Genomic DNA, 56,180 nt, shown 5'->3' with positions numbered 1-56,180 from the left:
CGCCGCCCATGGAGAAGCCCACCAGCGTCACGTCGCGCAGATCCAGGGTGGTGATCAGGTCATTGATGTCGGACGCAAAGGTGTCGTAGTCGTAACCGTTCCACGGCTGATCCGAGCGGCCGAACCCGCGACGGTCAAAGGCGATGGCACGGAAGCCGCGCTCGGCCAGGTAGTTCAGCTGGCTGTCCCACATGTCGCCGTCCAGCGGCCAGCCGTGGCTGAAGAGAACCGGTTTACCCGCGCCACAGTCTTTGTAGTAAATCTGCGTGCCGTCTTTTGCCTTAAACGTTGCCATAGTGTGTTCCTGTACAGGTGATGGTTATGGTTATACCGGCGCGACCAGGTAGCGAATAGCCGGTGAGGTTGTGCCCTGATGAAAAGCCAGAACGCGGCTCTGCAGCAGGAGGTCATTCATGGTGTGGCGCTCCTGCTGGCGCAGATGCTCAATCCACGAGCCCATCAGGAAGGTCTCGATAAACAGACCGGGGCGCTCGATATCTTCATATACCGCCCAGCTCATCGCCCCGGCGCGGCGGCGCACCCGGCGCAGCTCGTGGACCGCCTCCAGGAAGGCTTTGGCGTGTTGCGGGTCGATGAGGTACTCGTGCGAGACCAGCACCGGGCCGCGTTCGTTTGGCAGGTCAATCTCCACGCCGTCCAGCGGCTGACCGCTCAGGTCGAGGTTCAGGTCCGGATCTTTCTCCAGCTTCCAGCGGAACACCGTCGCGCTCGCCAGCACCATCCCCAGCGTGGCGACAACCAGCGAGGTTGGGGTACCGAACCGGGAGGCGATCTGCCCCCAGAGGGCGCTGCCTGCGGTCATCGAGCCGAAGAACACCGTCAGATACACCGCCAGCGCGCGGGCCTTCACCCAGCGGGCGGCGCTGCGCTGCGCGCCGAGATTGAGGGTGGAGAGCACCGCAATCCACGCGAAGCCAGTGAAAAACTCAAACAGGTTAAGCAGCCAGACGTGGCGCACAAACGCCAGCGCCAGCATGGTGAGGGCAAAGGTCAGGCTGGCGGCCACCATCAGGCGGTCGGCATTCAGCCGCTGGCGCAGGCGCGGCAGCAGAATCGCACCGGCAATCGCCCCCAGGCCAATGCACGCCAGCATTACGCCGTAGCCCGCCGGGCCTAAGCCCAGCTCGCGGCGCGCCACCAGCGGCAGTAACGCCCAGCCCGCGCTGCCGAAAACGAAGAAGGCCACGGTGCGCACCAGCACGTTGCGCAGCACCGGCGCGGCGTGCACGTAGCGAATGCCGGATCGCACCGCCGAGAAGAAATGCTCCGGCGGCAGATGCTGCACGGTCGGGGCCTGACGCCAGCGCCACAGTACCCACGCCACGCCGACCACGGACAGCGCGTTCAGGGCAAACACCATCCACGGCCCGGCGAGCGACAGCAGAAAACCACCCAGCGCGGGGCCAATCGCCCGGCTGATGTTTACCCCGAGCGAGTTCAGCGCCACGGCGGCACCCAGCTCGGGCTTGCTCACCAGGTCCGGCACCACGGCCTGAAACGGCGGCGAGCTCATCGCCGCGCCGACGCTCAGCAGAAACGTCGCCACCAGCAGAACGGCGGGGGTGACGTGTCCGGTGAAGGAGAGCACCGTCAGCCCGGCGGCGGCGATAAACACCCACAGCTGGGAGAAGAGCAGGTATTTACGTCGGTCGACGATATCCGCCATTACCCCGGACGGCAGGGCGAAGAGGAACATCGGCAGGCTGCTGGCCGCCTGCACCAGCGCGATGTCCAGCGGATCGGCGCTCAGGGTCAGCATGCTCCAGTTGATGCCGACGTCGCTCATCCATGAGCCGACGTTAGAGACCACCGTGGCGATCCACAGCATCCTGAACACCGGCTGGCTTAGCGGCTGCCAGGGCGAAACCGTTGATGTGTGCGTCGTCTCGACGTGTGCGTCGCGAACGTCGTTAACCTGGGTCATGCGAACCTCTCCGCTGCCTTACGCTGCAATCGCCACTGGCCCGGGCCGGTGAGGGCAAGGGTGGTAAAGATAATCAGCAACAGCCAGCCAAACTGCCCTTCGGCAATCGACCAGTTCGGGTGCACCGCCAGCATCGCCACCAGCAGCACGGCGATAATCGGCAGGCACGCCAGGCGGGTATACACGCCCGCAATGATAAACAGCGGGCAAATTACCTCGGCGACGATGGCCGGGATCAGGCTGGCATAGGGCCCGAAGCCGAACGGATCTTCAATGCGCGTCAGCTCTTCACTGAAGTGCAGCACCTTTGGCAGGCCGTGCACGTACAGCAGCAGCAGGCTGCCGGTCAGGCGCAGGAAGAACAGCCCCAGATCAACCCGGGGCGGAGCAAGCGTGTTTTTCATCAGAATGCAAAGCAGCTGCAGCCCAGCGCCCCCCAGAAAGCGTTATCGTCGGACACCGGCATTTCTGACGTGCGGGCAAAATCATGCTGGTGGCTGTGAACCCCGCACGGGCCGCTGCAGTGGTGAACGGCGCTCATGCCCACGCGTGCGGCCTGCGGCGGCGCGCTGCGGTAGTGGCCCGGTACTTTCACGACCGGGGACCAGTCGGGCAGAACCGGAATGGCGGGCGGCGCGAGCGGGCCAAAGGTGCCTGCCGCGTAGACGATATCGCCGTTGACCACCGTCAGGACGGACTCGATGCCCTTGATCTCCTCTTCCGGCACGCGGAAGTAGTCTTTGCTGAGTACGGCCAGGTCGGCGAGCTGGCCGACCTTGATCTGCCCCTTCTGATTCTGCTCGCTGGAGAACCACGCGCTGCCCTGGGTCCAGAGCATCAGGGCGGTATCGCGATCCAGACGGGCGCTGTGGTCGTACATCTGCATCCCGCCGACGGTACGGCCGGAGACCAGCCAGTAGAGCGCGGTCCACGGGTTGTAGCTCGCCACGCGGGTGGCGTCGGTGCCTAAGCCCACCGGTACGCCGGTCTCCAGCATTTTCGCCACCGGCGGTGTATGGCGGGTGGCTTCGATACCGTAACGTTCGGCAAAGTACTCGCCCTGGAAGGCCATACGGTGCTGGACGGCAATGCCGCCCCCGAGCGCTTTGATGCGGTCGATGTTGGCCTGGGTGACGGTTTCCGCGTGGTCAAAGAACCAGTGCAGGCCGTTGAACGGAATGTCGCGGTTCACCTTCTCGAAGACGTCCAGCATGCGGTTGATGGATTCGTTATAGGTGGCGTGCAGGCGGAACGGCCAGCGGTGTTCCACCAGATGGCGCACCACGCGCTCCAGCTCGTCCTCCATGCCCGGCGCGAGATCCGGGCGGGGTTCGAGGAAATCTTCAAAATCGGCGGCGGAGAAGACCAGCATCTCGCCCGCGCCGTTATGGCGGAAGAAGTCGCTGCCCTGGCCCGGCGTGAGCATGTCGGTCCATTTCTCAAAGTCCTCCAGCTCGTGGCCCGGACGCTGGGTAAACAGGTTGTAGGCGATGCGGATGGTCATCTGCTTTTTCTCGTGCAGCTCGGCAATCACCTCGTAATCTTCCGGGTAGTTCTGGAAGCCGCCGCCCGCGTCGATGGCGCTGGTCAGCCCCAGACGGTTCAGCTCGCGCATGAACTGACGGGTGGAGTTAACCTGCTGCTCCAGCGGCAGCTTCGGTCCTTTGGCCAGCGTGGCGTAGAGGATCATGGCGTTCGGGCGCGCAATCAGCATCCCGGTTGGGTTGCCGTTGGCGTCACGCTGGATCTCGCCGCCCGGCGGGTTCGGCGTGTCTTTGGTGTAGCCGACCACCTTCAGCGCGGCGCGGTTGAGCAGGGCGCGGTCGTAGAGGTGCAGGATGAAAACCGGGGTGTCCGGGGCGGCGGCGTTGATCTCGTCCAGCGTCGGCATGCGGCGTTCGGCAAACTGGAACTCGGTCCAGCCGCCCACCACGCGTACCCACTGCGGCGACGGCGTGCGCAGAGCCTGCTCTTTCAGCATCCGCAGGGCATCGGCCAGCGACGGCACGCCTTCCCAGCGCAGCTCGAGGTTGTAGTTCAGCCCGCCGCGAATGAGGTGCAGGTGCGAATCGTTCAGCCCGGGGATGGCGGTGTGGCCTTTCAAATCGACCACTTTCGTACCGTCGCAGTGATGTTGCATCACCTCAGCGACGGTACCCACTTCCAGAAATTTTCCATCGCGCACGGCAACGGCTTCCGCGATGGGGTTCTCGCGATCGACGGTATGAAACTGGCCATTAACCAGAATGAGATCGGCTTTACCGAGGGTAACCATAACTGCTCCTGACTGAGAGGGGAATGGTCAGGATTATGGGAACCGGTTTCGGCAAAGATCCAGTTATACAATAGGATAGGTATACCAAAGTATAACTATACCTAAGGTTAACTATACGAAGAGATAATTACGCCCAGGTGCGATAAACCGCAGGATGAGCGTGACTTTATCGCCGTGCGCTCACGGCGATTTCACCCTTAACCACTGGAAAATGCTATGACCTCTTCAAAGCTCGAAGTGTTAACCCCTGCGAACTGCCAGATTATCTTTATCGATCACCAGCCTCAGATGGCGTTTGGCGTGCAGTCTATTGACCGCCAGGTGCTGAAAAATAACACCGTGGCGCTGGCGAAAGCGGCGAAAGTCTTCAATATCCCGACCATCATCACCACCGTAGAGACCGAAAGCTTCTCCGGTAACACCTATCCGGAACTGCTGGACGTGTTCCCGGGCCAGGACATTCTGGAGCGTACCTCCATGAACTCCTGGGACGACCAGAAAGTGCGTGACGCGCTGAAGGCCAACGGCAAGAAGAAAGTCGTGGTAGCAGGTCTGTGGACCGAAGTGTGCAACAACAGCTTTGCCCTGTGCGCGATGCTGGAAGGCGATTATGAAATTTACATGGTGGCGGATGCCTCCGGCGGCACGTCAAAAGAAGCCCACGACTTCGCGATGCAGCGCATGATCCAGGCGGGCGTGATCCCGGTGACCTGGCAGCAGGTCATGCTGGAGTGGCAGCGCGACTGGGCGCGTAAAGAGACCTACACCGCGGTAATGGATATCGTGCGCGAGCACTCCGGCGCGTACGGCATGGGCGTCGATTACGCCTACACCATGGTGCACAAAGCGCCGTCTCGCCAGAAGAGCGAGCACCGCACCTTAGCGCCGGTCCCGGCTCGCTAAGCCCTGTCGGCGGGCTGGCCCCTCATCCGGCTCGCCGCTGCTTTTTTCTCTGGAGTTCACAATGAGTACTGGGCTGATATCCCTTGCGGCAGGCGTGTTGATTGGCCTGATGTATGCCGTGCTGAAGGTGCGCTCCCCCGCGCCGCCCGCTCTGGCGCTGATTGGCCTGCTGGGGATGCTGGCGGGTGAACAGGCGACGCGGCATCTGTTATCCCGCGACAGTGCGCCTGCACAGGTCACCGTTCCGGCAGCACCGCAGACAGGAGCATCGTCATGAAAGCATGGATCATTTCGCTGGTGTGCGGCGTGGTAGCTGGGGTAATTTACGCTCTGCTCGACGTCCATTCGCCGGCACCGCCGGTTGTCGCCCTGCTTGGCCTGTTTGGCATGCTGGTGGGGGAACAGCTCATCCCGGTGGGACGGCGCTTAATGAGTCGCGAACCGCTGACCCTCGCCTGGTTTCGTCACGAATGCGTACCGAAAATCAGCGGCACGGCGCCCCCGGCGCCCGCGAAGGACACGCGCGACGTTTAATGATTTGTGAGAGGAAAGACCGCATGACGCTGCCGTGGCGCATTGCCATCATTGATGACGAACGTTCCGTCCGCAGCGGGTTGAGTAATCTCCTGGAGTCGGAAGGGTATTCGACCGATACGTTTGATTCGGCTGAGGGGTTCCTGAGCCATCCTCTCGCGCTGTCCGGCGCGGCGCTGGTGATCACCGATATCAAGCTGCGAGGCATGAGCGGCCTTGAGTTGTTCGACAAGCTGCGGCTGCTGGCCGTACCACCTCCTCCTGTACTCTTTATCTCCGGTCATGCTGATGAAAATATGCAGCGGTACGCCCTCAGTCTTGGCGCCGCTGCATTTTTGCGTAAGCCGATTAACATCGATATTCTGCTGGATCATATTCAGCGGGAGCTGGCCCGCCGACAATAAGGATCGCGGATGAACGAAAACGAGCAGCCTGCATTCTGGCCCGCCCAGGGAAATCTTCATCAGGGGCGGGTTTTTGTCCTTAAAGAGGATGTGATTTTTACCGTGCTGGCGCAGGAGGGCGGCATCGCCTGGATGAACGCACGTCATCCCCATTCCGGCGGCTCCTTCATCATTGCCACCGCGGTGAGCGACGAAGAGGAAGAGCGGGCCACCCGGCTGCTGAAAAACGAGTTTGCGCTGCGCGACGTGCTCCAGGACAGCTGGGCCATTCGCGCCGTCGCCTCTACCCAGTACCGGGGGCGTTTCGCGCTGGTTTACGCCCCGTTTTCGTTTGAGCTGCTGGCGCGACGCGCGGGCAGGGCGATCTCCGGGATTGCGCGCTTTATCGAGCTGGCGATCCAGATCTGCGCCCCCCTGCGCCAGATGCATCTGCAAAACCTGATCCACGGCGATATCAAACCCGGCAGTATTTTTGTTTATCACGATGCCACCTGCCGTCTGGGCAGCTTTGGTCTCTCCTGCCGTTTTTCCGATGCCTTCTCGCAGACCCGTCTTACCGTTTCAGGCGGTACCCCCGCCTGGATGTCGCCGGAACATACCACCCGCACCCGTCGCCCCGTCGACAGCCGCAGCGATCTCTACAGCCTCGGCATGGTGCTGTATGAACTTCTGACCGGACGCCTGCCGTTTGAACTGGGCGCGGACGATCAGACCAACTGGGCGCACTACCATATTGCCTCGGAGCCGCTGGCCCCGGACGTGATACGCCCGGACGTGCCGGGAATGCTCTCGACCATCCTCCTCAAGCTGCTGGAAAAGCATCCTGATAACCGCTATCAGACGGTGGACGGGCTGATTGCCGACCTGCGACGCTGCCAGTCAACGTTGACCGGTGAGGGCGAGATCGCCCCCTTTACTCCCGGTCAGCAAGATCGCACCCCGGCGATCCATCTGGCGGATTCCCTGTTCGCGACGCATCCGCAGGCGAATGACGTCATTGCCGCGTTTGAGCGGGTCGGGCAGAGCCGGGTGCCAGAGCTGGTGACGATCGGCGGACCGTCAGGGATCGGGAAATCCTCGATCATCGCGACGGCGCTTAAAACGCTGCAACAGCGTACGGTGCTGCTGGCGGTAGGCAAGGTGGACCAGTTTTCGCCGTCACTGCCTTACGGCGTGCTAAGTTCCGCGTTTCGCACCCTGACGTTGCACCTGCTGGGGCTGCCCGCAGACGACGTGGCGAAGTGGAAAATCCGCCTCTCGCGCGCGCTGGAGGGCCACGAGGCGCTCGCTGTCAGTCTTGTGCCTGAACTGGGGCTGCTACTTGAGAGCAAACCGCGCTTCTCGCCGGATACGTTTTCCATTGATGCCCGGGCGCGCTTCAGCCATATGGTGCTGGCGCTGGTCAAAACCTTTGCCTCTCAGGGCTGCCCGCTGGTGCTGGTGCTTGACGATCTTCAGTGGAGCGACGCCGCCAGCCTGCATACGCTCAAATACCTGCTGGTGAACAGCGGGGCAATCCCGCTGCTGGTGGTTGTTGCTCACCGGGATATCTATTCGTTATCCGATGCCACCTTACAAGCGCTGCTGACGAGTCTTCCGGAAGCGGCGCTAAACGCGAGCGAGATTGTCCCTCAGGCGCTGTCCGTGAAAGCGGTAGCGCGCTGGCTGGCGACGCTGTTTCGAACCCGCAGCACGGCGACGTCTGACCTCGCCACGCTGATCCATGAAAAAACCGGGGGCAACCCGCTCTTTGTGCATGAGTTTTTCCGCCGCATTGTCGATGACGGGCTGGTGGTGCATAACAAATATCAGGATAAGTGGCACTACGATCTGCAGGCGATTCGCGCCCGGCATTACACCGAAAACGTCGTCACCCTGGTGCTGGAGCAGCTCGAAGAGTTGCCCGACGAGACGCGTCGCCTGCTGGGGAGTTTTGCCTGCCTCGGCGGCAAGGGCGAGATGGAGATGATATGCCGCGTTGTCGGCATGTCGATGGCGGAAATGCGCTATGCGCTCCATCCGGCGGTCATGGCGCAGCTCATCGTGCTGACGGAAAAAGAGTACGCCTTCACCCACGACAGGGTGCAGGAAGCCGCCTTCGCGCTGCTGGATCCGCATGAGAAAAGCCACCTTCATCTGACCACCGCCAGCCTGCTGGCCGATGCCGCGCGGCAGGCTGCGGGAAACGAACTGCTTTTCCGCGCCGTTCACCATGTTACGGCCGCACTGGACAGCATTCAGCCCGCTCCGCAGCGGCAGATGTTCCGCGAGCTGAGCCTGCTGGCCGCGCGCCGGGCGAAACGCACGGGCGATTATCTTTCGGCACTGAGCTACATCCAGACGGCGAGAGCGCTGGGCAATGCCGGTGTGGTGTCAGACTTTGTGCTGGATATTGAAGAGGCGGGCTGCGAGTTTGCGCTCGGCCATCTGGAGCGGACCCGCGAGCTGTGCGATGCGATCCTGGGCTGCCCCGGCGGGCTGACCGAAAAAGCGCTGGCGGCCAACCTGCTGGTGGAAGTCTATATTCGCCAGTCGGATAGCCGTCTGGCGCTGGAGGCGGCGCTCTGCTGGCTGGGTATTTTTGGTATTCAGATCGGCCGCCATCCGGAAGATGCCGACTGCGATGCTGCCTGGAAAGACTTCTGTAACCGCACGGGCGACGCGCCGCAAAGCCGCTATGCCCAGCTCTCGCGGATGGAAAATCCGGAAACGGAAGCGGTAATGAACCTGCTCTACAGCGCCAGCATTTGCGCCAGCTTCATCTGTCCGCGTCTGCACTTTTTGCTGCTCTGCCGCATGATGCACCTGACCCTCGACCACGGCATCACCGGCGCCTCCACCACGGCGATGGCCTGGTTTGGCGTGTTGATCGGCCACCGCTACGCCGAGTATCGCCTCGGGTTCCAGTACGGCACGCTGGCCCGCGAGCTGGTCAATCGCCACGGCTATGATGCGTATGAAGCGAAAACCCTGCTGCCGCTCGATCAGCTCAGCGTCTGGACCCAGCCGCTGTCGTTCACCATCGAGTGCGCAAAAGCCTGCTTCACCGCGGCGGTGACCCACGGTGATATGACGATGGCCTGCTTCGCGGCCTGCCACCAGGCCATTAACTTCCTCTCTCGGGGCGATCATCTCGACGGGGTGCTGACCAGCATCGATCGCGGCCTGGCCTTTGTGCGGAAAACCCACTTCCAGGACGTTGAGACCATTTTGATGGTTCAGCGTGGCTACGTGGAGTTTTTACGCACGCCGGTGATCGGCACCTGGACCGCCTCGCAGGTGCTGCCGGAGGCGCTGCTGCCTGCTTCGCCAGAGCAGGCTCCGGAACAGACGTCGACCATGCTGTTCTGGTACTGGCTCTATCGCGGTATGGCGCACTTTACCTGCGGCGAATTTGCCGATGCGCAGGCGGATCTTGAGATGGCGGGCTGGTACGCGTGGTCTGCGCCTGGCCATATCCATCTGCTGGATTACCATCTCTACAGCGCCCTGGCGCTTTCCCGCCAGCTAACGCCGGAGACGTTCTCGGCGAATCATCGACGCAGTATTCACGCTCACTACGACAAAATTGCCCTCTGGGCGCGCATTAATCCGGGGACGTTTGCGGATAAAGAAGCGCTGATTTACGCCGAAATCGTGCGTCTGGACGGCATGAACAGCATTGCGCTTGAGCAGTACGAGAAAGCGGTCCGGCTGTCACGCGAGGGCGGCTTTAATCCGATTAACGCCCTGGCGCACGAGCTGGCGGGTCGCTTTGCGCTGTCCTGCGGTTACCCGACCGCGTCAGATGCGCATTTTCGCGGCGCCATTGCTGCCTGGGGCCGTGCCGGGGCACAGGCTAAGGTGCGCCAGCTGGAGCAGGATTTCCCGCATCTGCTGGCCTCCGGACAGGCCAGCGCCTATGACACGGTGGCGTTTGCCCAGAATGAAGTGATCCGCGATCTGCAGAGCGTGATCAAAGCCTCACGCGCCCTGTCGGAAGAGATCAACCTTGAGCGGCTTATCGAAAACCTGATGACGCTGCTGCTCGAACGTGCCGGGGCGCAGCGCGGCCTGCTGCTTCGCGTGAGCGATAACCTGATTCCGGAGATCGAAGCCAGCGCGTGGACCAGCACCGAGGGCGTGCGGGTGCGGATCCTGAAGGACGTACCGGTAGCGACCGACATGCCGCTGTCGGTGCTGGCGGCGGTGATCCGCACCGGACAGGAGATCCGCACCGGTAAACCGGAGGAGTTCCATCCCTTCAGTCAGGATCCCTACCTGGTGACCTCGGGGGCGGCCGTGATGTGCGTTCCGATGTTCAAACAGGCGCGGCTGGTGGGGGTGCTCTATCTGGAAAACCGCCTGATGCCGGAGGTCTTCACCGCCGAGCACTCTCGTGTGGTGAGCCTGCTGGGGGCGCAGGCTGCGGTCTCTCTGGAGACGGCGCGGCTGTACGCCGAACTGCTGGCGGAGAACATCCAGCGCCGACGCGTGGAAAAAGAGCTGCGCGCCAGCCAGAACTCGCTGATGCTGGGTGAGCAGATCAGCCACACCGGTAGCTGGCGCTGGGAGCTGGAGCAGGATCTGATGTTTATGTCCGAAGAGTACGCCCGTATTCTCGGCCTGCCCGAGCAGCAAAAGATGATCTCCATGGCGGAGTTTTTGACCTTCGTCCATGAGGATGATTACGCCCGCATCAGCGCCATCGTCACCCAGAGCGTGCGCGAGGGGCTCTCTATGCGCGCGGAGTTTCGTATTAAGCGTACCGACGGTTCCACGCGCTATATCCTCGGGATTGGCGATCCGGTGGGCGTGGGCAGTGAGGTGAACGAGTATTACGGCATCATTACCGATATCACCAGTCAGCGCGCCGCGGAGGATGCCATGCGGGTGGCGCAGGCGGAACTGGCGCGGGTGTCGCGTGCCACCACGGTCGGTCAGTTAACCTCTTCCATCGCCCACGAGATCAACCAGCCGCTGATGTCGATCGTCTCTAACGCCGGGGCAAGCCTGCGCTGGCTTAACCGTGAACCCGCCCGGCTGGATAAAGTGCGGGAAGGGCTGGAGGAGATCGCCGCGGAAGGTGCCCGGGCGGGGGAGATCATCCGCAGCATTCAGTCCCTGACCCGCAAGCAGGATCCGACCTTCGCGCGTATCGATCTCCACTATCTGATCCACCACATTATTACCCTTTCCCGCAGCGAGCTGGAGCAGCGACACATTAGCGTGGATTATCTGTTAAACGCCGGTGACAGCTTTATCACCGGGGACAGCGTGCAGATCCAGCAGGTGCTGCTGAATCTGGTGATGAACGCCGTTGAGGCCATGGCGGAGGTTAACGATCGCCCCTGCATCATCACCCTCAGCACCGTCAACGCCGACGGGAACGTTATCGTCGAGATCGCCGATACCGGCAGCGGCATTGAGCCCGAGCGGCTGGAGAAGATTTTTGACTCGTTCTATTCCACCAAGGCGCAGGGAATGGGGATGGGGCTGACCATCAGCGCCAGCATCATTGAGCGACACAGAGGAAAACTGAGCGCGCGCCGCCAGGAGCCACACGGCACGGTGTTTGCGTTTGTGTTACCGCTTGCCGGACAGACAGGGGAGTAGTTAATCCGCAGGCTGGCTGTGGGTCAGGCGCTCAACGGCCCTGACCAGCTCCGCCACGGAGCGCACCTGCATTTTTTCCATTACGCGACGGCGATGCACTTTCACCGTGATCTCGCTGACGCCAAGCTCGGCGGCAATTTGCTTGTTCAGCATCCCGCTTATCGCCAGTGTTAACACCTCATGTTCACGTGGCGTAAGGGACATGTGGCGCTGCTTCAGGGCGTAGTGCTCTTTGTTGCGCACGGCGTTGTTTTCCGCCAGCTGGAGCGCAGACTGAATGGCGTCGATCAGCGCGGTGGATTCAACGGGCTTGGTGAGAAATTCGTACGCGCCGCCTTTAATGGCGCGCACCGACATCGGGATAGTGCCGTGGCCGGTGAGAAAAATAATCGGGATGTCGCGCCCGCTGTCCTTGAGGGCGTCCGCTACGTCAAAACCTGAAATGGCGGGCATTTGCATATCGAGGATCACACACGACGGCAGATCCTCAAAACGGTGCTGAAGAAACGCCTCTGCTGATGAAAACCCCATGGCGTCTAAATCCGCCGATTCCAGCAGGCCGAGAACGGACTGCCTGACCGCGTCATCGTCGTCAACCACATACACAATGTGTTCCATTCACTGCCCCGGTGCTGAGTTAACTGTCGAGAAAATATACACGTCCCGTCACGTAAGAGACTGTTTCTACTGGCTTTCATCTTAACACATTAAATATCATTATCATTTAACAATATGATAACCGTATGAAGAGGAAGTATAGCGAACGGTTGTCGACTGGCGTGCCGTTTGCCTGCGCACGTTTCATCATCGTTCTCGCGATCTGTCTCTGAGGACTTTACCCCGTAAAACAGGCTACACTCTGGTTTTGAGCGCGACAAGCTGAGGAAACAACAATGCTCTACACACTGAAAGAAAGCGACAAGGATAAGGCGGAAGGGTCAAACGGCGCGGGCGCTCTGCAGCAAAAACTGCTGGAATCCCGTTCGATTGTGATCTCCGGGGAGATCAACCAGGAGCTGGCGCAGAAGGTGATCACCCAGATGATCCTGCTGCAAAGCGTCAGCAACGATCCGATCAAGCTGTATATCAACAGCCAGGGCGGCCACGTGGAAGCGGGTGACACCATCCACGACTTTATCAAATTCATCCGTCCGGAAGTGCACGTCATCGGTACCGGTTGGGTGGCGAGCGCGGGGATCACCATCTTCCTGGCGGCGAAAAAAGAGCACCGTTATTCCCTGCCTAATACCCGCTTTATGATCCACCAGCCGCTGGGCGGCGTGCGCGGTCAGGCAACGGATATTGAGATCGAAGCGCGCGAGATCATCCGCATGCTGGATCGCGTGAACAAGCTGATTGCTGACGCCACCGGCCAGCCGCTGGAGAAAGTGAAAAAAGACACCGACCGCAACTTCTGGATGTCGCCGGCAGAAGCGCTGGACTACGGGATTGTGGGCAAGCTGATTACCCACTATGACGAACTGAAGCTGGACTAAGTTTTAGCGCCGTATTGCGTCGGGTGACGACAATGCCTTACCCGACCTACGCGAGCTGGTTTGACCCATGACAAGTTCCCCCTCCACCGTCTCCCCTATAATCGCGCCTGTTTCCCCTCTCACTGGTGCTACCCATGGCGTATCAACTGAACCTGAACTGGCCGGAATTTCTCGAAAAATACTGGCAAAAACAACCCGTAGTGCTGAAAAATGCCTTCCCTAATTTTGTCGATCCGATTACCCCGGACGAGCTGGCAGGTCTGGCGATGGAGCCGGAAGTCGACAGCCGTCTGGTGAGCCACGCTAACGGCAAATGGCAGGCCAGTAATGGTCCGTTTGAACACTTTGACGATCTGGGCGAAACGGGCTGGTCGCTGCTGGCGCAGGCGGTGAATCACTGGCATATGCCCGCGGCGGAACTGGTGCGTCCGTTCCGCGTTCTGCCGGACTGGCGACTTGACGATCTGATGATCTCCTTCTCCGTGCCGGGCGGCGGCGTGGGTCCGCATATCGATCAGTACGATGTGTTTATCATTCAGGGGATGGGCAGCCGCCGCTGGCGCGTGGGGGACAAGCTGCCGATGCGTCAGTTCTGCCCGCATCCGGCACTGCTGCATGTCGATCCGTTTGAGCCGATCATCGACGAAGATCTTGCGCCGGGCGATATCCTCTACATTCCACCAGGATTCCCGCACGACGGCTTTACCCACGAAACGGCGCTCAACTACTCCGTCGGCTTCCGCGGGCCGAACGGTCGCGATCTGATCAGCAGCTTCGCCGATTACGCGCTGGAAAACGATCTGGGCGGCGAGCACTATAGCGATCCGGATCTGACCTGTCGTGAACACCCGGGCCGCGTGGAGCAGTACGAGCTCGATCGCATTCGTCAGATGATGATCGAGATGATCAGCAAGCCGGATGATTTCACGAAATGGTTCGGCAGCTTTGTCTCGACGCCGCGCCACGAGCTGGATATTGCCGCCGCCGAGCCACCGTATGTGCCGGAAGAGGTGCTGGATGCGCTTCAGGGCGGCGAAACGCTGTCTCGCCTGAGCGGCCTGCGCGTGCTGAATATTAACGGCAGCTTCTTCATTAACAGCGAACAGCTTGAGACGGTCGATGCGAAGGCCGCGGATGCGCTGTGCCGCTACACCGAACTCGGCCAGGCCGAGCTGGGCGATGCGCTGAAAAACCCGGCGTTTGTTGAAGAGCTCACCGGGCTGATTAACCAGGGGTACTGGTACTTCGACGAGTAGTGCGGCACGGTTTTCTCCCTCTCCCTCTCCCTGTGGGAGAGGGTCGGGGTGAGGGCATCAGGCCGCACTAGCCCTCCTCCATCGCAATCACAATCGCTTCACCCATCTTCTTTAATGCCTCGCGATTTTTGTCCGTCGGCGGCAGCGCCACGTTGATGCGCAGGCAGTTGCGGTACTTCCCTGAAGCGGAAAACAGCGACCCGGCTGCGGCCTGGATCTTCAGCCGACACAGCTGCTTGCTGACGCACACCATATCCACCTTCTCCGGCAGCTCAACCCACAGCAGGAAGCTGCCCTGCGGGCGGGTCACGCAAATCCCTGCCGGAAAATACTGCCGTACCCAGCAGGTATAGGTTTCCATATTCTGCTGATAAATCTGGCGCATACGGCGGACGTGGCGATGGTAATGGCCGTCGCGAATAAACGCCGCCACCGCCATCTGCGTGCCCGGTACGTTAAACCCGCCCGCGGCGTATTTCATGTGCATCACCCGGTCGTAATAGCGTCCCGGCACAATCCAGCCCACGCGCAGACCCGGTGCCACGGTTTTGGTAAACGAGCTGCAGAGGATCACCCGGCCGTCGATATCCATCGAATGAATGGTTCGCGGACGCGGGTACTCCGCCGCCAGCTCGCCGTAGATATCATCTTCAACAATCACAATGTCGTGCCGCTGGGCGAGGGCTAAGACCTGCTTTTTCCGCGCTTCCGGCATGATAAACCCGAGCGGGTTATTGCAGTTGGGCACCAGGATCACCGCTTTGATCGGCCACTGCTCCAGCGCCAGCTCAAGCGCCTCAATGCTGATCCCGGTTTCCGGGTCGGTGGGAATTTCAATCGCCTTGATGTTAAACCCTCGCAACATCTGCATGGTGCCGTGAAACGACGGCGACTCCACCGCCACGATATCCCCCGGTTGACACACCGAGAGCAGGGCAATCGACAGCGCGCCGTGGCAGCCGTTGGTGATGACAATCTCGTTCGCTGCCACGGTGGAGCCGCCGTCCAGCATCAGGCGGGCGATCTGCTCGCGCAGCTCCAGGCGCCCGTCGAGCACGTCATAGCTCAGCATCTCACCCGGATTATGCTGCGCGATGCGGCTCATCTCGCGCCACAGGGGCTTCAGGCTCGGCTGGTTAATGTCCGGCGAACCGCCGCCAAACGAGATCATCTCTTTGTCAGCGCGGGCGTCCAGCAGCATCATCACCTCATCCCACTGGGTGACGTCCACGGGGCGCTGCACCGGGCGCGTCATCGCCGGGACAGGCGGCTGGGCTTTACGCTGCGAAACAAAATAGCCGGAGCGCGGCTGGGGCGTAATCAGCTGGAGGTTTTCAAGGATCTGATAAGCCTGCTGTATGGTGCTGATGCTCACGCCGTGCTCCTGGCTCAGCGTGCGCACCGACGGCAGACGTTCGCCGCTGCGATACAGCCCTTGTTCAATGCGTTCTGCCAGGAGATTGGCCAGATGTTGATAGCGCGTCATGCTGTATCCTTTGTTTTCACCATACAGATTGTAAAACCAGTACAGATTGCCGTAAAAAATGCCACGCAGATACCGTTTTAGCGGATCTGTATGGTAAACAAAAGGTGTTTTTGCATCTGTATTGCGCAGACGGATTTCCAGGATGATAACCCCACTGTCACAGTGAGGAGAGCATCATGGAATTTTTCGAGAACCGTTCTAAAAGACCGTTTATCGTGTTTGTCTGGATCGCGAAAACGCTGCGTAACTGGTATCGCATCAACCGTACCCGCCGCATCCTGAGCCAGATGAGCGATGAGCAGCTCAAAGACGTGGGTTTATCCCGCAATGATATTTAAACCGTAGGCCGGGTCAGGCGCAGCCGCCACCCGGCGATGTTCAACTCAACAGCGCAAGCGTCTGCCGTTTCGGCCTTTCCAGCAACGCCACCGCCTCCTGGTATGTCCGCACGTTGTTGTAGCCCATCACCAGCCCGTAGCGTTTTCCCGACCCGCGGTACCATTCGGAGAGCGCGTTAACCTGCAGCTGCTGTTCCTGCCAGCAGCGCGCCACTTCGCGGTCACAACTTCCTTTGGTCAGAAACGCCACGATATGCATCCCGCCGTCGTTCTGCTCGGTGAAAAACAGATCGCCATACACCTCGCGCAGGGCGGCAATCATCCAGTCGCGGCGGGTCTGATACAGCGCGCGCATCTTTTTCAGGTGACGGAAAAAATGACCTTCGTTGAGAAATGCGGTGAGGATCTTTTGCGTCAGCACCGGCTGGCCGCTGGTGGTGATATCTGCGCAGTCGGTAAACGCCCCGACGGTGCTGGCGGGCATCACCACGTATCCCATGCGCAGCGACGGCATGATGGTTTTGCTGAAGGTGCCCATAAAAATTACCCGGTCGTGCTGGTCGAGGCTTTTCAGCGACGGCAACACCTTGCGGGTGTAATGAAACTCGCCATCGTAATCGTCTTCGATGATCCACGCCTCGTTCTGGCTGGCCCAGTCGAGCAGCTGCTGTTTACGCGGCAGGGAGAGCGTCACCGCCAGCGGGCTCTGGTGCGACGGGGTGACGAGGGCAAAACGGGCGTCGCGATGGTGGCGGAGGAGGTATTCCGTGTCCATGCCGCAGCGATCGACCGGCACCGTGTGCAGACGCGGCACGATCCGCTTCAGGAGCTGCTGGCCCATAAAGTAGCCCGGATCTTCAAACACCACCTTGTCGCTGCGGCTGGCGAGCGTGTCGAGGATCAGGCGCAGGCTGCCGCTGTAGCCGCTGGTGATGAGCACCTGCCCGGCGGTGCAGGACAAGCCACGCGAGATATTGAGATAGCTGGCGATGGCCTGGCGCAGCGGGTACCAGCCCAGAACGGGCGGGTTAAGCATCTCCTCCTGACGCATGGCGCGCGTCGCCTGGCCTGCCAGCAGCAGCCATTTTTTGTACGGAAAGCTGTCGAGGGATGGGATGCCAGGGCGCAGAAACCCTGCCCGCTCGCGCTGGCTGATAAGCGATGCCGGAAGCGTACCGGTAGGCTGTTCCGTTGGGGCAGGACGCTCCGGCAACAGTAAGTCCGGGTTGACCCGCGTGCCGCGCGCGCCCTGGCTAACCAGATACCCTTCGCCCGTCAGAATGGCATACGCCGTTTCGACCGTTTTACGCGCCACCTTCAGCTCTTCGGCCAGCACGCGGATGGCGGGCACTTTGTCGCCCGGCTTGAGCACGCCGCGCGTAATGTTGTCGCGATAGCGGGAGTAGATCTCGTGATAGCCCGGCTTCATGTCCTACCTCATTTCACGCTTTTTGTGTCTTTTTAATATGTCATGAACGGCGTAGATTTGCCTCATCGCATCACCGATGCCGCACAAAAAAAGAGGAAAGACCATGAGCACTCGCGTCAACCACCATAAAGTTACACCTGCCCTCGCTAACGCACTGTCTGCCCTGAGCATGGAGGTGGCGAAAACCTCCATCGACCCGGCGCTGAAGCACCTGATCGACATTCGAGTGTCGCAGCTGAACGGCTGTACCTTCTGTCTGGATATGCATTCGAAAGAGGCCAAAATTGCCGGCGAACGCGAGCTGCGCCTGTACCATCTGGCGGCCTGGCGCGAATCCCCGCTGTTCAGCGCCCGCGAAAAAGCCGCGCTGGCCTTTACCGAAGCGCTGACGCAGATTGGCGTGCATGGCGTGAGCGATGCCCTGTACCGCAGCGTGGCGGAGCACTTCTCGGACGTTGAGATTTCAGAGCTGAACTTCGCCATCGTGGCGATTAACGCCTGGAACCGTCTGGGAATTACCTCCCGCATGGCGCCAGGCTCGCTGGATGCGGCTTACGGGTTGAATAAAGCTAACCTGGAATAATGCCGCGCTCGCGGATCATCGCCACCAGCGCCCGTAACCCTGGCGGGACGTGGCGATGACCAGGATAGTAAAGGCGCAGCCCGGCAAACGGCTGCGTCCAGTCGTTTAACACGCTCACCAGTTCCCCGCTCTCAAGCTCTTCCTGGATATAGAGTTCCGGCAAAAATCCCACGCCTAACCCCGCTTTTACGGCGCGGATCGAAGCGAAAAGGTCGGACGTCGCAAAGCGCGGCGGCATGGCAAGCGCGTACGTTTCCCCCCGACGGGCCAGCTCCCAGCGGTAAATCCCGCCGTGAGCCATACGCATGCCGATCCCCTGATGTTGCAGCAGATCGTCCGGCGTTTGCGGAATGCCGTGACGTGCGAAGTAATCTGGCGTGGCGGTGACGAGCTGGCGGATCTCCCCTGTCAGCGGTACGGCGATCATGTCCTGCGGGATGGACTCTTCGAGGCGGATCCCCGCGTCGTAACCCTCGGCGACGATGTCGATCATGCGTGCTTCACTGACGATCTCCACGCGCATTTTCGGGTAGCGGATCATAAAGTCGATCAGCAGTTGGTCGAGAAAAAGCGAGCCGATATGGTTCGGCACGTTCAGACGCAGCGTTCCGGCAGGTTCCCCGGTGTCGCTGTGGATCTCCTCACCCGCGAGGCGGATTTCCTGCAAGGCCGGCCCCACGCGCGCCACGTAGCGCTGCCCGGCGTCCGTAAGCGCCACGCTGCGGGTGGTGCGGTTAAAGAGGCGAGTCTCAAGGCGGCTCTCCAGCCCGGCGATGGCATTGCTCACCGCCGTCGCGGACATCCCGAGCTCCTGCGCCGCGCCGCGAAAACTGCCGCGCCGCACCACGGCCATCACCACTTCCAGCTCTGTCAGACCTGAACGATGCATAGATTATCCTGAAAATCGAAACAACCCTTGCAGCATAGCGTGGATTATCGCAACGGAGAAGCCGTGCCAGACTGTGCTCACACAGCCTGAGGAGGTTTATATGCACCAGATCGAACAGATTTTTATTAACGGCGAGTTTGTTACCCCGCACGGCACCGAATGGTTTGATTTGTATAACCCGGCGACGGCGCAGGTTATTGGTCAGGTTCGTCTGGCGGATGAGGTTGACGCCGGGCGCGCCATCGCGGCGGCGAAGGCAGCGTTTCCTGCGTGGTCGCAGACTACGAAACAGACGCGTATCGCCGCGCTGAAACGCATGCACGCGGCCATAGCGGCTCGCCATGACGCGCTGCTGGACGCTGTCATCGAGGAGTACGGCGCACCTGCTTCGCGATCGGCGTGGATGGCCCGCTATCCGGCCGAGGTGATTGCCCAGGCCATTGAGGCGCTGGAGGCGTTTGAGTTCGAGACAACCGCGGGGGCCGCGACGGTACAGATGACGCCCCTTGGCGTGGCCGGGCTGATCACGCCGTGGAACAGCGACGCGGGTTTTATCTGCGGCAAGCTGGCGGTCGCGCTGGCGGCAGGCTGTACGGCAGTGATTAAGCCGAGCGAAATGAGCGCCCTGCAAACCCGGATTGTCACCGAAGCGTTGCGCGATGCTGCTTTGCCGCCGGGCGTGTTTAACATTGTCACCGGGCGCGGTGAAACCGTCGGGGACACCATCAGCCGCCATCCGGACGTGGCGAAAATCTCGTTTACCGGCTCGACGAATACCGGCAAGGCCATTCTGCGTAACGCGGCGGAAAGCTTTAAGCGCGTGACGCTGGAGCTGGGCGGTAAATCGCCGACGATCCTGCTGGATGATGTGGACCTGGCACAGGCGATCCCGCTGGTGATTCAGGCCGGGTTTATGAACAGCGGGCAGGCGTGCGTGGCGGGAACGCGCATTCTGGTACCGCAGTCGCGTAAAGCGGAAATCGAAACCGCGCTGGCGCAGGCCGTGGCGGCGGTGAAATCTGGTGACCCGCGCGACAGTGCCACGGACGTCGGCCCGATGGTCAGCGAGAAGCAGTGGCTGCGGGTGCAGGGGTATATTCGTCAGGGGCTCGACGGGGGCGCACGGCTGCTGGCAGGAGGCGAAGGGCGGCCAGCGGGCACGCAGGACGGCTGGTTTGTACGCCCGACGCTGTTTGCTGACGTGAATAATGACATGGTGATTGCCCGCGACGAGATTTTTGGCCCGGTGCTGTGCATCATTCCCTATCAGGACGAAGCGGAGGCTATCGCGATTGCCAATGACACCGAGTACGGCCTGAGCGCGATGGTGCTGGGTGAGGATGTGGACCGCGCCCGCCGCGTGGCGCAGCAGATTGTCTCCGGGCGCGTGCTGGTGAATTCGCTTGCCCATGAGCCGAAAGCGCCGTTTGGCGGGTTTAAGCACTCCGGCGTGGGGCGCGAGATGGGCGAGTGGGGGATTCGGGCGTTTATGGAGCCGAGGTCGATCCTGGGCTAAAACCTGCCCGGTGGCGCTGCGCTTACCGGGCCTACAGGTGCTCGTAGGCCGGATAAGCGCAGCGCCATCCGGCAAAAACACTTCGTCAGTCGCCGAAGTATGAAGTTAATTTTCTCTGCATTCTCTCCTCACTATCACAACGGAGAGACACTTATGATCGCAGTCCTTTTCGAAGCCAAAGCGGAGCCTCATCATCAGGCCCGCTACCTGCAACTCGCCGCCGAACTCAAACCTTTGCTGGCCGACATTGATGGTTTTATTGATATCGAACGCTTTCAGAGTTTGACCACCGACGGCAAAATCCTGTCCCTTTCCTGGTGGCGGGATGAAGAGGCCATCCGTAGCTGGAAGCAAAACGTCTTTCACCAGGCGGCGCAGGCCGAAGGGCGGGGATCCATTTTTGCGTACTATCGCATTCGCGTGGCACAGGTCGTGCGGGAATACAGTTCCGAAAACGGAGGGCAGGCGAATGTATGACGTTCACGTGATTTTCAGCGACAGGCCCGGCGAGCTGGCGCGCTTTGGGCAACTGTTAGGCCGTCACGGCGTGGGGCTGGAGGGGGGCGGCGTATTTGGTACCGATGCCCATTTCCTGGTGGAGGACGGAGAAAAAGCCTGCCGCGTGCTGATGGAGGCCGGATTTACCGTTCAGGCGGTGCGCAAGCCGGTTATCAGAAAACTCAGGCAGGAGCGGCCAGGCGAGTTAGGTGACATCGCGGCGGTGCTGGCGGCACGCGGTGTGTCTATTCTTACCCAGTACAGCGACCATGCGAATCACCTTATTCTGCTGACGGATGATGATAAGCTGGCCGCAGAGATCACCGAACCCTGGGCGCCCCATGTTAAAAACGAACCAGCCTCCTGAGAACAGCGCGGCACTGGAACAGGCCATTGCGGCGGTGGCGGCGGCAATGGCCGATCCCTCGCGCGTGAAGATGCTCTGCGCGCTGATGGACGGGCGGGCGTGGACCGCTACCGAACTCAGCACTGCGGCAGATGTTGCGCCGTCGACCGCCAGCGGGCATCTCGCCCGGCTGGTGGAGGGAAAGTTGATTACATGTTTATCGCAAGGTCGGCACCGCTATTATCGCCTTGCCGGGCACGACGTCGCGGCGCTGGTTGAGCAGATGATGGGGCTCTCCTGGAGCCGCATTACGCCGCCGGAAACGTCTGCGCCAAAAGCCCTGCGTGAAGCCCGCACCTGCTATAACCATCTTGCCGGAACGGTGGCGGTTCAGATCTATGATTTTATGCAGGCGGAAGGCTGGCTGGAGGATGACGGTTCCGCGCTCACCCTGTATGGCCGTGAGCAGTTTCTGAAACTCGGCATTCCATTAAATGCTCATCCCCGTCGCAAGGCCTGCTGCGCCTGCCTCGACTGGAGCGAGCGACGGTTCCATCTTGGGGGAGAAGCGGGTACGGCGTTGCTTACTTATCTGGAGAGTAAAGGCTGGATCCAGCGGGTGATGGGGTACAGGGAGGTGGTGGTGACGGCGTCGGGGAAAAGTGCCATTACCCGACATTTTAGCTTTAGCCGTTAAATTCCGCTGCGGGCTGATGCCCTCACCGCGGCCCTCTCCCACAGGGAGAGGGAGAGCCTCGTTTTCGCAATTCCTGCGCTTTCGTCCCTCGTTTCTTGATACTTACCCTGATAACTATTATCTTGACGGCGTGTGACGAGAGGGACTCCCTATGAGTGAAGAAGAACTGTTTAGCCGCAGGCCGATGGGTATGCGGATGGCGATGATCGTGCGTCAGTGGCGTGCGGTGATCGACGATGCCATTCTCGATACCGGGTTAACCCAGTCGAGCTGGACGGTGATGATGCAGCTTTTTCAACTTGGGGATAACGTCTCAATGAGTGAGCTGGCGGAGGTGCAGGGCATTGAACTGCCGCCGCTGATGCGCACGCTCACACAGCTGGAAAAACAGGGTTACCTGCTGCGCACCACATCGCCTTATGACAAGCGCATCCGGCTTCTGACGCTGACGCCTGAGGGAAAAGCCATTTTAAAAAGGCTTACTCAGGTGATTGAGACCTATCAGGCGCGGGTATCGCAAAATATCGCGCCGGAACATATCGAGATCTTCAGCGCCACCCTGAATCAAATCGCCTGTAATTTGCGGACAATCCGCGAAGAAGACAACAAGACCGAAAAATAATGACCCCTGAACAAAAGTTTGCCCGCTGGGTAAGGGTGAGTATTGCCTCTTTCCTGCTGATGTTTATCTATTTTGTCGTCGCGGATATCTGGATCCCGCTGACGCCGGACTCCACCGTGATGCGCGTGGTGACGCCGGTTTCTCCGCGTGTCTCCGGCTATGTGGCGGCCGTGCATGTGCACAACAACAGCCAGGTGAAGCGGGGCGATCTGCTGTTTGAACTCGACGACACGCCGTTTCGCAATAAAGTGGAAGCGGCGCAAATCGCGCTGGAGCAGGCTCGTCTTTCCAACCAGCAGCTGGACGCGCAGATTGCCGCCGCGCAGGCCAGCCTGAAAACCGCCGTGCTGACCGCGCGTAACGATAAAGTGACCTTCGAACGTTATCAGAAGCTGAGCACGTTACAGAACGTCTCGCAGGCGGATCTGGATAAAGTCCGGACCACCTGGCAGAGCAGCGAGCAGTCCGTCAGCACCATTCAGGCTAATATCCAGAACCTGCGTATTCAGCGCGGCGAGCGGGATGAACACCGCAACGTCACGCTGCAAAAATACCGCAACGCGCTGGATGAGGCGGAGCTGAATCTCGGCTGGACGAAGGTGTATGCTCAGGCAGACGGCACGGTCAGTAACCTGCAGTTAAGCCCCGGTTTTTATGCCTCCTCAGGCGCAGCGGCGCTGGCGCTGGTGAACAACCAGACCGACATCGTGGCCGATTTCCGCGAGAAAAGCCTGCGCCATACCCATCAGGGCACCGATGCCGCGGTGGTGTTTGACGCCTTTCCGGGACGCGTCTTCCGCGCCCACGTGACCAGCAGCGACGCGGGGATCCTCGCGGGTCAGGAGGCGGTGAACGGCCAGCTCTCCGAGCCGGAAACCTCGAACCGCTGGGTGCGTGACGCCCAACGCATGCGCATCCACGTCATGCTGGACGAGGCGCTGCCGAAGCCACTGCCGACCGGCGCGCGGGCGACTGTCCAGCTCTATAACAGTGAAGGGCCGTTTGCGCGCTTCTTCTCCGGGATGCAGATCCATCTGGTGAGCCTGCTGCATTATGTCTATTAATACGCTGGCGCGGGTGTTTACCCCGCACGGTAACATCGTCTACACGGCAAACGACTTTCGCCAGACTTTGCGCATCGTCTTTGCAGGGATGATTGCGCTGAGCATTTCCAGTTTCTACAACACCAGCTACGGCGTGTTTTTTGTGGTCTACCCGATCATGCTGCTCTCGCTGGTGCCGGTCTTCAACCGCCATGTGGCGAAGCAGTTTATCTTCAGTGCATCGCTGAACTGCGTTGAAATGGTGATTATCATCGGCTATCTGTCGCAATGGCCGGTCATCATGACGCTGGTGGTGTTTGCCCTGTACGTCATGCGTTTTCGCTTTATGAGCAAAGGGCCGCTGTTCCTGTTCGGGTCGATGGGCGTGGTGTGCCAGAGCGTGATGCTCAATTTTATGAGCTACCCCACCACCAACTGGCACACGCTGCTGTTTTCCAACATTGAAGCGAGCGTGATGGCGGTGTGCCTGAGCGCGCTGATGAACTATCTCCTGCCGGACGTGGAACCCCGCAAGCCGCCGCCATTGATTGAGAAAGACGATGCCCGCGTGCGCCATGAGTCGCTGCTCTCCGGCACCGTCGCGACGCTGATTTTCGTCGTTTTTCAAATCAGTGACTTAAGCGATTCCCTCTCGGCGCTGATGGCCGGGATTTTGATCCTGTTCCCGATGCACTATCGTGGCGCGGTGATGAGCTCCATCTGGCGCGTGGTCGGCGTAGTATTGGGCTGTCTTTATATCCTGGTTGTCCAGCTCATCCTCTACGACCACAGTAGCCATATGCTGCTCATGATGCCGCTGATTGGCCTTGGGCTGGCGTTTGGCGCACGTCTGCATGTGATGGAGAAAGTAGGCGCAGGCGTAGGATTTTCCAGTATTACCACCATTGGCATTATGTTCGGGCAGAACATGCACCCTGACAGCGACCTGGTGTTCAGCGATCTTTATCGCATCACCTCCGTCACGTTTTCGCTGGTGGCGACGCTGACGATGGTCTTTCTGGTGCATTTGATCCTGAATCGCTTCGAGGCGACGCGCTATATCATCGCGCCGCCTAAAGCGGATTAATGTCCCAGCACGGCAGGCAGCTGCGAGAGTAAAAACAGGATCAGGCCAATCGTCCCGCCCACCAGCGTACCGTTGACGCGGATAAACTGCAGATCTTTGCCGATATTCAGCTCGATCTGGCGGGACATGTCTTTAGCATCCCAGCTTTTCACCGTGTCGCTGATGTGACGGGTCAGGAACGCGGCGAAATCCGGCGCGACGCGATGCGCGGCCTGCTCCAGATGCTCGTTCAGCGACGCCCGCAGGCTGGCATCGTTTGTCAGCGTTTCGCCAAACCACAGCCCGGCGTTGGCGATGCGCTGCTTCACGCGCGAGTCTTCACTTTGCATATCCGCCTTAAGCCACTGGCGCAGATCGGCCCACATTTCCCCCAGATAGCGGTTAAACGCCTCGTCATTTTTCAGGTAATGGTTGATGTTGTCGGCTTTCGCCGCCATTTCCGGATCGTTTTTCAGGTTGTCGATAAGCTTCAGCGTGGCCCGGTCGAACGCCTGACGGATCTGGTGCGTGCGGTCGTGGCTGATATCGTCCAGCAACGTGTTCACCGCATTCGATACCATCTCTGCACTCTGATCGCCCAGCCACTCGGTGGGCAATACCATCGCTTTGCGGGGATGCTCGGTCTTCAGCCAGTGGACGATCTGGTCAGAGATAAATTCCCGCGTGCTGTCGCGCTGAATCAAGGTAATCAGGCGGTTGATGATGGCATCGAGCAGCACCTGGTGGCGGTTGTTTTTGGTCATGCTCTCCAGCATCACGGCGCTGGTTTCGGTGAAATCGACCTTATCGATGGCCTTATGCACCGCGCGTTTGAGCATCCGCTGAATGCGCCCGTCGTCGGTCAACTCAAGGAATCCGCTCATCACCTGCATCAGATGCAGCCCGACGCGCTGGGCGTTGTCAGGCTTGCTGAACCAGGCACCGATCATGTGCGCGGGTTCATAGCGGCGGATTAACGCTACCAGGGACTGGGTGTCCAGAAACTTCTCCTGCACAAACTGGCCAAGATTGTCGCCGATACGGTCTTTATTGCGCGGGATAATCGCCGTATGGCGCGCGATAAACGGAATGGGGACCCGGCGAAACAGCGCAACGACGGCGAACCAGTCCGCCAGTGCGCCGACCATCGCCGCCTCGGCAATCGCCTTTACCCCGCGCACCCAGAAAGTCTGCGGCAGGAACAGGGTGAAGATAAACGCCGCGGCGGCAATCAGCAGCAGCGACAGCGCGAGAAGCTTAGCGCGTTTGAGTTCAGCTATTTTTTCCATGGGTTAAGGATAGAGGGAGACGGGAAGAAAATGCAAAAATCGCCACAGCACCCACCCGCCAAACCCCATCAGCACCACGCCCGCCGTGCGTTCAATCCACCAGAGCGCACGGCTGAGCTTCTGTTGCACCGCTCGCAACCCTATAAGCGATACCAGCGCCAGATCCCACACCAGCACCACCATCACCATCCAGACGCCGCAGGTTGCCTGCTGAAGCAGCGTGACGTCTGGCCCCAGTAACGCCGTCATCAGCGCCAGATAGAACAGCGCGTTCTTCGGATTAAGCAGTGCCGAGCCGAGCCCCAGCAGGATTTGCTTACGCAATGCGGGAAGCCGCTGATGAGTTTCATTCAGCGCCAGCGTCTGCGGTCGGCTGCGCACCAGGTGCGAGCCAATCCACAGCAGGTACAGCGCCCCGGACAGTTCGATTAGCGTAAACAGCCACGTAAACTGGCGCAGGGCGCTCCAGCCGACAATCACCAGAACAATATAGAGCGCATTACCCGCGGCGATGCCGAGGCACAGCCCGGCGCTGCCGCGCAGTCGGTAGCGCGCCGCGTAGCCCACAAGCAAGAAGAAATCCGGACCCGGGCTTAACAGCGCAACAAAATGCGCCAGCGCCAGGGCGAGAAAAGCGGAAGGGAAGAACAGTTCCATAGTGACCTCATAGCCGTAACTGAGATCACCTTACGGTGTTACGTATCCTGATTATTGTCTGATATTGATCGTCCTGTGGCGTACTGGCGCGGCGTAGCGGCGCTATAGCGAACGAAGGTCTTATGGAAATGGCTCTGATCGGCAAACCCACTCTGGTAGCTCACGTCGGCAATATCATCCCCGGCGCGCAGCCGTGCTTTGGCGTATTCCACGCGGGAGATATTAAGGAAGCTGGCTGGCGTCAGCCCGGTGTCCTGCCGGAAGGTACGAATCAGCGTCTCCTTGCGTAGCGAGAAGCGTTGAGCAAGTTCATCAAGCGAAGGCGGTGCAGCCAGATCGGCAAGAAGTGCCTGCTGAATATGCTGGCTGGTTGAACGCAGCGCATCAGGGTTATCCGCACGGTGGGGAAGGGCAGAAAGCAGCCTGTCCACGGATGCAGGCGACATTGTCTCAACAATATCAAGGAAGTGCTTAAAGAACGTAGCGTTACGGATCACCTGGAGCGCCAGAGGACGATCGGTGTCGATATAGAGCATATGGTAGCTGCGCGCTTGCCCGGCGATGGGGTTGCAGCTGTGCGGCGCATAAGCCGGAATCACAATCAGATCCCCGGGATGAAGGATGTACTCCCTGTCATGGCACACGCAGCAGGTCTGGCCTTCCACAATCGCGCCAATAGAGAGTTGGGGATGACAATGACGTTTGTAGGCCTGCGTGCTCTGCCATGTGCTGCGCAGCTCAAGGCCTGAGGCGCGGTGAAAAGTCTGGAGGATGTGTCGGATATCGGTCATGGGAACTCCTTCTGGACATTTTTTATACCACGTCAGGGAACCGTCTGGCAGCGCTTCATTAGGAACCGTCCGGATATACCCAACTTTACGTCCATAGCCAGTCATGTTGACTACCCTTAATACCCTAAGCGGTAAAACATGGAGATTCGATATGGCTTATCAGACAGTAAATCCTGCCACTAACCAGCTCATCAAAGAATACCCCTCACATACCGACGCGGATATTGAAGCGGCCCTGAAGGCGGCTGATGCGCTTTACCATTCTGACTGGGCGAAAGGCGACATCAACCAGCGTCTCCCGGTGTTGCATAAGCTTGCCGACCTGATCGACGAGCGCGTGGACGATCTGGCGAAAATCGCCAGTCAGGAGATGGGTAAGCTCATCGAGCAGAGCCGCGGCGAGGTGAAGCTGTGCGCACAAATCGCGCGCTACTACGCCGACAACGCGAAGCAGTTCCTGGCGCCGGTGAAGTATCCTTCTGAACTTGGGGAGGCGTGGGTGGAGCATCACCCCATCGGTGTACTGATGGCCGTTGAGCCGTGGAACTTCCCGTACTACCAGCTGATGCGCGTTCTGGCGCCGAACCTGGCGGCGGGGAACCCGGTCATCGCCAAACACGCCAGCATTGTACCGCACTGCGCTGAGACCTTTGCCCATCTGGTACGCGAGGCGGGTGCGCCGGAAGGGGCGTGGACCAACCTGTTTATCTCGTCCGATCAGGTGGCGAACATCATCGCTGACGATCGCGTCCAGGGTGCCGCACTGACCGGTTCCGAAAAAGCCGGTAGCGTCGTGGCCGCACAGGCGGCGAAGCACATCAAGAAATCCACGCTGGAATTGGGCGGTAACGACGTCTTCGTGGTGCTGGATGACGCCGACCTCGAAAAAGCGGTGAAGACGGGGGTCAGTGCGCGCCTCAACAACGCCGGGCAGGTCTGTACCGCGGCGAAGCGCTTTATCCTGCATGAAAAGATTGCGGATGCCTTCCTGACTAAATTCACCGAGGCGTTTAAGCAGGTGAAAATCGGCGATCCGCTGGACGAAAGCACCACGCTGGGACCGCTCTCGTCTAAAGATGCGCTGGAAACGCTGACCAAACAGGTTAACGAGGCGGTGAAAAACGGTGCGACGCTGCACTATGGCGGTAAACCTGTTCAGCGTGACGGCAGCTTCTTCGAGCCGACGATTCTGACGAATATCTCTCGCGACAACCCGGCGTATTTCGAGGAGTTCTTCGGTCCGGTGGCCCAGATGTATGTGGTGAAAAACGACGACGAGGCCGTCGCCCTGGCGAACGATTCACACTATGGCCTGGGTGGGGCGGTATTCAGTCAGGATATCGAGCGCGCGAAGAAAATGGCGTCGCGGATTGAGACCGGGATGGTGTACATCAACTGGCTCACCGATACCGCGCCAGAGCTGCCGTTCGGCGGCGTGAAGCGCTCCGGTTATGGACGCGAGCTGTCGGATCTGGGGATCAAAGAGTTTGTGAACCAGAAGCTGGTGGTGGTGCGTAAATAACGTCATCGCCTTTCTTCCCGGGTGGCGCTGCGCTTACCCGGCCTACAAAACCCGTAGGCCCGTGCAAGCGTAGCGCCGCCGGGCGAAACGCGCAATACAGCCTTAGAAGGACACACCACCGCCCACGTATGCGCCGTCAATCAGCGTGTGGCCAGGACGACCGTCTTTGCCATCAACGCTCACGTGGCGGTAACCCACTTTCAGGGTCAGCGGCGTGACAGGCGTCCAGCTTACGCCGCCGTTGGCTTCCACGTAGTTTTTCACGCTGTTGTTCAGGCCTTCAGGCGCAACGTAACCTTCGCCATAGACATGGATGCTGTCAGTCAGCGCAACGTTTACGCCGCCACCAATCGGGAACGCCACGCCGTTATCGCCTTTTTTCGGGCCGATGTAGATCGCCTTCGCGCCTGCGTTCAGCATGACCGGGCCCACTTCCAGGTTGTAGCCTGCGCCTACGCCACCGGTCTGGGTACCGTCATCGGTGTTTTTGAGCCAGTTGCTTTCGGCGTACAGGCCGGATGAGGATTTGCCCATTTCCAGATTGAGGTTAGTAAAGTTTTTACCCTGCTCAACGCTACCGCCCATGGCCAGTGCGGAACCAGAGAGGGCGGTCAGTGCAGAAAGAAGAAGGATATTCAGTTTTTTCATGTTTCGTGCCTCATCATCAAATTAATCTGGAGGCACCATAACAAGCGATGTTTATGACTGCAAATGTGATGCAAGTCGCTGTTTTATGCTGGTTTTGTTAAATTTAATTTATTTAATGTTGCGTTTTTGTTTGATTGAACGGGAGTCAACGCGTGATTTTCAGGCGTTTAGAAGCCGTTTAGTTTTTTGACTAAATATAAACTGAACGAGGACGGGATAGTGACTGGAGGTGTAATAATGGAGTTTCTAGAAATTCCCAAAAATATTTCAAAAATCACATAAAACAACAAAGATTTACACTTATGGTGGTGAAAACACGTCCTCTCGCGCAGGCGCCTTTCCCTGCGATGTCATTTTTCTGACACGTTTGTTCATTACGTTGTTGGCTTCTCTTACTGGATGCTAACAATATGAAAAGAAAAATCATTCCTGTGCTGGTTGGTTGTGCGTTCTCTTTCTCTGGCCTGGCGGCACAGCCCACGGCTGAACGCTATGTCGTCAGCTTTCCTGAAGGCTCACACGTCAACTACAGCGGCGCGTTCGCCAGCGCATTTCCGAACGGACTCCCGGTGGGCATTGGCTCTGGCCTGCTGTTTACGGGTAAGCAGGGCGATGCTCTGACCTTTGCAACCGTGACCGATCGCGGTCCAAACGCCGATGCGCCAAAAATGGGTAAAAATGAAGCCAAAATTTTTGTCACGCCGGATTTCGCGCCGCTGCTGATGACCATCCGCGTGCAGAACGGTAAAGCAGAAGCGACGGATGCCCGCCCGCTGCATGACGATAAAGGCGAGATTAACGGTCTGCCGCTGCAAAGCGGCGTGATTGGATCCACCAATGAGGTGGCGTTTAGCGACACTCTCAAGACGCTGAAGGGTGACAACCGCGGGCTGGATACGGAAGGCATCACGCCGGATGGCAAAGGCGGCTACTGGCTGTGCGACGAGTATGGCCCGTTTCTGATTAACGTCGACAGTAAAGGGAAAATCCTGGCGATCCACGGCCCGCAGGCGGCGGAAGGGGAAAAGTCGATCGCGGGCGGTCTGCCAAACGTTATCAAATGGCGTCAACCGAACCGGGGCTTTGAAGGCCTGACCCGTATGCCGGACGGGCGCATTATCGCCGCGGTACAAAGTACGCTGGATATCGACGGTAAAAGCAAAAAGCAGGCGCTGTTTACGCGTCTCGTGAGCTTCGACCCGGCGACCGGCAAAACAGCGATGTACGGCTACCCTATCGACAGCGCGGCCTACAGCAAAAACAGTGATGCCAAAATCGGCGACATCGTGGCGCTTGATGACCAGCATATCCTGCTGATTGAGCAGGGCAGCGATAAAAATGACGGGATGCGTAACCTTATCTACAAGGTGGACCTCAGCAAGGCGAGCGACCTGAGCGCCTTTGACAAGCCGGGCGAGTACCCGGAGTTTGATGATGAGAAAACCCTGAAGCAGCGCGGCATTACCCTTGCGGCAAAAACGCAGGTCGTTGATTTGCGCGCGCTGGGCTGGCAGCAGGAGAAAGCTGAAGGGCTGGCGCTGATCGACAGCAAACGGCTTGCCGTGGCGAACGATAATGACTTTGGCGTGAAGGTGGCGATGCAAAATCCGGTCGAGGGCAAGAAGCTCAAGGATTATCGGGTGAACGCGGAAGGCAAGCTGACGCTGGATGATAAACCGGTTGAAACCACGCTTAGCGTGAAGCCGCTGAAGAAGCCTGAGTCGGATAGTGAGCTGTGGATTGTGACGCTGCCGGAGGCGTTGAAATAAGTTTAGGCACCCCTCACCCCACAGGGGAGAGGGGAAGCAGGGCGGTTATTTTTTCAGATCTGCAAACGCCGCGCGAATCTCTTCCTCCGGCAGCTGTATGCCAATAAATACCATTACGCTACGCGGCGCTTCATCGCCCCACGGGCGATCCCAGTCGGCGCTGTATAAGCGCTGCACGCCCTGGAACAGCAGGCGGTTCGGTTCGCCGTCGATCCACAGCATCCCTTTGTAGCGCAGCAGTTTGTCGGCAAATGACAGCAGGAGGTTCTCCATCACGCGGGAGACCTCGCTGATATCCACCGGGTAATCCAGCTCCACCACAATCGACGTCACGTCGTTTTGCTTGTCTCCCATAAAGTGGAAACGCGGTTTCGTGGTGACGTTCTCTTCCAGCATAAAGCCGTTGGTGTTGAACAGCTGTGAGAGGTCGATATCGCCGTGCGTCACGGTGTAAATCGGCGCGCGGGCGTTAATGCGGGTCAGACGTTCACGCAGTTTCTCGCTGTCACCCGCCACGTCGGTTTTGGTCAGCAGAATGCGGTCGGCGTAACCCACCTGAGACTGGGCGATGGTGAACTGGTTCATCTGATCGTTGGCGTGAACCGCATCGACCAGGGCGATGACGCCGTCCAGCAGGTAGCGCTGGCAAAGAATGTCATGGGAGAAAAAGGTCTGAATAATCGGGCCGGGGTCGGCCATGCCGGTGCATTCAATCACCAGGCGGTCAAAGTCGATTTCACCGCGATCGCGGCTGTCGAGCAGATCCAGCAGGGCGTCTTCCAGCTCGTTTGAGCGGGTACAGCAGATGCAGCCGTTGGTCAGGGTTTTGATCTGCGTGGCGCGATCGCCTATTAATTGATCGTCCACGGAGACTTCGCCGAATTCGTTTTCGATGACGGCGATCCTGAAGCCGTGCTGCTCGTTCAGGATGTGGCGCAGCAGGGTGGTTTTACCGGCGCCGAGGAAACCGGTCAGCAGGGTGACGGCAATCGGGGTCATGTTCTCTCCTTTAGCAGCAGCGGACGCCGCCTTCTCCACTTCCACCGTAGCGTGCTTCCTGACGCTCGCGGAAGAATTCAGTGTAGGTCATGTACGGTTTATCCGGATGGTTGGTCTTCATATGCTCAACGTAGTTGTCATAGTCCGGAATACCAATCAGCATTTTTGCCGCCTGACCGAGGTATTTTTTCGCTTCGCCTAAGTTACCAAACATAATGCATCCTGATAAGACAAAGCCCGGTGGCGCTACGCTTACCGGGCCTACAGTACCGTTGTAGGGCGGGTAAGCGTAGCGCCACCCGCCATTTTTTTTAATGGTGTGAAGAGGTCTTCACGCCGCCTTCCGGCACCGGCACGTACGGCGTTTCTTTATCCGTACGGACTTCGGCGTTACGCACTTTCAGCCAGGTTTTGATACCGTAGAAAATGATGCTGTACACCACCACCAGGAACAGAATGCTCAGACCTGCGTTGGTGTAGTTGTTCACCACGATATGGTTCATGTTGGCAATCTGCTGCGCGGTCAGATCTGCGCCGCCTGCGGCAATCTTCTCTTTGTACTGGTTCGCCATGAAGAAGAAGCCTTCCAGCTGCGGGTTGGTGCTGAACAGCTTCAGGCCCAGCGCCCAGGTAGTGCAGAGCAGCAGCCACAGTGCAGGAATGACGGTCACCCAGATGTATTTAGTGCGTTTCATTTTCACCAGTACGACGGTGCCAAGTACCAGAGCCACAGCGGCCAGCATCTGGTTAGAGATACCGAACAGCGGCCACAGGCTCTTCACGCCGCCGAGTGGATCAACCACGCCCTGATACAGCAGGTAACCCCACAGGCCTACGCAACCCGCAGTGCCGAGCACACCCGCCACCAGAGAGTCGGTTTTCTTCAGGAACGGCACGAAGTTACCCAGCAGGTCCTGCAGCATGAAGCGGCCCGCACGGGTACCGGCATCCAGCGCGGTGAGGATAAACAGCGCTTCAAACAGAATACCGAAGTGGTACCAGAAGCCCATGTCTGCCCACGGCAGCACTTTATGGAACACATGTGCGATACCGACAGCCAGCGTCGGTGCGCCACCTGCGCGGTTCAGCACGGACGGTTCGCCGATGTCTTTCGCGGTCTGCATGATCTGCTCAGGGGAGATCACGAAGCCCCAGGAGCTGACGGTCGCTGCCGCGTGGGCGCTGGCATCCTTCAGCTGTGCCATGATCAGCGCGGTATTTTCGCCGCCCATCTCATGCAGGTTTGGCATGGTGATGCCCAGACCCGCAGGCGGGGTGTTCATTGCGAAGTACAGGCCCGGTTCGATGATAGACGCCGCAACCAGCGCCATGATCGCCACGAAGGATTCCATCAGCATCGCGCCGTAACCGATAAAGCGCGCGTCGGTTTCGTTGGCCATCAGCTTCGGCGTGGTGCCGGAGGAGATCAGCGCGTGGAAGCCAGACACGGCACCACAGGCGATGGTGATAAACAGGAACGGGAACAGCGCGCCTTTCCACAGTGGGCCGGTGCCGTCAATGTACTGAGTCACCGCCGGCATTTTGAGCTCAGGGTTGATGATCACAATCCCGATAGCCAGCCCGACGATAACCCCGATTTTCAGGAAGGTCGCGAGGTAATCACGTGGTGCCAGAATCAGCCATACCGGGAGCAGGGCGGATACAAACGCATAACCAATCAGCGCGAAGGTGATGGTGGTGTCCTTAAAGGTCAGCGCCGGGCCCCAGTACGGGTCATGCGCAATGACGCCGCCAAAGTAGATAGAGGCAACCAGCAGCACGATACCAATCACGGAGACTTCGCCCACGCGCCCCGGGCGCAGGAAGCGCATGTAAATGCCCATGAACAGCGCAATCGGTACGGTAGAGCAGACGGTAAACACGCCCCACGGACTTTCGGCCAGCGCTTTCACGACGATCAGCGCCAGCACCGCGAGGATAATGATCATAATCAGGAAACAACCGAACAGGGCAATGGTGCCCGGCACGCGACCCATCTCTTCTTTGATCATCTCACCCAGCGACGAACCGTTACGGCGTGAGGAGATAAACAGCACCATAAAGTCCTGCACCGCGCCCGCGAGCACCACGCCCGCCAGCAGCCAGAGGGTACCCGGCAGGTAGCCCATCTGCGCGGCCAGTACCGGGCCGACCAGCGGGCCAGCGCCTGCAATGGCGGCAAAGTGGTGACCAAACAGCACGTAGCGGTTGGTTGGCACGTAGTTCAGGCCGTCATTGTTAATGACCGCCGGCGTGGCGCGCGTTGGGTCGAGCTTCATGACCTTCTGCGCGATGTATAAGCTGTAGTAGCGATAAGCCACAAGATAGACGGAAACGGACGCGACGACGATCCACAGGGCGCTGACGTGTTCGCCCCGGCGTAATGCGACAACCGCCAGACAGAAAGCACCGAGGATCCCGAGTAAGGCCCAGGGCACGTGCTTAAGTAGTTTTTTAGTATCCATAGTAAGACCTGGTTTTTTATGTAAAGAAAAAAGGGTCAAGGTTCGTTGTGAGGAGGTATTGAGTAATGCTGGAGCGATCGTGCCAGATCCTCGCGCGTGTAAAGGTGGGTAAATGAATGAGTGGTTGAAAGTGACGGGTGAGCGGTCAAAGGAAGCGGCGAGTGGTTAAGGCTCGCCGCCGCTGGAGGAAATTATGTGATTGAGATCACGTGGTTATCCGGGCTGCGCGCCATCGCCAGATAGTTTTCCAGCGTTTTAACCAGTTTCTCCTTCAGCCAGTTCGGCTCCAGGATTTGAATATTCGGCAGCCAGTAGAACAGCAGCGGCAGGATCTGGTTCTCGTGTGCTGCCCGGCAGCGCAGCGTGATACCGCCACGTTGTTCTTCCAGCAGCTCTTGTTCCGGCAGAAGATCCCGGCGCAGGAAGTAATGTGAAATATTATCTTTAATGAATATTTTCACGGTGAAAGTATCTTCAGACACCCACGGATCGAGGCTTTTTTCCAGGAGCGCGCGGACATTCTCTTCAGGGGTAAAAAGGGTTTTCTGAATATCAAACCAGCGAATCTGACTCAATGAAAAGGATTTAAGCCGACTATTTTCGGTAGCTTGTAAATACCATATATTTTTTTGTTAATGAGTTTATAGGGATTAATCAGGCGGGTTTTACCCTTATAAACGATCTGGCAAACATTATGGTTATTAATAGATTTCTCAATTTTCGCTAAATGACGGCTGATATCACGTTGTACCGTGTGCTCTGCGTCGTTACCAAGGATAAGAATATGATTTTCGTCAACGCGTGTTTCCAGCTTTTGCCAGAATTCCGTATTTCTTTCAGGGAAAAAGTTATCTGCATTCAGGAAGTTAGCCAGTGTGTGATGTAACCCTTGTCCGCCGGGAGATTGTGCGGAATGGATCAGCCGATATAGCCCGTTACCGGTATGTTCAACGATAGGAGAGAGCGCATTTAAATCCCGGTAGACGGTACGCTCGGTAATTTTAAATTTGGTCATTAGCGCACTGCGGTTTACCACACCGTTTAAATGTAGCTCAACCAGAATATCGACCAGACGTTCAGCCGAGCGGCTCCGCGTCGTTTTAGCCATAAGGTAATCCTGTATATTAGGTATGCGCTGAATGAAGCGGGAAGCACTGACCAGAGATGTCAGTATTCAGGCACAGAAAATTTATCTTATGGTTGTATAACGGCGTGATTTAGCGGAAACCTTAGGAGTTTTTGCAGAAAGTGGCGCTGGCCGAAAAAAAGGCCAGCGCGCGGGAGAATTACGCGGTGGCTTCCACCTCCATCATGACCGGGTGGAAACGGCGTTTGAAGTAGATCAGGCCGTGTCCTGCATCACTCAAAATGATATTTTTAATTTCAACAAGATACACCAGATGCGTGCCGATGGTTTGCACCTGGCTTATCTCGCCTTCAAGGCTGGCCAGCGCACCTTTCAGCATCGGCTGCGCCAGCGGACCTTTCTGCCAGCAGGAGAGGGCAAAGCGCTCCTCCATTGTCATACCGGTCATCCCGGCGAAGTGGCGAGCCATGATCTCCTGCTCGTGGTTCAGCACGTTTATGCACAGTCTGCCGTTGCCCTGGAATACCGGGTTCATGGCGCTGTTGGCGTTGATGCACACCATGACCGACGGCGGCGTGTCCGTAACCGAACAGACTGCGGTGGCGGTAATGCCGCAGCGGCCCGCTTCCCCCTCGGTGGTGACGACATTGACTGCGGCCGACAGGCTGGCCATCGCGTCGCGAAAACGCAGGCGTTCTTCTGATTGCATTGAAACCTCCCGCTGCGCTATTTCAGCAGCTTATCCAGCATGTTGATATCGCTGTTGTTGTGCAGGTGCGGCACCGTCCAGCCGTGTTGGTCGTATTCGGACATACAGCGGTCGACCATCGCCATCATTTTGTCCATGTTGCCGGAGCTCTGCGCCTGGCGCAGGCACTGCAGGCGAATTTCATCCTGGCTACCGGAGTAGTTGATCTCATACAGCTCGTGACGGCCGCCAAACTCGCTGCCAATGGCATCCCACATCAGCTTCAAAATCTTGATGCGTTCGACGTGATCCATGCCGTTGGAGCCGCGCACGTATTTCGCCAGATACTGGTCAATCTGTGGGTTATTCAGGTCCCGCGCGCTGGACGGCAGATAGATCAGCCCGCTGGTGACGTTACGTTCGATAATATTCTTAATCTTCGCGTAGGCCATCGGAGCCATCACGCGGTAGGTCTGCAGCGCCGCGTGGTCCGGCAGATACGCGCCATTGACCCACGGCGTGGCTTCAGAGCACATGGAGTCGCTCAGCGCCCAGAACATATTGCGCCAGGCCACCACCTCGCCGAGATCCGCCTGTACGCCGCGGAATTCAAGGGTGCCGGTACACTCCAGCGATTTTTTCAACAGGGCGGTGATGAAGTCGAGCTTCACTGCCAGGCGCACGCATGCCTGTAGCGGATACATCCGCGCAAAGCCACCTTCCATCGTCCAGCGACGACAGCGGTCGAAATCGCGGTAGATCAGCACGTTTTCCCACGGGATCAGCACATGATCCATCACCAGGATCGCGTCGTTCTCATCAAAGCGGCTGGAGAGCGGGTAGTCATACGGGGAGCCGGTTGCGCCAGCCACCATCTCGTAAGAGGCACGGGAGATGAGCTTGACGCCTTCGGCATCCATCGGTGCGACGAACATCAGCGCAAAGTCCGGGTTTTCGCCCATCACCTGCGCGGAGCCGAAGCCGATCATGTTGTAGTGGGTCAGCGCCGAGTTGGTTGCCACCACTTTCGCCCCGCTGACAACGATCCCGGCGTCGGTCTCTTTCTCCAGTTTGATGTAGACGTCTTTCACCTCATCCGCCGGTTTGTGGCGGTCGATAGGTGGGTTAACGATGGCGTGGTTGAAATACAGGCCGGTTTCCTGAATGCGGGTGTACCAGCTGCGGGCGTTCTGCTCGAACTGACCGTAGAAGGCCGGGTTGGCACCGAGCGCGCAGCCGAACGCGGCCTTGTAGTCCGGCGTGCGCCCCATCCAGCCGTAGCTTAGGCGTGACCATTCGGCGATAGCGTCGCGCTGCTGGCGCAGGTCGTCGGCGCTTTTCGCCACGCGGAAGAACTTGTGGGTGTAACCGCCGCTGCCGGTGTCGGTGCCCCAGCACAGCGTGTCCTGCATGTCCGGCTTGTGCAGGGCATCGTACATCTGCGCGATGGAGGCTGCCGCATTGCGGAACGCCGGATGGGTGGTGACGTCTTTGACGCGCTCGCCGTAGATATAAATCTCACGCCCGTCCTGCAGGCTTTTTAAATACTCTTCACCGGTTAACGGACGTTTGGCATCGGCGCGGAAATCTTCAGGCTTCATAGGGACCTCGTATCGGAATAGTGATGTTAAATTTATGTTTTGTTTTTGTTTTTTAATTGAAGCGTGAGAGGGGCGGGACGTGAAGGGACGATTGGGACAACGGCGGGTACTTTTCGGGTGGGATGTGGATTTGTGATCTGTGCGGCTTTTCGGCGGGTGGCGCTGCGCTTACCCGCCCTACGAACCGTGATGCGTTCAGGAAACCGGTACTTTCTGCGCCCGATATGCGCTTGGCGAGCACCCCACTAAGCGGTTAAAAAAGCGGGCGAAATAGGCCGGATCTTTAAACCCCAGCAGCCAGGCAATCTCGCTGACCGCGCTGTCGGAAAAGAGCAGCAGCCGTCTGGCTTCCCGCAGCTGTCGGTCGAAGATCAACCGCTTCGGCGGGCGGTTGGCGAAGCGGCGACAGATATCGGTTAGACGGGATTCGGTCAGGTGCAGTTCGCTGGCGTATTCCGGCACCGTCCAGTGCTGGTGGTAGTGCGTGTCGATCAGTTGGGTAAAGCGCTGGAACAGCTTCAGCTCGCCGCGCATACCGCCTGAAGCGTGATCGTCGAGCTTCGCGTTGCGCAGCAGCAGAGTGAATACGGCCTGCGCCAGCAGAACCAGCGTATGCTCGCGGCCCGGCAGCTGTTCCATGGACTCCCGGGCTATCAGCTGCCAGTAGTGTTTCAGCGCCGCCAGTTCATCAGGCTTGTCGGCCAGCGACAGGCAGATCCCCGGCAGACCAAACGCTTCCCGCGTGCCGGGGTAGAGCACCTCCAGCAGCGGCCAGATCAGATCCTCGCGCACCGTCAGCACGTGCCCGTCGCTGTCGGATTCGGTAATAAACGCGTGCGGCACCGACGGCGGAGTGAGAACGAAAAGCGGGGCCTGCACCGAGTAACGGTGATCGTCGAGCTGGAGTTCAATCTGCCCGGTATCCAGAAAGTGCATCTGAAAATACTGGTCGTGACGATGCGCCTGCATGTCGCGGCCAAAAAAGGCCGCCATGCGTGCGAACGACTGGTAGTGCACATCGTCGGTGCCCAGACTTTCGTCGTACTCCTTGCTGATATCAATGTTGGCGATAGGGCTCTGGCACATGATCGTTCCTCTGTTGATCCCGCTGCGTCATCGGAATGCGCGTCAACACCAGCGCGCCGACCACCAGTAGCCCGGCCACGAACCACAGCCCGGAGCTGAAGCTGCCGGTCGCGTCGCGCAGAATGCCGATCAGCAGCGGGCTAACGGCAGAACCCACGTTGCCGATGGCGTTGATCACCGCCAGTGCCACCGCACGGGACTGCAGGCTAATCACCCGATCTGGCGTGGTCCAGAATATCGCCATGGCGGTAAATGATCCGGTTGAGGCCATGATGATGCCAAGCAGTTGGATCAGGCTGTGATCGGTGGCGGAGGCCAGCATCCATCCCGCCGCCGCGAACAGGTACGGCAGGATGGTGTGCTTTTTTCGCTCTTTCAGCCTGTCGGATCGGCGGCTCCACCAGATCATCCCGAGGATGGTGCAAAACTGCGGGATCGCCGCCAGCAGGCCAATGACGATATTGCTGCTGCCGGTGTTAAAGCTCTGCAGGATCTGCGGCGTCCAGATGTTGATCGCGCTCAGCGTGTTGGTCAGGCAGAAGTAGGCCAGCGTATAGAGCAGCACGGCGGGCGTCAGCACTTCTCGCAGCGTCGAGCGCGGCGTGACGGCGCGGGCAATGGCGACCTCCTGCTCGCGGGCGATCATGGTTTTCAGCGCCTGCTTTTCGTCCTCATCCAGCCAGGTGGCCTGATCCGGCGTGTCGTTAAGGTAGAACCAGGTTACTACCCCGAGCACTACTGACGGCAGCCCTTCCAGCAGGAACAGCCACTGCCAGCCCTTCAGGTTCCACAGCCCGTCCATCGCCAGAATGTACCCGGAGAGGATTGAACCGAGCATCATGGTGACCGGCATGGCGATCATAAACAGCGCGTTGGCGCGGGCGCGGTGATAGGCCGGGAACCACCAGGTGAGATAGACCAGGATCCCCGGCAGGAAACCGGCTTCGGCAATGCCCACCAGCATGCGCAGGACGTAAAGGGTTTCAGGGCTGGTGGCGAACATGGTGCAGGTGGAGGCGATGCCCCACACCACCATGATCCCGGCGATCCAGCGCCGCGCGCCGATCTTCGCCAGCATGATGTTGCTTGGGATCCCGCACAGCACATAGGTGACGTAAAACAGGGTTGCGGCCAGGCCAAACATGGTGGAGGTGAGGCCGAGATCTTTACCCATCGTCAGTCCGGCAAAGCCGATGTTGATGCGGTCGAGAAACGAGAAAACAAACAGGATAAAGAGAAACACGATTAAACGTCGGAACAGCTTGTTAATGGCGCGTTGTTCAACAGCTTTATTATCATGGGTTTGCAGGGTAGAGGTCGTCATGGTGCGCTCCAGATCTTACGTTTAGTAGACGGATTTATTGTTATTAACTGACGTAACCGGTTGTTCGATAAAGCGTGCAGCCAGCGCTTCCGCACCGCGGGCGAGCAGGGTTGTGTCGACGCCGACGGCGACAAACAGCGCGCCGAGGTCGAGATAGCGTTTTGCCAGCGCCTCGTTTGCCATCAGGATGCCGGGGGCTTTGCCCGCGCTCAGGATCTGCGCGATCGCCTGCTCGATAGCGGCCTGGACCTCCGGGTGCTGCGGATTACCGGCAAAGCCCATGTCGGCGCTGAGATCGGCCGGGCCGATAAACACGCCGTCGACGCCTTCCACGTCGAGGATCTGCGGCAGGTTTTTCAGCGCCTCACGGGTTTCGATTTGCACCAGTACGCACATGGCGTCGTTAGCCTGCTGCAGATAGTCCGGAATGCGATTCCAGCGCGACGCTCTTGCCAGCGCGCTGCCGACGCCGCGAATGCCCGCCGGTGGGTAGCGGGTGGCACGTACCGCCAGCCGTGCTTCCTCGGCGTTTTGCACCATCGGCACCAGCAGAGTTTGTGCGCCGACGTCCAGCAGCTGTTTGATCTGCACCGGATCGTTCCACGACGGGCGCACCACCGGCTGGCTCGGATAAGGGGCGATGGCCTGCAATTGGGTTAAGACGGTTTGCACGCTGTTCGGGGCGTGCTCGCCGTCGATCAGCAGCCAGTCGAAGCCTGCCCCGGCCAGCAGTTCGGCGCTGTAGCTGCTGGTGAGCCCCAGCCATAAGCCGATTTGTGGACGGCCCGCTTTCAGCGCCGCTTTGAATGCATTCTGCATGATTGTCTCCTTACACAAAGCGGCAGCTGATGGAGCCCATGTTGCCGTAGTCAACGTGGAAAGTGTCGCCTCTGCTGGCGGGCACCGGGCGGGTAAACGAGCCGCCGAGGATGATCTGCCCCGGCTCAAGCTGCACGTCGTACGGCGCCAGCTTGTTCGCCAGCCACGCCACGCCGTTCGCCGGGTGGTTAAGCACGCCAGCGGCCACGCCGGTCTCTTCGATCACGCCGTTGCGGTAGAGCAGGGCGGAGATCCAGCGCAGATCCAGCGCGTCGGGCTTAATCGGGCGACCGCCGAGGATCACCCCTGCGTTGGCAGCGTTATCGGAGATGGTGTCGAACACCTTGCGCGGGCGCTGGGTTTCCGGGTCAACGTTGTGGCAGCGGGCGTCGATCAGCTCCAGCGCGGGAATGACGTAATCCGTGGCGTTGTAGACGTCGAAGATCGTGCAGTTCGGGCCGCGTAGCGGTTTTGCCAGCACGAACGCCAGCTCTACTTCGATGCGCGGGACGATAAAGCGATCGACGGGGATGTCGCTGCCGTCGTGGAAAAACATGTCGTCCAGCAGCGCGCCGTAGTCCGGCTCGCTGATCTGCGAGCTGGCCTGCATCGCTTTGGAGGTGAGGCCGATCTTGTGACCTTTCAGCACGCGGCCTTCGGCGATTTTCAGGCTTACCCATTCGCGCTGAACGGCGTAGGCGTCGTCAATGGTGATCTCCGGGTAGTCCAGCGAGATCGCGCGGATCTGCTCCCGGGTTTGTTCCGCCTGATGCAGGCGGTGGGCGATCAGGGTATGGGTGTGTTTATCGAGCATGGCGATATCCTGTTGTATTGTTTTCTCCCTCTCCCCGTGGGAGAGGGCCGGGGTGAGGGCATCAGGCCGCTGAGATTTCCCTCACCCTAACCCTCTCCCAAAGGGAGAGGGGACAGATCGAGCGGTATTACTTAAACAACGCGTGCACGTTGTTTTGTTTGTAATTGAGCGTCGGGTGCAGTTCGTCCAGCTCGAACGACAGCGCCAGATAGCGGGCAGCCATCAACGCCGCAAAGTGCGCTTTGATAAGCCCAAACAGCATTTCCCCCACGGCTTCCCGACTTTCCAGGCTGCGCCCGGAACCGATCTTCAGCGTCATATGCACAAAGGCGTAATCCTGCTTACCGTCGGCCATCTGCCAGGTATCCAGCCAGTGGGCGCGGCTGCGGATACCGCCGATCGGGAAGATGCCCGTGGCGGCCAGCGCCTCGTTCACTTTGGCGAACAACCCCGGCAGGTCTGCCTGCTCGCGGATGTTGTCGGTACATTCAGCAATAAAGTGCGGCATGGTGGCTCCTCACGCGGGCAGGGGGAAAACGGCGTTAACCTGGCCGGTGCCGGAGCTGGCGAACAACTCGGTGAGAAACTCCACCTTGCCGTCGTATTTGTCCCAGCCGAGCATGCCCAGCAGCATCACCGTGTCATGCATATTGCCTTCGCCGTAGCAGTAGTCGGCGTATTCCGGCAGCATGCTGCAGAATTCTTTGAACTGCCCCTCGCGCCACAGCTTCACCACGCGCTCGTCCATCTGGCGGTCAAACTCGCGGGTATAGCTGTTCATCCCTTCTTCCGCGCGCTGGTCGTCGATAAAGCGGTGCGACAGTGAGCCGCTGGCGAGCACCGCCACGGTGCCGTCGTATTTTTTGATGGCGCTGACGATGGCCTCACCGAGTTTGCGGCTGTCGGCGAAGTCGTGAACGGTGCAGAACGCCGAGATAGAGACCACTTTGAAGTGTTTATCCGGGTTCATGTAACGCATCGGCACCAGCGTGCCGTACTCCAGCTTCAGGCTCGGGATGTTGTGCGCCTTGGCGCGCACGCCGAGCTTCACCGCCTCGTCGGCAATCAGCTGGCCGAGCGCCGGGTTGCCGTCGTAGTCGTAAGTCATGTCGCGGATAAAGTGCGGCAGTTCGTTGCTGGTGTAGACGCCTGAAAAATGGTCCGCACAGTTGATGTGGTATGCGCTGTTCACCAGCCAGTGGGTATCGAAGACGATGATGGTGTCCACGCCAAGCTCGCGGCAGCGCTTGCCGATCTCTTTATGCCCGTCGATGGCGCCCTGACGGCAGCCGTGGTTTTTCCCCGGCAGCTCGGAGAGATACATTGACGGGACGTGGGTGATTTTTGCCGCTAACGCTAATGTACCCATGATCAGATCCCCCATTTTGGAATCGGATGGTCGCCCATGGAGATGCAGACGTTCTTCATCTCCGCAAACACCTCGAAGCTGTACTCGCCGCCTTCGCGCCCGGTGCCGGAGGCCTTCACGCCGCCAAACGGCTGGCGCAGGTCGCGCACGTTCTGGGTATTGACGAACACCATGCCCGCTTCGATATTGCGCGCCAGGCGCAGCACTTTGCTGACGTCCTGGGTCCAGATGTACGACGCCAGACCGTACTCCACGTCGTTCGCCAGGCGCAGACCTTCCGCTTCATCCTTAAACGGCAGCAGGCAGGCCACCGGCCCGAAGATCTCCTCCTGCGCCACGCGCATGCGGTTGTCGACGTCCGCCAGTACGGTCGGGCGCAGGAAGTTGCCGCCTTTCAGATGTGCAGGCAGGTCGGTCGGTTTGTCCGGGCCGCCCGCCAGCAGGGTCGCGCCCTCTTCAATGCCGAGGCGAATATAGCCAGAGACTTTCTCCCAGTGTGACTTACTGATGAGTGCCCCAATCTGGGTGGTCGGATCGGTCGGGTCGCCCACGCGCAGACGGTTGGCACGCTCCGCAAAGCGTTTGACGAACTCCGGGTAGATGCTCTGCTGGATGAAGATGCGCGAGCCCGCGGTGCAGCGCTCGCCGTTGATGGAGAAGATGGTGAACAGGGCGGCATCCAGCGCGCGCTCGATGTCCGCGTCTTCAAAAATCAGCACCGGGGATTTGCCGCCCAGCTCCATGGAATACTTCTTCAGCCCGGCGTTTTTCATAATATTGCGCCCGGTGGCCGTGCCGCCGGTAAAGGAGACGGCTCGCACGTCGTGATGACGCACCAGCGCATCGCCTGCCGTTGCGCCGTAGCCCTGCACCACGTTGAGTACACCCGCCGGAATGCCCGCCTCCAGCGCCAGCTCGCCCAGACGGTCGGCGGTCAGCGGGGAGAGTTCAGACATTTTCAGTACCGCGGTATTACCCAGCGCCAGGCACGGGGCGACCTTCCAGGTGGCGGTCATGAACGGCACGTTCCACGGTGACACCAGCGCGCAGACGCCCACCGGCTGCACCAGGGTGTAGTTGAGCATTTTGTCGTCAACCGGGTAGGTTTTGCCGTTCATCTGCTGACACACCTCGGCGAAAAACTCGAAGTTGTGCGAGGCGCGCGGGATCAGCACGTTTTTAGTCTGGTGGATCGGCAGGCCGGTGTCGGCGGTCTCCATAGCGGCGATCTCGGGCACGTTCTGATCGATTAGATCGCCCAGACGACGCATCAGCCGCGCGCGTTCCTTCATCGGCAGGTTGGCCCATTTTGGAAACGCCTCTTTCGCGGCGGCTACGGCCTGATGGATTTCGGCTTCACCGCCGGAAGCCACTTCGGCCAGCACCTCGCCGGAGGCCGGATTGGTGGTGTGGAAATAGTCGCTTCCCGCCACGTTTTTGCCGTTGATCCAATGGTTAATTTTTTTCATTTTGCCGTCTCCTCACTCACAATTCGGTTTACCAGGCGTCCTACGCCTTCCACTTCCACCACCACTTCATCCCCCGGCACCACGTCGGACAGCCCCTTCGGCGTGCCGGTGGCAATCATGTCGCCCGGTTGCAGGGTCATAAAATCGCTCAGGTAGGCAATCAGGAACGGGATGCTGAAAATCAGATCCGCCGTCGTGCCAAGCTGTCGCAGTTCGCCGTTAACGAAGGTGCGCAGGGCGAGGTTGTGTGGGTCGGGAATGGCTTCTTTTGGCACGATGTTTGGGGAAATGGGGGTCAGCCCGTCGCGGCTTTTCACCCGCAGGTTTGGGCGGTAGTAGTTCTCGAGATAGTCGCGGATGGCGTAGTCGTTGCAGACCGTGTAGCCCGCAACAACGTCCATCGCCTCGGCTTCACTCACCTTGCGGGCGGTTTTGCCGATGACCACCACCAGCTCCGCTTCGTAGTGCATGTAGTCGATGTTGTTCGGGCGCACCGAGGTCTGGTCGTCACCGTTGAAAGTGTTCGGCGCTTTGATAAACACCAGCGGCTCGGTGGGGGGCTTGAAGTCCAGCTCGCTGGCGTGGTCGGCGTAGTTCAGGCCAAGGGCGAACAGCGTGGCGTGCGGGGGCGTGCGGTGAGCGATAGCGACGTCGCGTTCGTCCACCACCGGGTTTTCCAGCGGTGGAAAACCTTTTGCCAGAATGCGTACCCGGTCTCCAGGGCGGATCTCGACGCGGCTGTGCGGGGTGCCGAGCAATATCGCATCGCCGGGATTAAGGGTCGCGAACTCACTCAGGGCGCTCAGCAGCTGCGCGGCGTTGCGATGCAAATCGGCCGTATTCCAGTGGTCCGCCTCGCGGCCGTTAATCTCGGTGATGAGGGTCAGGTTATCCACGTTATCAACGTTGACCAGCTCGCCCAGCGGGCAGAATCCGTCCCGGCATTTCGCCTTGATCGCCGGGCGGTAGAAGCTCTCTTCCGGCAGACTCACCTCGTTGGCCAGCGCATATCCGGCAATGTACGCCGCCGCGTCTTCCTCGCGCACCTTGCTGGCCGTTTTGCCCACCACCAGCGCGACCGTTGCGCCGCTTAGCACCGTTTCACCCTGCGGGAAGGGAATGGGATCGCCTGCGCGGATCACGGTGTTATGCGGTTTGATAAACCACACTGCCGTTTTCGGCGGCGTGTTGTAGGGGGCTTTTTCAAACGCCTCAGCCCAGGCATCGCGCTGGCTTTGATGATTCAACGCGACGGCAAAAACGGTACCTTTCATTTACCTGCTCCTCACCCCGGCAGTCCGGGTTATGATTTCATTAATATGTTAATGATCTGGTTTTATGCTTTTGCTGTTTATTTCGCAATCAGAAGTGAAAAATTTGTGATATGAATAACAATAAATTTACATATTGGTTTTTATTTTGATTAAAATCAGTGCGTTAACAAAATTGGCGGGTTTCTGTTAGACTTTTTGGCAGAAAACGTATTGTTTATAAAAACATCTTTTATGAATTGTTTACTTGTTAATGAAGGGCGGGGAGAGGCTATGCATGATTCATTAACCATCGCGCTGCTGCAGGCGCGGGAAGCGGCGATGTCGTACTTCCGACCCATTGTGAAGCGACATAACCTGACCGAGCAGCAGTGGCGGATTGTGCGCGTGCTGGCGGAACATCCGTCGATGGATTTTCACGATCTGGCGTTTCGCACCTGCATTTTGCGTCCCAGCCTGACCGGCATTCTGACGCGCATGGAGCGCGACGGCCTGGTGCTGCGCTTAAAGCCAGTGAACGACCAGCGCAAGCTGTACGTGTCGCTGACCAATGCGGGCAATGCGCTGTATGAGCACGCCCAGGCACAGGTGGAAGAGGCATACCAGCAGATTGAGGCGGAATACACGCCGGAGAAGATGAAACAGCTGACGACGCTGCTGGAAGAGTTTATTGAACTCGGAAACCGGCATAACGCAGCGCGGGAAGAAGAGTAAAAACCACAAATTCCAGGATGATTTTCGTAAAGTTTTCCCTTTCCAGGCCGAAAATTCTGTATCTGTCTGAGGAAAGAGAAAACATGTTAAACCGTATCAAGATTGTCACCAGTTTAATGCTGGTTTTAGCTATATTTGGCCTGTTACAACTCACATCCGGTGGTCTTTTCTTCAATGCCCTTAAGCATGACAAAGAGAATTTCACCGTCCTGCAAACCATTCGCCAGCAACAATCCACGCTGAATGCCAGCTGGGTGGCGTTGCTGCAAACCCGTAATACCCTGAACCGCGCGGGTATTCGCTACATGATGGATCAGAGCAATATCGGCAGCGGCGCGACCGTTAACGATCTGATGCAAATCGCGTCCACGTCGCTGAAGCAGGCGGAAAAAAACTGGGCCGCCTACGAGGCCCTGCCGCGCGATCCGCGTCAAAGCGATGCGGATGCCATGGAGATCAAGCGTAACTACGATATCTACCACGGTGCGCTGGCGGAGCTGATTCAGCTGCTGGGTGCGGGCAAAATCAACGCCTTCTTCGATCAGCCGACCCAGAGCTACCAGGATGGTTTTGAGAAGCAGTATGTCAGCTACCTGCAGCAGAACGATAAGCTGTATCAAATGGCGGTTGAAGACAGCAAGAGCTCCTTCAGCCAGGCCATCTGGGTGCTGGTTAGCGTGCTGCTTGCCGTGCTGGTGGTGATCGTGGCCGTCTGGCTGGGTATCAAGCAGGCGCTGATTTCGCCGCTGACGCGCCTCATCGACAATATTCGCCATATCGCCAGCGGCGATCTGGTGAAGCGCATTGAAGTGGAGGGTTCCAACGAGATGGGCGAACTGGCCGATTCTCTGCGTCATATGCAGAGCGAGCTGGTACGGACCGTTGGCGACGTGCGTAATGGCGCGAATGCTATCTACAGCGGCGCGAGCGAAATCGCGATGGGCAATAACGACCTCTCTTCTCGTACAGAACAGCAGGCTGCGTCCCTGGAAGAGACTGCTGCCAGCATGGAGCAGCTGACGGCGACCGTGAAGCAGAACGCCGAAAACGCCCGTCAGGCGAGCCATCTGGCGCTGAGCGCGTCCGAGACCGCGCAGAAAGGCGGTAAAGTGGTGGACAACGTGGTGCAGACCATGCGCGATATCGCCGGTAGTTCGCAGAAGATCGCCGACATTATTAGCGTGATCGACGGGATTGCTTTCCAGACCAACATCCTGGCACTGAACGCGGCGGTAGAAGCGGCGCGCGCAGGCGAGCAGGGCCGTGGTTTTGCGGTGGTGGCAGGTGAAGTGCGTAACCTGGCCCAGCGCAGCGCCCAGGCAGCACGTGAAATCAAGAGCCTGATTGAAGACTCTGTGGGTCGCGTGGAAGTGGGTTCAACGCTGGTAGAAAGCGCCGGTGAAACCATGGGCGAGATCGTGAATGCGGTAACCCGCGTTACGGATATCATGGGCGAAATCGCCTCGGCTTCTGACGAGCAGAGCCGCGGTATCGACCAGGTAGGTCTGGCGGTCGCCGAGATGGATCGCGTGACCCAGCAGAACGCCTCGCTGGTGGAAGAGTCTGCCGCAGCGGCGGCGGCGCTGGAAGAGCAGGCAAGCCGCCTGACCCAGGCTGTCGCGGTGTTCCGCATTCAGCAGGAGCAGATGAAAGCGCGCGAGTTCGCTTCGGCGAAAAGCGTTGCTACCCCGGTGATGTCGCGTAAAGCGGCAACCGCTGATGCGGGGGATAACTGGGAAACGTTCTGATCGTGCGTGTTGTGCCGGGTGGCGGCTTCGCCTTACCCGGCCTACGGGGAGGGGTATGTGCCGGGTGTCGGCTATGCCTTACCCGGCCTACGGTTCAGGATTTTGTAGGCCCGGTCAGCGCAGCGCCACCGGGCGATATCAAAGCGGCAGACGCATGGCGCAGCGGGAGTCAAACGCTAAGCCGTGCGCTGTCTCATCTTCCCTTTTCTGACGCAGTTCAGGCGTGAGTTCAGTGACGTAGTCAAACCCCAGCCGCGCATAGAACGGCGCATTCCACGGTACGTCGCGGAATGTCGTCAACGTCAGCTACGACAGCCCCCCTTCGCGGGCATGGTCAGCCACAGCGTTAATGAGCTGCCGACCAATCCCCTTTCCCTGCCAGTCCAGATGCACCGACAGTTCGACAATAAACAGCGATGTCGCATGCGCCTCAGCGAGGATAAACCCAACGGGATGGTGGTTCGCCAGCGCCAGCCAGCTTAGCCCCCGTTCGGCATAGTTGAGATGCTCTTCAGTTGAAATCACCTCACCCCCGGCAAGCCAGGCGAGAGGGGGGATTTCACGAAAACGCTCGCCCGCCGCGCGTTCAATGGCGGGCAGGGTGGCAGCATCGTTGAAGGTGGTAGGGCGAATGCGAATGTTCATGGCGGGAAGTATAGCCTGACCCGTCGGTATTATTCTGTGCAGACCAGCACCGGCGAGTAAAAATTGCTGATAACCAGTGCATCATGCGGCGTGCGCTCTATCGCCAGGAGCCTTTTTTTCCCCTGGGTCAGGCCCGCGACGTATTTCTCAAATACGCCCGGCGGCATGGCGTCATGGCCAAAACGCTCCACTTTTTGAATAACGATCTCATACAGTTCTCCTTCCACGTGGCGCCATTTAAACATCTCCTGACGGGACACTTCCCAGTGGTTTGGGGCATTCTCCACGTTACCGTTTAGCGTGATGTACCCGGTTTTGTTGGGGTGAAACTGCATGATGACCTCCCCGTCAAACGTGAAATCGTGGCTGTCACGTTTGTCGGAGAAGGTCAGGTATCCATTGCATGCCACCGACAGCACTGGCGTGTAGAAATACCACGCCAGTGCAGCGCCGGTTATCATCAGGTTAAGGGCCAGAATGAGCCAGATTTTTATGTATTTCATATCACCACTCGTAATAGTAAAGCGTACGACAGGCGCTCGCTTTCCCCTGCGTGAGCGAGCATTGGGAGAGCACCAGTCGTCCCTCGTGGCCGTAGAAAAGCGTTCGCTGAATGTGCATGTAGAAAATTGAATTTTCCAGGCACGGAAGGTGACCGTCCTGCTGAAGGGTTTGCGCCAGCGCAGCCGCCCGCTCATGAAACACATCCGCCAGCGGCGTAAAGGTATAGACCGGACAGTTCCCGATATGGGTCAACAGATGAATGTCCTTCTGCCGGGTTTCGGGTTTGATAGCCGTTATCCAGAGGCACAGCGCAACGACCGCCAGCGTAAGCGCGCCCCAGAGCAGCCGCTCCGGTCGGGCGGGTACTGTTTTCACCGTTTCGGCGGCCGGTGTTTCTTCCTCCAGGGCTGTTACCGTGACGTCTGCGCTGAGCATAAAGCCCGTTTTGGGGACGGTGACGATAAACAGCACGTCGGGAAGCAGGCTGGCCAGCATTTTGCGCAAGATGCTGATGTACTGGTTTAACGAATTGTTAGACCCCTGGAGCCCACGCCGATCCCAGACGTCATGCAGGAAGGTCTCCCGCTCGACCACGTTCCCATGATGCTGCACCAGCAGCTTCATAATGCTATTGGCTGTGCAGGTGAGGATCTGCGCATCCTCAGGCGGCACATTGATAAGAGAAACAGAACCGTCCTCGTCGTTGTAGACGATGGCGTCAGCAAGCAGGTATTTCATAAGTTGTTGTAAAACAGACAGAGATAACGAATAAAAAAGAGAAGGTTTACGCCTTGTATGCAGAGCTGGTGGCTATTTTAACGCCATTGTTACCGATAACATTGATCCAGACAGGATTTTGGTCTGTTTAATAAGTCAGCGTGATTATCACGTCATCAATAAATTCCCCTGTACCGCTCAGGGGCTGAGCGGGGACTTCCCCGTAAACGGTGAAGTTCTGGGTGCCGCCAGCGGGATGGGTGACATGCAGCGCATCGCCGCTGTGCAGATCGCCCCAGCTTTGCGTGGCACCCGCATCCTGCCAGAGCCCGTAGCGCAGGCACTGACCCTCATCGTTACACAGCTGCCGCTGATTCCCGATGGCATGGTTGCCGTTGCCCATGCCAAGCGTAAACGCTGTGCCGGCCGGACAGCGCGTGGTAAGGGTTGCGGTGGAACGCGTCGGGCGCAGCGTGGCGGTACTGTTCAGGGTGCCGAAGTTAAGCGGGGTGACGCGTTCTATGTAGCAGCCCTGGCTGATTTCGGCCTGCGCATTGGTACCGCCCTGCACCTGCTCCCCCTCCGCAGAGCCATCCGAGCAGTTTTGCAGTGCATCCTGACGGCTAGCGCTGTGCCAGGCGATGCGCAGATTCATGTTGTAGTTGTAATAGTGGTACGCCGGAAGTTGGTTTTGCCCTGCCGGGACGGTGGCGATAAGCGGAAAGCTCCCGCTGATGTTGGCATTGCTGTCGGCGGTCAGAGTCTGCTGAATGAGCTCCCCGCTGCTGACGGGACCGAGTTCCTGAGCGCGTGCGTCGCCGTTAAGCAGGCGGAAAAGCAGGGTGTACTGTTTACCCTCCGAATCTCCCGGTGAGACCATCTGAAAGGGCGGTGCGTCGATACTGCTCAGACAGACGTTGATATATTCCGTCGTGCCGTTGTTGTCAGCCTGACAGCTAAATTTAACTTCGGTGTTGGTCGACGCGGCATTGCCCGCCACGACATTGCCAAAGTTGATGACGGCAGGTGATGTTATCCAGCATGCGGCGGCCATCGCCTTCACGGACACCGCAAGCAGCAACAAGAACGGTGCTTTTAATGACACTGTTGTTCTCCAATATTCTGTATGGGTGACGCAGTACGGGGGGCCGGAAGCCTGACACGGCACTCACCCTCACCAGTTTTTACCACCAGCTCACCCGGCAGAGGCGGGTCTTCAAGCCAGATAAAACCGTCACGCCCCACAATGGTGGCACCGCGTGGCGTTGAGACAATGCTGCCGAGCGGGAGCGGATTATGGTGGAGGTCCACCAGTCGGGCCTGAACTGTGACGGCGTGATGGACGTTAAAATCGACTTTTACCGCGCCGCCGTTGCCCGGTCTGGCCTGCATGTCGGTGACGGGGGCAATCACGTCGGCAGGCAGATCCAGCGGATTGATGCTGACTTTGCTGGCGTGGTAACGCGGCAGGTCGGTCAGCAGCAGATACCCTTTCTCGTCGGTTTCGCCTGCCGGGCGGTTTTCCAGCATCACCGGCACATGTCCGACACCGTGCGTGGAGACCAGCGCCAGGCTTTGTTGGCTGTAGCGCAGCGTGTGCAGGCTGCCATCCAGCAGCGTCAGGCTACCCTCGGCTGAGGCATAGTTAGCGCCCTGCGCCATCCCGGCGTGCCACTCACCTGCGTGGCCCAGATAGCCCACGTCCGCATAGGTTTCCCGGTGCTCGCCAAAGCCTCGCCCCAGCTGCCATGACCAGCCGCCGACCTGATCGTCCGGCTGATGGCGATAATCCATGCGCGGCATATCGCGGCTGGCCTGAACGGAGAGGGTATCCTCACGCCCTAACGGGATCGAGAGCATCAGCTGAACGTGGCTCGACGCATCCGTAAACGAGCGGGTGTAGCTCAGCGTGGTGGAAATATGTGCCGGCAGCGAGGCGGACCAGGAGGCGTTGAGATAGCGTTGTTTGGTGCCCTGAATGTTTTGCTGTACCCAGCCCGCACCGAAGGTACCTGAATGGGGTATCGACTGGCTGACCCAAACGCTATCGCTGCGTCTGACGGGGAGAGTACCGCTCATGCGGGCGTTATCGGCAAATGTGGCATCGGTACGAACGGTACTGGCAGAGATCCCCGTCCCGCGACCGTTCCATTGCCAGCCAAGGCCCCACTGTTTTCCCTGACCGTAGGGGCTGTCGCTGATGGCGACATGCTGGCTGATAATCCCTGTCCCGGGCGAGATCAGCCAGTCGACCCCTGTCCCGACATTGCGCAGTTTACTCTGCTGCTCCGTGTGCAGCGCCAGCGTCAGCTGGTTATTCACCCCGTAGCGCCACCCTGCGTCGAGCATGGGCGAGGCGGCATAGTCATTTGATCGCAGGGCGTAGTTTTGTCGCATCCAGCCGATATCCAGCGAGCCGCTGCTGAGTCCTTCCGCCAGCATCCCCGGCGCACCGTAGAGATCGAGCTGTACGGTACGACGCTGACCGTTGATGTCGGTAATGACCACCTGGGCCTGCCCGCTTCCGGTAAATGAGGGCAGGGTATCCAGCAGAAAATCGCCCGGCGTGACGCGCTGGCTGCTCTGCTTAAGCCCGTCGATGTACAGATCGACCGTAGAAGGCAGAACCGCCGTGTCGCTGTAACGGCTACGCGGTTCGGTGTTGAGCTGCGGATTGAGCTCAAAATTACGCGCCCAGTGCAGCCCGCCAAAGCGTACCTGTCGGCTCCAGCGGGCGCCCGTGGTGATGTTGTCGCCCAGCGCCAGGCTCGTGAGCGAGTCTGTGTTGTCCCACTGCCAGCGGGTTTCAAGGCGTGTGTGGCGGGGCCGACCTGCGCTGTTTTCCTCACCGGCATGGCTCGAAAAGCTGCTGCTGAACGTTCCGGGAAGCGCCCCGGATGCGGTGAGCGACGTTTGCGCGTTAAGCTGGCGTTTCCCCTCTGCGCCGCTGCCATAAAGCGCGTACCCGAGCGTCAACACGCTAATGGGCTGCGCCTCAGGATAGCGATACTGCGGCGTCGGCCTCCCGACAGACAGATGCTGTTGGCCCTCAAGTGCCTTTGCGTCGGCGGTAATGGAGACCTGCTGAGCATGCAAATCGAGACTGACCTTCAGACCCGGCAGGGACGTCAGCGCGACCGACTCGTTGGCGTTATCCGGGGCGCGAAGCCCCAGTTTTTTGAGGTCGCGGTGGTCCATCCACAGCGCATCACCCACTACCCGGCAGGCCCACAGATCCCCGCGCGGGTCGTGGTTCACGGTGATAGCCAGCCATTGCAGGGTATCGGCGGCGGGTTCAGTCCGGGCTGACAGCATTAGCGGTAGCCAAAACAGGAGCGCGAGAAGCAAGCGGGCGCAGGGGTATCTGGCTGGCATGGTGGTCGTCATTGAGATAGGCGCGCAACGCGCTGAACGTGTGGCGCGAAGTGTGCTTAAGCGTTATAAGCGCGGTCTGTCCCGGCAGAACATAGCCCGCCAGCCCTTTCAACGACCCGACGACCTGACCGGCGGCCGTCAGAACCTGCAGGTGGCTCAGGCGGATATGGCTGTTTCCGGCGTTATAGCAGCGGATCGTTCCCGGGGTGTCCGCCTGTTCGCAGCTCAGGGCATCGCGGCTGACGGGCATATTCTGGTTTCCGGCAATGAAGACAGGAATAGAGTAGCGAAGCAGAAAGTGTATCGCGTTGGGATTGGCCGCACGGGACGTTGCATCCGGTAGCTCATCAATGACCAGCCGGTAACTTTGCTCCTGTTCACGGATCCCTGGCTGCATCACGATTATGCGCACCAGCTGCTGCTGGCCCGGCGCCAGTGAGGTCATCGCCGGGCTGCTGACCACCTCGTCGGTGGCCGTTAATACATCTTTACCGTTTTGCTGGGTCCATTCGTAAACCCGTATCTGCGCATGGATGGCCGCTTTACCGCTGTTAGTGAGGTAGACCGCCGAGGCGCTTTGCCCGCTCTGGAGGTCGAGCGTCACTGGGGCCACCTGAAGCGTGGCGGCCATCGCGTAGCGTGACAGCAGCGCCAGCATCATGAACCACAGAATGAAGCAGGGGAGAAAACGACGCATGATCAATACACCAGATTCAACGTGACATCATCGCTATAGGCGCCAGCCTGCGCGGTCGTCAGGGCACCTGCGTCAATCACGCCATACAGCGTCTCTTGCTGTTCCATGCCGTTGCCGGTGTCGGTGAGTCCATCGGTGCTGGTAATTTGCGTCTGTTTGCCCTCATCGGCAAAAAGTTTCCAGGCAATCTTCTGTGCGCCCGTTTCACCGTTTTCTGGCTTCAGCCAGAAGGTGCCGTTGTCACTGCTATCGTTGCTGGTAGCAGAGAGCGTGAACGGCGTCCCGTTGGTACAGACGATATCGACCTGCGTTTTGGCCTGAATTTCGCTTGATTCGTCCGAGCCGTGGCGCGAGAAATTGAGGTCGTTGGCTTTGAGCGTGCAGGACTTCACCACCTCAAGTGAAACGTGCATCGTCGCGCTTGTGGTGCTGTCTGCGGCGATTGCAGCAGCAGGAAGCAGGAGAACGGAACAACATACAACAACAGGGATAATTCTCATGATCGTATTTCCTGACGTGAATAACAGTGCAATTACAAAGAAGAGGGGAGCGCGTCCAGCAGGCAGAGTTTTTGATGGAATTCCGCCAGGTTCTGGCAGCAAAATTTGTTCATCGCGTTACGTTTGTGGGTGTAGATCGTTTTAGGTGACTTATTAAGGATTTGCGCAATACGTATCGGGCTGAATCCTTTATGGAACAGCATGCAAACCCGCATCTCCTGACAGGTGAGCGTGGCGGTATTCTCGAAAGAGAAGCTTGTGTCGCTAAAACAGTGGCCTAGCTGCGCGAGAGACACATTGTCCGCAACCACTCTGACCCGCGCGTTGTGTAGCCAGGCGTTAATGTCGTTGACCCGGGCCGCGTCCGTCAATAACAGCCAGTTTCCCCCGACGTGCGTATTGAGCAGCAGTGTCTGCAGACGCATAAGCCCTTGTGGATTAACGTTGTTAATCCAGTACACCTCAGGACGGGGTGATACGGCTGTCGACAGGATCGAATTCAGGCCAAGCCATAAAAAAGCGTTGCTGCTCAGAACGATAACCTGATAGCCGGCATTTGCGATGAAAGGCGTCATTTTAGACCCCACAGATAACCCTGGCCGTAATCGGCCGCGCTCGCCCGTGTGTAGAGACATTAAAGTTGTATCCTTTAACCTGAAAAAGACTTTAAAGTTGTAAAGTTTTAAAAAAA

52 protein-coding genes and 2 pseudogenes (1 of these 54 running past the window's edge) are annotated in these 56,180 nt (G+C 58.9%); 20 read left to right on the top strand and 34 right to left on the bottom strand.

Annotated features, from left to right (window positions below):
* The 4 genes in view from ACOTXR_RS09330 to ACOTXR_RS09315 are tightly spaced (at most 30 nt apart) and all read right to left on the bottom strand, a layout consistent with a single transcriptional unit that may run on beyond the window.
* Positions 1–295, bottom strand: partial view of an alpha/beta fold hydrolase gene (locus ACOTXR_RS09330; protein ID WP_014882377.1) — the start only. It extends 527 nt beyond the left edge of the window; the window shows 295 of its 822 coding nt (coding positions 1–295); it begins with the start codon at positions 293–295; its stop codon lies beyond the left edge, outside the window.
* A 30-nt stretch (positions 296–325) separates the two neighbouring features.
* Complete coding sequence (locus ACOTXR_RS09325; RefSeq protein WP_078309583.1) at positions 326–1,945, bottom strand: MFS transporter; 1,620 nt, start codon at positions 1,943–1,945, stop codon at positions 326–328.
* On the bottom strand, positions 1,942–2,349 hold the full coding sequence (locus tag ACOTXR_RS09320) for a DoxX family protein (protein WP_014882379.1): 408 nt from the start codon (positions 2,347–2,349) through the stop codon (positions 1,942–1,944). Before ACOTXR_RS09320 ends, ACOTXR_RS09325 begins: the two co-directional genes overlap by 4 nt.
* On the bottom strand, positions 2,349–4,220 hold the full coding sequence (locus ACOTXR_RS09315) for an amidohydrolase (RefSeq protein WP_078309585.1): 1,872 nt from the start codon (positions 4,218–4,220) through the stop codon (positions 2,349–2,351). The genes ACOTXR_RS09320 and ACOTXR_RS09315 overlap by 1 nt, the downstream gene beginning before the upstream one ends.
* 216 nt (positions 4,221–4,436) lie before the next feature.
* Between ACOTXR_RS09315 and ACOTXR_RS09310 the strand changes: the two genes are divergently transcribed.
* The 5 genes from ACOTXR_RS09310 (at position 4,437) to ACOTXR_RS09290 (ending at position 11,656) form a co-directional block, all read left to right on the top strand.
* The gene (locus tag ACOTXR_RS09310) at positions 4,437–5,123 is read left to right on the top strand and encodes a hydrolase (RefSeq protein WP_023331928.1); all 687 of its coding nucleotides are present in this window, start codon (positions 4,437–4,439) and stop codon (positions 5,121–5,123) included.
* 61 nt (positions 5,124–5,184) lie between these two features.
* Positions 5,185–5,400, top strand: coding sequence for a DUF1427 family protein (locus ACOTXR_RS09305; RefSeq protein WP_014882382.1), 216 nt, complete (start codon positions 5,185–5,187; stop codon positions 5,398–5,400).
* On the top strand, positions 5,397–5,657 hold the full coding sequence (locus ACOTXR_RS09300) for a XapX domain-containing protein (protein WP_014882383.1): 261 nt from the start codon (positions 5,397–5,399) through the stop codon (positions 5,655–5,657). Before ACOTXR_RS09305 ends, ACOTXR_RS09300 begins: the two co-directional genes overlap by 4 nt.
* A 23-nt stretch (positions 5,658–5,680) precedes the next feature.
* Complete coding sequence (locus tag ACOTXR_RS09295; RefSeq protein WP_014882384.1) at positions 5,681–6,061, top strand: response regulator transcription factor; 381 nt, start codon at positions 5,681–5,683, stop codon at positions 6,059–6,061.
* A 9-nt stretch (positions 6,062–6,070) separates the two neighbouring features.
* Entirely contained in the window at positions 6,071–11,656 is a 5,586-nt protein-coding gene (locus tag ACOTXR_RS09290) for a trifunctional serine/threonine-protein kinase/ATP-binding protein/sensor histidine kinase (RefSeq protein ID WP_058690522.1), read from the top strand.
* On the opposite strand, the gene ACOTXR_RS09285 is transcribed toward ACOTXR_RS09290, so the two are convergent.
* A complete protein-coding gene (locus ACOTXR_RS09285) occupies positions 11,657–12,274 on the bottom strand; it encodes a response regulator transcription factor (RefSeq protein ID WP_014882386.1) in 618 nt (205 codons plus the stop codon).
* A gap of 275 nt (positions 12,275–12,549) precedes the next feature.
* On the opposite strand from ACOTXR_RS09285, the gene ACOTXR_RS09280 reads away from it, so the two are divergent.
* Together ACOTXR_RS09280 and ACOTXR_RS09275 are read left to right on the top strand one after the other, a co-directional pair.
* Positions 12,550–13,152 (top strand): ATP-dependent Clp protease proteolytic subunit, encoded by a 603-nt coding sequence (locus tag ACOTXR_RS09280; protein WP_014882387.1) that lies wholly within the window; start codon positions 12,550–12,552, stop codon positions 13,150–13,152.
* Between the two features lie 134 nt (positions 13,153–13,286).
* Positions 13,287–14,408, top strand: coding sequence for a cupin domain-containing protein (locus tag ACOTXR_RS09275; RefSeq protein WP_023331930.1), 1,122 nt, complete (start codon positions 13,287–13,289; stop codon positions 14,406–14,408).
* A gap of 67 nt (positions 14,409–14,475) precedes the next feature.
* On the opposite strand, the gene ACOTXR_RS09270 is transcribed toward ACOTXR_RS09275, so the two are convergent.
* Positions 14,476–15,894, bottom strand: a complete 1,419-nt coding sequence (locus ACOTXR_RS09270) for a PLP-dependent aminotransferase family protein (RefSeq protein WP_014882389.1) — start codon at positions 15,892–15,894, stop codon at positions 14,476–14,478.
* A 176-nt stretch (positions 15,895–16,070) separates the two neighbouring features.
* Between ACOTXR_RS09270 and ACOTXR_RS09265 the strand changes: the two genes are divergently transcribed.
* Complete coding sequence (locus ACOTXR_RS09265; RefSeq protein ID WP_014882390.1) at positions 16,071–16,232, top strand: DUF1127 domain-containing protein; 162 nt, start codon at positions 16,071–16,073, stop codon at positions 16,230–16,232.
* Positions 16,233–16,272: 40 nt separating this feature from the next.
* On the opposite strand, the gene ACOTXR_RS09260 is transcribed toward ACOTXR_RS09265, so the two are convergent.
* Positions 16,273–17,661, bottom strand: a complete 1,389-nt coding sequence (locus ACOTXR_RS09260) for a PLP-dependent aminotransferase family protein (protein ID WP_023331931.1) — start codon at positions 17,659–17,661, stop codon at positions 16,273–16,275.
* A gap of 103 nt (positions 17,662–17,764) precedes the next feature.
* On the opposite strand from ACOTXR_RS09260, the gene ACOTXR_RS09255 reads away from it, so the two are divergent.
* Entirely contained in the window at positions 17,765–18,244 is a 480-nt protein-coding gene (locus tag ACOTXR_RS09255; protein ID WP_014882392.1) for a carboxymuconolactone decarboxylase family protein, read from the top strand.
* Here ACOTXR_RS09255 and ACOTXR_RS09250 read toward each other — a convergent pair.
* On the bottom strand, positions 18,231–19,133 hold the full coding sequence (locus ACOTXR_RS09250; protein WP_032637591.1) for a LysR family transcriptional regulator: 903 nt from the start codon (positions 19,131–19,133) through the stop codon (positions 18,231–18,233). The genes ACOTXR_RS09255 and ACOTXR_RS09250 overlap by 14 nt on opposite strands.
* Before the next feature lie 100 nt (positions 19,134–19,233).
* Between ACOTXR_RS09250 and ACOTXR_RS09245 the strand changes: the two genes are divergently transcribed.
* From ACOTXR_RS09245 to ACOTXR_RS09215, 7 genes are all read left to right on the top strand, one after another.
* Positions 19,234–20,649 carry an aldehyde dehydrogenase family protein gene (locus ACOTXR_RS09245; protein ID WP_032637590.1) on the top strand — a complete coding sequence of 472 codons (1,416 nt, stop codon included), beginning with the start codon at positions 19,234–19,236 and terminating at the stop codon, positions 20,647–20,649.
* A gap of 153 nt (positions 20,650–20,802) precedes the next feature.
* Positions 20,803–21,126: an antibiotic biosynthesis monooxygenase family protein gene (locus ACOTXR_RS09240; protein ID WP_014882395.1), complete on the top strand. Its 324-nt coding sequence runs from the start codon at positions 20,803–20,805 to the stop codon at positions 21,124–21,126.
* On the top strand, positions 21,119–21,514 hold the full coding sequence (locus tag ACOTXR_RS09235; RefSeq protein WP_045134364.1) for an amino acid-binding protein: 396 nt from the start codon (positions 21,119–21,121) through the stop codon (positions 21,512–21,514). Before ACOTXR_RS09240 ends, ACOTXR_RS09235 begins: the two co-directional genes overlap by 8 nt.
* Entirely contained in the window at positions 21,489–22,190 is a 702-nt protein-coding gene (locus tag ACOTXR_RS09230) for an ArsR/SmtB family transcription factor (protein ID WP_047626632.1), read from the top strand. The genes ACOTXR_RS09235 and ACOTXR_RS09230 overlap by 26 nt, the downstream gene beginning before the upstream one ends.
* Positions 22,191–22,341: 151 nt before the next feature.
* Entirely contained in the window at positions 22,342–22,812 is a 471-nt protein-coding gene (locus tag ACOTXR_RS09225; protein ID WP_014882398.1) for a MarR family winged helix-turn-helix transcriptional regulator, read from the top strand.
* Complete coding sequence (locus ACOTXR_RS09220; protein WP_087529102.1) at positions 22,809–23,876, top strand: HlyD family secretion protein; 1,068 nt, start codon at positions 22,809–22,811, stop codon at positions 23,874–23,876. Before ACOTXR_RS09225 ends, ACOTXR_RS09220 begins: the two co-directional genes overlap by 4 nt.
* Positions 23,866–24,942: a DUF2955 domain-containing protein gene (locus ACOTXR_RS09215; protein ID WP_014882400.1), complete on the top strand. Its 1,077-nt coding sequence runs from the start codon at positions 23,866–23,868 to the stop codon at positions 24,940–24,942. The genes ACOTXR_RS09220 and ACOTXR_RS09215 overlap by 11 nt, the downstream gene beginning before the upstream one ends.
* On the opposite strand, the gene ACOTXR_RS09210 is transcribed toward ACOTXR_RS09215, so the two are convergent.
* The 3 genes from ACOTXR_RS09210 to ACOTXR_RS09200 are packed head-to-tail and all read right to left on the bottom strand — an operon-like array spanning position 24,939 to position 27,658.
* Positions 24,939–26,210 (bottom strand): DUF445 domain-containing protein, encoded by a 1,272-nt coding sequence (locus ACOTXR_RS09210; protein ID WP_058690523.1) that lies wholly within the window; start codon positions 26,208–26,210, stop codon positions 24,939–24,941. The two genes, ACOTXR_RS09215 and ACOTXR_RS09210, sit on opposite strands and share 4 nt — an antisense overlap.
* 3 nt (positions 26,211–26,213) lie before the next feature.
* Positions 26,214–26,867 carry a LysE family translocator gene (locus ACOTXR_RS09205; RefSeq protein WP_047343951.1) on the bottom strand — a complete coding sequence of 218 codons (654 nt, stop codon included), beginning with the start codon at positions 26,865–26,867 and terminating at the stop codon, positions 26,214–26,216.
* Positions 26,868–26,905: 38 nt separating this feature from the next.
* Positions 26,906–27,658, bottom strand: a complete 753-nt coding sequence (locus ACOTXR_RS09200; RefSeq protein WP_047343952.1) for an AraC family transcriptional regulator — start codon at positions 27,656–27,658, stop codon at positions 26,906–26,908.
* Positions 27,659–27,809: 151 nt separating this feature from the next.
* Here ACOTXR_RS09200 and ACOTXR_RS09195 point away from each other — a divergent pair, with 151 nt between their 5' ends.
* Positions 27,810–29,180: an NAD-dependent succinate-semialdehyde dehydrogenase gene (locus ACOTXR_RS09195; RefSeq protein ID WP_023331941.1), complete on the top strand. Its 1,371-nt coding sequence runs from the start codon at positions 27,810–27,812 to the stop codon at positions 29,178–29,180.
* Positions 29,181–29,282: 102 nt separating this feature from the next.
* On the opposite strand, the gene ACOTXR_RS09190 is transcribed toward ACOTXR_RS09195, so the two are convergent.
* Positions 29,283–29,828, bottom strand: coding sequence for a YfaZ family outer membrane protein (locus ACOTXR_RS09190; RefSeq protein WP_023331942.1), 546 nt, complete (start codon positions 29,826–29,828; stop codon positions 29,283–29,285).
* 410 nt (positions 29,829–30,238) lie between these two features.
* On the opposite strand from ACOTXR_RS09190, the gene ACOTXR_RS09185 reads away from it, so the two are divergent.
* Positions 30,239–31,597 carry an esterase-like activity of phytase family protein gene (locus ACOTXR_RS09185; protein ID WP_058690524.1) on the top strand — a complete coding sequence of 453 codons (1,359 nt, stop codon included), beginning with the start codon at positions 30,239–30,241 and terminating at the stop codon, positions 31,595–31,597.
* Positions 31,598–31,642: 45 nt separating this feature from the next.
* Here ACOTXR_RS09185 and yjiA read toward each other — a convergent pair whose 3' ends face one another.
* From yjiA to hpaG, 14 genes and pseudogenes are all read right to left on the bottom strand, one after another.
* Positions 31,643–32,596: a GTPase gene (gene yjiA, locus ACOTXR_RS09180; protein WP_032637576.1), complete on the bottom strand. Its 954-nt coding sequence runs from the start codon at positions 32,594–32,596 to the stop codon at positions 31,643–31,645.
* A 10-nt stretch (positions 32,597–32,606) separates the two neighbouring features.
* Positions 32,607–32,810 carry a YbdD/YjiX family protein gene (locus ACOTXR_RS09175; protein ID WP_003856610.1) on the bottom strand — a complete coding sequence of 68 codons (204 nt, stop codon included), beginning with the start codon at positions 32,808–32,810 and terminating at the stop codon, positions 32,607–32,609.
* Between the two features lie 97 nt (positions 32,811–32,907).
* The gene (locus ACOTXR_RS09170; RefSeq protein ID WP_058690525.1) at positions 32,908–35,061 is read right to left on the bottom strand and encodes a carbon starvation CstA family protein; all 2,154 of its coding nucleotides are present in this window, start codon (positions 35,059–35,061) and stop codon (positions 32,908–32,910) included.
* Between the two features lie 191 nt (positions 35,062–35,252).
* Positions 35,253–36,169: pseudogene (locus ACOTXR_RS09165) on the bottom strand (helix-turn-helix transcriptional regulator).
* A gap of 178 nt (positions 36,170–36,347) precedes the next feature.
* Positions 36,348–36,857, bottom strand: coding sequence for a 4-hydroxyphenylacetate 3-monooxygenase reductase subunit (locus ACOTXR_RS09160; protein WP_014882409.1), 510 nt, complete (start codon positions 36,855–36,857; stop codon positions 36,348–36,350).
* 17 nt (positions 36,858–36,874) lie between these two features.
* A complete protein-coding gene (gene hpaB, locus ACOTXR_RS09155) occupies positions 36,875–38,437 on the bottom strand; it encodes a 4-hydroxyphenylacetate 3-monooxygenase, oxygenase component (protein WP_023331946.1) in 1,563 nt (520 codons plus the stop codon).
* A 195-nt stretch (positions 38,438–38,632) separates the two neighbouring features.
* Positions 38,633–39,523, bottom strand: coding sequence for a 4-hydroxyphenylacetate catabolism regulatory protein HpaA (hpaA, locus tag ACOTXR_RS09150; protein WP_058690527.1), 891 nt, complete (start codon positions 39,521–39,523; stop codon positions 38,633–38,635).
* The gene (gene hpaX / locus ACOTXR_RS09145; RefSeq protein WP_023331947.1) at positions 39,495–40,847 is read right to left on the bottom strand and encodes a 4-hydroxyphenylacetate permease; all 1,353 of its coding nucleotides are present in this window, start codon (positions 40,845–40,847) and stop codon (positions 39,495–39,497) included. The genes hpaA and hpaX overlap by 29 nt, the downstream gene beginning before the upstream one ends.
* Before the next feature lie 21 nt (positions 40,848–40,868).
* Complete coding sequence (hpaI, locus tag ACOTXR_RS09140; protein ID WP_014882413.1) at positions 40,869–41,666, bottom strand: 4-hydroxy-2-oxoheptanedioate aldolase; 798 nt, start codon at positions 41,664–41,666, stop codon at positions 40,869–40,871.
* Positions 41,667–41,676: 10 nt separating this feature from the next.
* Positions 41,677–42,480 (bottom strand): 2-oxo-hept-4-ene-1,7-dioate hydratase, encoded by an 804-nt coding sequence (gene hpaH / locus ACOTXR_RS09135; protein WP_023331948.1) that lies wholly within the window; start codon positions 42,478–42,480, stop codon positions 41,677–41,679.
* Between the two features lie 127 nt (positions 42,481–42,607).
* Positions 42,608–42,988: a 5-carboxymethyl-2-hydroxymuconate Delta-isomerase gene (locus tag ACOTXR_RS09130; protein ID WP_014882415.1), complete on the bottom strand. Its 381-nt coding sequence runs from the start codon at positions 42,986–42,988 to the stop codon at positions 42,608–42,610.
* Between the two features lie 9 nt (positions 42,989–42,997).
* Entirely contained in the window at positions 42,998–43,849 is an 852-nt protein-coding gene (hpaD, locus tag ACOTXR_RS09125; protein ID WP_014882416.1) for a 3,4-dihydroxyphenylacetate 2,3-dioxygenase, read from the bottom strand.
* A 2-nt stretch (positions 43,850–43,851) separates the two neighbouring features.
* Positions 43,852–45,318, bottom strand: coding sequence for a 5-carboxymethyl-2-hydroxymuconate semialdehyde dehydrogenase (gene hpaE, locus ACOTXR_RS09120; RefSeq protein WP_014882417.1), 1,467 nt, complete (start codon positions 45,316–45,318; stop codon positions 43,852–43,854).
* The gene (gene hpaG, locus ACOTXR_RS09115) at positions 45,315–46,592 is read right to left on the bottom strand and encodes a 4-hydroxyphenylacetate degradation bifunctional isomerase/decarboxylase (protein WP_023331949.1); all 1,278 of its coding nucleotides are present in this window, start codon (positions 46,590–46,592) and stop codon (positions 45,315–45,317) included. The genes hpaE and hpaG overlap by 4 nt, the downstream gene beginning before the upstream one ends.
* A gap of 270 nt (positions 46,593–46,862) precedes the next feature.
* Here hpaG and hpaR point away from each other — a divergent pair, with 270 nt between their 5' ends.
* Positions 46,863–47,303 (top strand): homoprotocatechuate degradation operon regulator HpaR, encoded by a 441-nt coding sequence (gene hpaR, locus ACOTXR_RS09110; RefSeq protein WP_023331950.1) that lies wholly within the window; start codon positions 46,863–46,865, stop codon positions 47,301–47,303.
* An 83-nt stretch (positions 47,304–47,386) separates the two neighbouring features.
* Positions 47,387–49,051: a methyl-accepting chemotaxis protein gene (gene tsr / locus ACOTXR_RS09105; RefSeq protein WP_058690535.1), complete on the top strand. Its 1,665-nt coding sequence runs from the start codon at positions 47,387–47,389 to the stop codon at positions 49,049–49,051.
* 138 nt (positions 49,052–49,189) lie between these two features.
* On the opposite strand, the pseudogene ACOTXR_RS09100 reads toward tsr, so the two are convergent.
* From ACOTXR_RS09100 to ACOTXR_RS09065, 8 genes and pseudogenes are all read right to left on the bottom strand, one after another.
* Positions 49,190–49,696: pseudogene (locus tag ACOTXR_RS09100) on the bottom strand (GNAT family N-acetyltransferase).
* Positions 49,697–49,725: 29 nt separating this feature from the next.
* Positions 49,726–50,199 carry a hypothetical protein gene (locus ACOTXR_RS09095; RefSeq protein WP_058690529.1) on the bottom strand — a complete coding sequence of 158 codons (474 nt, stop codon included), beginning with the start codon at positions 50,197–50,199 and terminating at the stop codon, positions 49,726–49,728.
* A gap of 1 nt (position 50,200) precedes the next feature.
* Entirely contained in the window at positions 50,201–50,938 is a 738-nt protein-coding gene (locus tag ACOTXR_RS09090) for a winged helix-turn-helix domain-containing protein (RefSeq protein ID WP_058690530.1), read from the bottom strand.
* 127 nt (positions 50,939–51,065) lie between these two features.
* Entirely contained in the window at positions 51,066–52,022 is a 957-nt protein-coding gene (locus ACOTXR_RS09085; protein WP_014882424.1) for a Csu type fimbrial protein, read from the bottom strand.
* Positions 52,013–54,292 (bottom strand): fimbria/pilus outer membrane usher protein, encoded by a 2,280-nt coding sequence (locus ACOTXR_RS09080; protein WP_226856255.1) that lies wholly within the window; start codon positions 54,290–54,292, stop codon positions 52,013–52,015. Before ACOTXR_RS09080 ends, ACOTXR_RS09085 begins: the two co-directional genes overlap by 10 nt.
* Complete coding sequence (locus ACOTXR_RS09075; protein ID WP_058690532.1) at positions 54,213–54,989, bottom strand: fimbrial biogenesis chaperone; 777 nt, start codon at positions 54,987–54,989, stop codon at positions 54,213–54,215. The genes ACOTXR_RS09080 and ACOTXR_RS09075 overlap by 80 nt, the downstream gene beginning before the upstream one ends.
* A gap of 2 nt (positions 54,990–54,991) precedes the next feature.
* Positions 54,992–55,489, bottom strand: a complete 498-nt coding sequence (locus ACOTXR_RS09070; protein ID WP_014882427.1) for a Csu type fimbrial protein — start codon at positions 55,487–55,489, stop codon at positions 54,992–54,994.
* A gap of 32 nt (positions 55,490–55,521) precedes the next feature.
* The coding region (locus ACOTXR_RS09065) for a helix-turn-helix transcriptional regulator (RefSeq protein ID WP_421767021.1) at positions 55,522–56,180 on the bottom strand (659 nt) is incomplete at its 5' end.

It is taken from the genome of Enterobacter cloacae complex sp. IR53030 (genome assembly GCF_049238365.1).
Classification (GTDB): Bacteria; Pseudomonadota; Gammaproteobacteria; order Enterobacterales; family Enterobacteriaceae; genus Enterobacter; species Enterobacter kobei.
The sequence above is the reverse complement of the archived record's forward strand: the minus strand, read 5'-3'. Positions and strand labels throughout refer to the sequence as shown.

Bases quoted from the DNA above. Each gene is read 5' to 3' on its own strand.
- ACOTXR_RS09325 (WP_078309583.1), bottom strand. From the start codon at position 1,945: ATGACCCAGGTTAACGACGTTCGCGACGCACACGTCGAGACGACGCAC.
- ACOTXR_RS09320 (WP_014882379.1), bottom strand. From the start codon at position 2,349: ATGAAAAACACGCTTGCTCCGCCCCGGGTTGATCTGGGGCTGTTCTTC.
- ACOTXR_RS09315 (WP_078309585.1), bottom strand. From the start codon at position 4,220: ATGGTTACCCTCGGTAAAGCCGATCTCATTCTGGTTAATGGCCAGTTT.
- ACOTXR_RS09310 (WP_023331928.1), top strand. From the start codon at position 4,437: ATGACCTCTTCAAAGCTCGAAGTGTTAACCCCTGCGAACTGCCAGATT.
- ACOTXR_RS09305 (WP_014882382.1), top strand. From the start codon at position 5,185: ATGAGTACTGGGCTGATATCCCTTGCGGCAGGCGTGTTGATTGGCCTG.
- ACOTXR_RS09300 (WP_014882383.1), top strand. From the start codon at position 5,397: ATGAAAGCATGGATCATTTCGCTGGTGTGCGGCGTGGTAGCTGGGGTA.
- ACOTXR_RS09295 (WP_014882384.1), top strand. From the start codon at position 5,681: ATGACGCTGCCGTGGCGCATTGCCATCATTGATGACGAACGTTCCGTC.
- ACOTXR_RS09290 (WP_058690522.1), top strand. From the start codon at position 6,071: ATGAACGAAAACGAGCAGCCTGCATTCTGGCCCGCCCAGGGAAATCTT.
- ACOTXR_RS09285 (WP_014882386.1), bottom strand. From the start codon at position 12,274: ATGGAACACATTGTGTATGTGGTTGACGACGATGACGCGGTCAGGCAG.
- ACOTXR_RS09280 (WP_014882387.1), top strand. From the start codon at position 12,550: ATGCTCTACACACTGAAAGAAAGCGACAAGGATAAGGCGGAAGGGTCA.
- ACOTXR_RS09275 (WP_023331930.1), top strand. From the start codon at position 13,287: ATGGCGTATCAACTGAACCTGAACTGGCCGGAATTTCTCGAAAAATAC.
- ACOTXR_RS09270 (WP_014882389.1), bottom strand. From the start codon at position 15,894: ATGACGCGCTATCAACATCTGGCCAATCTCCTGGCAGAACGCATTGAA.
- ACOTXR_RS09265 (WP_014882390.1), top strand. From the start codon at position 16,071: ATGGAATTTTTCGAGAACCGTTCTAAAAGACCGTTTATCGTGTTTGTC.
- ACOTXR_RS09260 (WP_023331931.1), bottom strand. From the start codon at position 17,661: ATGAAGCCGGGCTATCACGAGATCTACTCCCGCTATCGCGACAACATT.
- ACOTXR_RS09255 (WP_014882392.1), top strand. From the start codon at position 17,765: ATGAGCACTCGCGTCAACCACCATAAAGTTACACCTGCCCTCGCTAAC.
- ACOTXR_RS09250 (WP_032637591.1), bottom strand. From the start codon at position 19,133: ATGCATCGTTCAGGTCTGACAGAGCTGGAAGTGGTGATGGCCGTGGTG.
- ACOTXR_RS09245 (WP_032637590.1), top strand. From the start codon at position 19,234: ATGCACCAGATCGAACAGATTTTTATTAACGGCGAGTTTGTTACCCCG.
- ACOTXR_RS09240 (WP_014882395.1), top strand. From the start codon at position 20,803: ATGATCGCAGTCCTTTTCGAAGCCAAAGCGGAGCCTCATCATCAGGCC.
- ACOTXR_RS09235 (WP_045134364.1), top strand. From the start codon at position 21,119: ATGTATGACGTTCACGTGATTTTCAGCGACAGGCCCGGCGAGCTGGCG.
- ACOTXR_RS09230 (WP_047626632.1), top strand. From the start codon at position 21,489: ATGTTAAAAACGAACCAGCCTCCTGAGAACAGCGCGGCACTGGAACAG.
- ACOTXR_RS09225 (WP_014882398.1), top strand. From the start codon at position 22,342: ATGAGTGAAGAAGAACTGTTTAGCCGCAGGCCGATGGGTATGCGGATG.
- ACOTXR_RS09215 (WP_014882400.1), top strand. From the start codon at position 23,866: ATGTCTATTAATACGCTGGCGCGGGTGTTTACCCCGCACGGTAACATC.
- ACOTXR_RS09210 (WP_058690523.1), bottom strand. From the start codon at position 26,210: ATGGAAAAAATAGCTGAACTCAAACGCGCTAAGCTTCTCGCGCTGTCG.
- ACOTXR_RS09205 (WP_047343951.1), bottom strand. From the start codon at position 26,867: ATGGAACTGTTCTTCCCTTCCGCTTTTCTCGCCCTGGCGCTGGCGCAT.
- ACOTXR_RS09200 (WP_047343952.1), bottom strand. From the start codon at position 27,658: ATGACCGATATCCGACACATCCTCCAGACTTTTCACCGCGCCTCAGGC.
- ACOTXR_RS09195 (WP_023331941.1), top strand. From the start codon at position 27,810: ATGGCTTATCAGACAGTAAATCCTGCCACTAACCAGCTCATCAAAGAA.
- ACOTXR_RS09190 (WP_023331942.1), bottom strand. From the start codon at position 29,828: ATGAAAAAACTGAATATCCTTCTTCTTTCTGCACTGACCGCCCTCTCT.
- ACOTXR_RS09185 (WP_058690524.1), top strand. From the start codon at position 30,239: ATGAAAAGAAAAATCATTCCTGTGCTGGTTGGTTGTGCGTTCTCTTTC.
- yjiA (WP_032637576.1), bottom strand. From the start codon at position 32,596: ATGACCCCGATTGCCGTCACCCTGCTGACCGGTTTCCTCGGCGCCGGT.
- ACOTXR_RS09175 (WP_003856610.1), bottom strand. From the start codon at position 32,810: ATGTTTGGTAACTTAGGCGAAGCGAAAAAATACCTCGGTCAGGCGGCA.
- ACOTXR_RS09170 (WP_058690525.1), bottom strand. From the start codon at position 35,061: ATGGATACTAAAAAACTACTTAAGCACGTGCCCTGGGCCTTACTCGGG.
- ACOTXR_RS09160 (WP_014882409.1), bottom strand. From the start codon at position 36,857: ATGCAATCAGAAGAACGCCTGCGTTTTCGCGACGCGATGGCCAGCCTG.
- hpaB (WP_023331946.1), bottom strand. From the start codon at position 38,437: ATGAAGCCTGAAGATTTCCGCGCCGATGCCAAACGTCCGTTAACCGGT.
- hpaA (WP_058690527.1), bottom strand. From the start codon at position 39,523: ATGTGCCAGAGCCCTATCGCCAACATTGATATCAGCAAGGAGTACGAC.
- hpaX (WP_023331947.1), bottom strand. From the start codon at position 40,847: ATGACGACCTCTACCCTGCAAACCCATGATAATAAAGCTGTTGAACAA.
- hpaI (WP_014882413.1), bottom strand. From the start codon at position 41,666: ATGCAGAATGCATTCAAAGCGGCGCTGAAAGCGGGCCGTCCACAAATC.
- hpaH (WP_023331948.1), bottom strand. From the start codon at position 42,480: ATGCTCGATAAACACACCCATACCCTGATCGCCCACCGCCTGCATCAG.
- ACOTXR_RS09130 (WP_014882415.1), bottom strand. From the start codon at position 42,988: ATGCCGCACTTTATTGCTGAATGTACCGACAACATCCGCGAGCAGGCA.
- hpaD (WP_014882416.1), bottom strand. From the start codon at position 43,849: ATGGGTACATTAGCGTTAGCGGCAAAAATCACCCACGTCCCGTCAATG.
- hpaE (WP_014882417.1), bottom strand. From the start codon at position 45,318: ATGAAAAAAATTAACCATTGGATCAACGGCAAAAACGTGGCGGGAAGC.
- hpaG (WP_023331949.1), bottom strand. From the start codon at position 46,592: ATGAAAGGTACCGTTTTTGCCGTCGCGTTGAATCATCAAAGCCAGCGC.
- hpaR (WP_023331950.1), top strand. From the start codon at position 46,863: ATGCATGATTCATTAACCATCGCGCTGCTGCAGGCGCGGGAAGCGGCG.
- tsr (WP_058690535.1), top strand. From the start codon at position 47,387: ATGTTAAACCGTATCAAGATTGTCACCAGTTTAATGCTGGTTTTAGCT.
- ACOTXR_RS09095 (WP_058690529.1), bottom strand. From the start codon at position 50,199: ATGAAATACATAAAAATCTGGCTCATTCTGGCCCTTAACCTGATGATA.
- ACOTXR_RS09090 (WP_058690530.1), bottom strand. From the start codon at position 50,938: ATGAAATACCTGCTTGCTGACGCCATCGTCTACAACGACGAGGACGGT.
- ACOTXR_RS09080 (WP_226856255.1), bottom strand. From the start codon at position 54,292: ATGCCAGCCAGATACCCCTGCGCCCGCTTGCTTCTCGCGCTCCTGTTT.
- ACOTXR_RS09075 (WP_058690532.1), bottom strand. From the start codon at position 54,989: ATGCGTCGTTTTCTCCCCTGCTTCATTCTGTGGTTCATGATGCTGGCG.
- ACOTXR_RS09070 (WP_014882427.1), bottom strand. From the start codon at position 55,489: ATGAGAATTATCCCTGTTGTTGTATGTTGTTCCGTTCTCCTGCTTCCT.